Here is a 57,671-nt window from a genome sequence, read left to right as displayed (position 1 = left end):
AGTGTATTTTTTTTCTGAATTCAAGTTCGTACTTAGGGAGAAGGTTGAAAGGGGTCTACCCCTGCGATCAAAACTACGACTACCTATGCCAGACAGACGCTTTGGATCATACAAAGCTTCAAATCCGGAGAAAGAGAACGGGTGCTTCCTACACTCCATTTGAAAATCCGGAGATAAAAAACAGGGAAGTAGCAAACGTTGTAAGGCAGTAGGGCTCAGCAAGCAAATAGTATGTTTTGTTGGAGAGTAAAAAGGAATTTGAGAAGGTGTGAAGCTGTTAAACCAGAATGCTTCCGTTTGTAGATATTCCCGTGCAGCTTTGGGAGGAAGTCTGCGGAATTGGTAAGAAAATGGGCTGTTGAATGTAGGGTGTAAGTGTAGACGGGTTTCTTGCTCGAAAATTTGTATATGTCGTGAATCACCGTAGGTACGTTTAAGCAAGGAGGCAGTTGCCGTAAAACCCTCTGGCAGCTCAGGTAACGTGTGTGTTTTCACATGCTCTGCTAATAATGGATCATATATAGTTGGAGATTTATAAATCGTATCACGATCAACCAGATATCGATAATCAGACCGAAAAAAACGATAAGCAGCCCATTTAGCTAAGGGCAATTCAGATTGATCTAATAAGGCAGGAGTAATTACATGTAAGGAAATGCTACCATCTTGCCAAATCAATGTAAGCTCTCCACAATACTGTAGTTTCACTGAGGAGGAAAGTACGTTCTCCTCTTCTAAATAGAAGTGAAAAGCGGCCAAGTCTTTGGAATGAGAGGCCATAGTAGCTAGCAGTTTAGTTTGAAAATCCATAAATACATCCATGACAAGACCTCCTTAACTGAATCTTTCAACAAAAATTACAAAAAATCCACCTAATCATGTTCGAAAAAATGTCATCCTATATCTATCAACAGGTAAGAGGGTGCTGTTACACAAAAATCTAAGGAATGTGGCTCAATAACTGTACGATTCGTTCCCCAACCACAAATAATGGAAGAAAAAATCATGCTTAGTCGACCGCGTAACCAGTTAGGCTGTACTTGTTGAAGCGTGGTGAGATCAAAAGAATTACGTGCTAACAGAAAATAACTGTCCATTGATTTGCTTTGATATAGTTGGTGATAACCGCTCATTATATAGGAAGGGGCTTTATCGTGAATGTGAATGGACGAGGTAGGTAGTCCATCTTTACATATCAGTGTTGGCAAAGAAAAAAGGAGATGAGCTCCCCTTAAAGCTTCTTGTTTTTCCATATCTAGAACAGAATCTCCCCGTAGCGTGACAGAGGGGTATAAGGTACCGATGGAATGGAAGGGCTGATAACAAATGTGACCTTCCAAATGAGAGAGTCGCAATCGTGATGCAGAGGGCAACGATTGGCGTAGCTCGGGAGGTTGTTGCAAAAAAAGATGCAAAAGAACAGCAAAAATTTCTGTATCGATCCAGAGTGGTGTAGAGACTTCACAAGAGGATAAGGCTAATGTTGTATGAATACGATTAATGATATGGGACGGCTGAAATTGTACATGGCATATAGAGAGGCGATTTGCCATTTGCTCATAGAAATCAATTATTATTTCGTTCATACCTGGATGCCAAATTTCAAAGAAGGTAGCACCATCTTGATAATGAATAGGTCTGGTTTGGGAGTTTGATTGAAATGTAGCTTGTAGCGTCACTCTCCAAAATTGCGACTGATAAATGCTACCGTCACTACGGCAGAGCAACTGTTTTTCTTGTTGCATAATGATCTGGGATTGCAATTTGTACGGCATTTTCTCACGAAAAAACCGTTTATGTTCCAAGCCCATTTTACTAATAAATAAATGCCAATCACGATATTCACCCAATTGCTCCATTGAAGTTGGTGGAGGAAGCTGCTTTTCACATCGGCAAAACTGTTGAAAGGTTCGCCACCCATTCTCATTTAAAGCAAGACTGATACGAGCTTGATGAAAGGCCGCAACCGCAGCAGATTCGGTTAAGTGTAAGGTGGTAGCTTGTCCCATCTCTTTTCGCGTAGACCAAACTGTTATGTGTAAAGTTGCTTGTATCAAAGATTGTTGTCTGTCAGCTAATCCATTACTCCATGAGAAGGTTTGAGACTGATGTTCTGTGATGTGAATACTCAGCAATAGACCAAATTGATCAGCTAGCCGCAATAAACTTGAGCAAATAGATGATAAGGTAGGTGTTATGGCTAATAGATCGGTGGCATGGGTCATTTCAGTTGCCTCCTTTCGTGCTATGATGGCATTTATTCAAGTGTAGCATGGGAGTGCAGTCAAGATTTGCCAAAGTATGACGGATTAGACAAGGAAAGTTCTCGACAAGAATCGGGTATTCCTCCACATTTTATAGATTGTGAATGAACCTATTACCTGTTATTATGGAGTGTATGCAAAGACGAGGAGGAACTTATGAAACGCCCTGATATTCGTAATATCGCAATTATTGCCCACGTTGACCACGGTAAAACGACACTGGTTGACAAACTTCTTATTCAATCCGGTACATTCCGTAGCAACCAACATGTGGCTGAGCGCATGATGGATTCCAATGATCTGGAACGTGAACGTGGAATCACTATCTTAGCGAAAACCACATCTGTAAAATATATGGATTACACCATTAACATCTTGGATACTCCTGGTCACGCCGATTTCGGTGGAGAAGTAGAACGTATCATGAGCATGGTAGATGGTGTTTTGTTGATTGTTGATGCGTTTGAAGGCTGCATGCCACAAACTCGTTTCGTTTTACGTAAAGCATTAGAAGCAAACGTAACGCCGATCGTTGTTGTGAACAAGATCGACCGTGACAATGCTCGCCCACAAGAAGTAATCAATGAAGTGTATGACCTATTTATTGATCTAGATGCGACAGAAGAACAATTGGACTTCCCAATTGTATATGCTTCTGGGATTCAAGGAATTGCTGGTAAGGAGCCGGACAACTTATCAGAAGACTTGAAGCCACTATTCGAAACCATAATTGAAGGCATCCCAGCTCCAGAAGCAAATGAAGAAGAGCCGTTGCAATTCCAAGTAACGATGCTTGATTATAATGATTTCCTAGGTCGTATTGGTATTGGCCGCGTTTATCGTGGTGTTATTAATCTAAATGACCAGGTATCTGTTGTAAAACGTGATGGTAGCATCAAGAAAATGCGTGTACAAAAGCTATTTGGTTTCCAAGGGCTAAACCGCGTTGAACAAAAAACAGCTCGTGCAGGCGATATTATTGCTGTAGCTGGTTTGGAAGACATTAACGTAGGGGAGACCGTTTGCAACGCTGATAAACCAGATCCATTGCCACTTTTGAAAATTGATGAGCCTACATTGCAAATGACCTTCTTGGTTAACAACAGTCCATTTGCTGGTAAAGAAGGAAAGCATGTTACTTCTCGTAAACTACGGGATCGCTTGATGTCCGAGCTTGAAACAGACGTATCCTTACGTGTTGATGAATCTGATTCAGCAGACGCTTTCGTTGTTTCTGGACGTGGCGAATTGCACTTGTCTATCCTGGTTGAAAACATGCGTCGTGAAGGCTACGAGTTGGGTGTATCTAAACCAGAAGTAATCATCCGTGAAATCGATGGTGTAAAAATGGAACCAGCTGAGCGTCTTATCATTGACGTTCCTGAAGAGCACACGGGTCCTGTTATGGAAACATTGGGAGCGCGTAAAGCTGAAATGGTGAATATGATTAACAATGGTTTCGGACAAGTTCGTTTGGAATTCCTTATTCCTTCCCGTGGCTTGATTGGATATCGTACAGAATTCATGACAATTACACGTGGTTATGGTATCTTGAACCACTCCTTTGACTGCTATCGCCCAGTTGTACCTGGTATCGTAGGCGGGCGCCGTGCTGGTGTATTGATTTCTAATGATACAGGTACTTCTAGCACATACGGTTTGATGTCAGTAGAAGATCGTGGAACTATGTTTATCCAACCTGGTACTGATGTATACGAGGGTATGATCGTTGGTGAACATAGCCGTGATAACGACTTGACCGTTAACGTAATCAAAGAAAAGCATGCTACCAACGTTCGTTCTGCTAACAAGGATGAAACAGTTAAAATGAAAACACCACGTATGCTTTCGTTGGAAGAAGCTCTTGAGTATCTGAACGATGATGAATTGTGCGAAGTAACACCTCATTCCGTTCGACTACGTAAGAAATACTTGAACAAGTCAGATCGTGAGCGTTATAACAAGACAAGACGTTTTGACTAAGAGAGTATATTTTTTAATCGTTATCTAACAAATGAATGAGTAAAGAACAGCCGTTTTGGAAGTACTCCAAGGCGGCTTTTCTTTTGACTAGGCACGCAAAGATTGCTACAGTAGACATGATACAAAATAAAACAGATAACCAGAAAACCACGAGGTGAAATAGATTGAAAATTGGATGTCATATTAGTGTCGCAAAAGGGCTAGAAAAAGCTGCTATGCAAGCGGTTCATTTGGGGGCGCAATCCTTTCAAGTGTTTACTAAGAACCCACGCGGACTTAAACCTAAAAAGATTGACCATAAAGATGCAGATAAAGGTGTAGAAATTATGACCAAGCATGACATTACGCTGGTTTGTCATACTCCTTATATTACGAATCTCTCCACACCTAAAGAGGATTTACAGGAAGTAACCATTCGTTCCATCGTTGAGGATTTGCACATCGCTGAAGCGTATGGTGCGATTGGAGCCGTAGTGCACTGTGGTAAGCATGTGGGCGAAGGAGAAGAATATGGTACCAAGCGTATGGTAGAGACGCTTGATTTGATTCTTGAGCAATACAATGGTCCAGTGAAGCTGTTGCTTGAAAATACGGCTGGACAAGGCACCGAGCTTGGACTAACCGTTCATGCGTTAGAAGAGATTCGCAAAGCAAGTAAATATCCTGAGAAAATTGGGTATTGCTTTGATACATGCCATGCATTTGCTGCTGGACAATGGGATGAAGAATCCTTTGATAAATTAGTAGAGGATATGGAGCAAACTGGGTACCTCAATAGTCTAGTTTGCATCCACTTTAATGACAGCAAAGTTCCCTTTGGAAGTCGAAAAGACCGACACGAAAAGATTGGCAAGGGTGAAATTGGTAGCGATGCATTAGCTAAATTCCTGCGTTCTGAGAAATTGCAGCATTTACCTGTCGTTCTTGAAACACCTGTTGATGATGAACAGGAATACGCAGATGAATTGGTTTACGTACGCGACCTACAAAGATAAGAACAAAGGAGAGGTAGAAAATGGAGTGGATAGAGCTAGCATCGATTTATGACCCTGCAAACCCACAGTCATTAACTTGGTACGATCATTTTTTTATGTGGGCTGATTTACAACGTTATTGGATCATTTTTGTGTATCTATTACTTGTTTATTATCTGGGGTTTGCGGAAAGAATGCGCATGCCTATACTAAAAACCGCTTTATTGATTATCTTGCTCTTGCTCGGTTCTGTTATCTTTGCTATCTTAGACACACAACTACCGGTGCGTGGCGGATTATTTGTAGCTATTACCATTCTGACTATTGTTAAATTGCGTATGAGACCTAATCGTACTCGAGACACGGGAGCAACTTCATGAGGATAGCAGATGCCTTGTTTAACTGGCTACAAATTCGTGTTGTCATGGAGTACCGAACAGACGATCGCTCTGCAAGCGATACGGAGATTTTTTTTCAGCAGATTTTACGTGAGGATCATAAGGTTGATCAACTCCATGTTCAAGTGGATGAAGATAGATATGTTGTTACGTATACAATAGATGATGAGCCACATGAAATGAACTTTGATCGTGAAGCCGTAGACATTTTATTGACTGCAATTCAGAATGAACCTAAATATGCAGAATAAGATAAGGCACTTCCTACTTCCTATCGTACACTTCAAAAGCTCTGCCAGTTAAATCGTGGCAGAGCTTTTTTGTTTTGTAGTTGGATCATTTTCGCAACCTTTTCTACCCAAACACCGTCTAGGGAACAGATGATTAGAAAAGGGGCAAGTTCTCATGAACAAAAAAGTAACGATTTTATCTGTAAGTGTGGCATCTGCCGGCATACTTTTTGCTGTCGTACCATTGATGGCAAATGCTGACCATGAAAAAAATTCTTCCAATGCTATACATGATACAGCAACTGCTTCTGCGGATAAACAGCCTACAATGTCTAGCTATGCAAAAAATATGTTGCCAGCAGGCCAAGTCCGTGAAAATTATTTATATAACATAGAGAATTTAGAAAAGGAAAATAAGCTGTTTTTACAGTTACTTTTAGAAGATTATAAAGATCGAGTATATGTGGTGGTAAAGGACCCAAACATGACGTTTGAAAAAAAGCTACAGGATGTTATTGAAGAATATGGAGATGAGTGGCAGAGTATTTTCAAAGAGGATTTTGATCATATTTACCTATCTGTACGAGCTTTAGCGAAGGGATTTGACTCCTACTCGGAAGAAACAACAGAAGGCGTGACAACGGTTTCTGGTAAAGTTCAACCGGGTGTCACGCGGGTGGTTATTTCTACCGAAAAGGGAAATAAAGTAGAAGTGCTACAATTCACTTCAAAGCATACATTCCGTGTCAGCATGCCGCAAGCATCCGCAGGGGAAATGCTAACGATACAGGCTTACCAGCAAAATAAATTAGTTGAAAGTGTCAAATTACGAGTTAAAGAAGCTCCTGTACTTACGGAAAATGCGCTTGTTTATTCCTTAGCAAAATATAATTCCCATAATAAAGAGGTTTCATTTCAGGGGAAGGTAAAAAGCTCTGCTGACCAAGTAAAAATTACGTATAACGGAACAACCAAAGAGATTCCAATCGAACGATTCTGGAGTTATGTAGGTTCCTTCTCATGGCAAATGCCTGTTTTAGGCGATAATATCCCTTCTACTGCAAGCGTAGAAGTCTTTGCTAAGGGTAAGCTGATAGATCGTCAAACCATTCAGGTAGTAAATATCTGGAAGGATGTCGATGGGGTATGGGATATGTTTAAGCAATGGCAGGGTGATGCCTATTTTGACAAAAAAGATAATATGCTTCGATTAAAAGGTAAATGGGATAACCTAAGAAAACAACTAGAAAAATTACCAAAACAGGCATTAGAGCCATTGAAGGTGGTTGTGACATCACCAGATGGCAAGAAGCATGAACAAAAGATAGAAGTAATCATTGAGCAAGGAGATCGGGATGAGTATGTTTTAAAATTCCCGTTTAAGGGTCCAAATCATAATGTTACAAGTGTACATGTTGCTTTTTATAATGGGAAAACCTTACTGTATGAGCAAGACTTAGAAGTTAAAAATTATGCCAAATTAAAGTCAACTGATAAGCCTCAACATGATAAGGAAAAGCAAAAAGAACAAAAAAATCAAGAGAAAGAGCAAAAGAAAGAGCAAAAGAAGAAAGATAAAGAACAAAAACACAAAGAGTAAGGGCAAGAAAGACGAAAAAAAGTGGGCCGACTGAAAAGATAATTGGGAGAAGCGGTGTCGAGACTAATAATAGTATAAACAAAGCCAGGACACAGTAGGTCCTGGCCTTTGTTCGTAGCTGTCACCTTACTGACGATAGGATTGTACATACTCAATTATTTCCTTAATGTAATCTCCAATAATAGGAATGGATAAGAACTTAGACAATAGGGTGCCCAGTAACGCTAGAACAATGGCAGTACCAATCGTTAAACCTAATCCTCTGGCTAAACCTGCAACGAAATTGGTCCAGATTAATCGGCGAGGGGCGGTGTAATTAAGAACGATATCAGCCAATCGAATATCTTCTAGATACAAGCCGATTTTGTGCAAAGTGGCATTTAATTGACGGACCTGTTGCAATTCTTCAATTGCCTTTTCTAGCTCTTGCACGAGACGATCAGGGGAAGCTGGTGGAGTGCCCAAAGATGTCTCCTCCTTATATATGATGTAAGAATTGGCATCTTTTTCGGATGGCATCATTGCGAGAGTGACTAAGCCCATGTACAATAAACAGTATGTAATGAAAAGAGGAGGATGATGATATGGCAGAAACAGTAGCACAATCATTATCTGAAGAGTTGTTTGAATTTCTGCAACATGAACGATATATGACGTTAGGTAGTATTGACCACGAGACAAAGGCTCCGGTTTTAAGTGCGATCTCCTGGGTACTGGCAATGGATAATCATACGATTCGAATTGCTTTGGATAGTCGTTCACGTATCCTTACTAATGTAAGTCAGGAACCAAAAGTAGTGCTGAACTTAATTGGTTGTGGCTCCACTTATGCGATTAACGGAATAGCTAAGGTTATCGTAGAAAAATTGGAAGGTGTACCGCTTAAATTAAGCATGCTGGAAGTAAAAATTGAAAGTGTACGAGATATTATGTTTTATGGTTCCCGTATTAGTGTAGAGCCGCAATACGAGAAAACATATGATCAAAAAGCAGCAGCTAAATTAGATCTACAAGTGATGACAGCACTTCGAGCGTAAGCTCATTACTTAGCTTAAGCGAAAAGAATCGGGCTCATGCAAGCATTTGAAAAAAAGAGGCAAAATTGTTTAGGAAAAAGAAAGGTGGTCTATTCCATCTTTCTTTTCTTTTTGGATAAAGAAAGTGAGTACAAAAGAAAAAAAGGAAAGGAGAGGGGGGTGAGGTTAAAAGGCTTAACAGGAGGAAATAAAAAGGCTAACTAATGAAATCGTCTGGATTGGATAGTTAGCCCTGTTAAAATTATATAGTAGTCTGGAAATGCAATTTCACATCAGAAAGGAATTTTTTAAGCTTCTGCTGTAAAAGTGATAGATCGTTCATACATTTTAGCTGCTTGCTCAAAGCGTTGATTTTTTAAATGGATATGGCCCAACAATTGGTAGGTCTTAATTAAAAATGCTTGCATATTTTTAATCGTAAAATAACCCCTAGCATTTTCTAGATGGACGAGAGCCTCATCATCTTCTCCTTGCATTAACATCACTTCAGCTAAGATAAATTGAGCTTCAGCCAACATTTTTTCACTATCTGATGAAATAACGGATTGGCAAAGGTTTTTCGCTTCTTCTAAACGTTTTTGCAACCGATATACATCAGCTAGAGCTATACGTGTAAAATTGAGAAGTTCATCTGCTATTTGATTAGATAAGAATTGTTGAGCCTGTTTTAGACAGTTTTCTGCTTTGTCGTAAACCAGCGTCTCTTTGTACATGAGCCCTAGATTCAACTGCACTTCTGCCAATCTCACCGGATTGCTGGCAATTTCAAAAATAGATAGGGCTTGTCTGTAGAAGGATTCAGCTTCTTGATATTGTTGAATTTGATGATAACAATGTCCTAGCGACAAATAAAGGTCGCCGCTCTTATATAAAATACCGTAATTTTTGTTTAATTCTTTTGCTTGCTGTAAATGTTCGATGGCTGAATAAAATTCACCCAATTTTCCATGCATACTGCCTACATGCAACAGAACAGAAATACGTAATAATCCACTAATTTCATAGCGATTTAATAATTGAAGAGCTTCATTCAAAAGATGAACGGCTTTTTCTGGCTGATCATGCTCACAGTAGAAGTGACCGAGGGAATCTAGAGCGCGAATCAAGACAGTTGGATTATCTGAATCTTGGGTGAGAACAATACTATTGCTATAGTGATCTTCTGCTTGTTCCAAGCGACCATCCACTTCAGCGATTTTTCCTTTTGCCCAGAGATAAACACCTTCTTCAGACTGAGGAATAATAGCACCTTGTAGCTTGAGTAGCCACTTGCGAGCGATTTCCCATTCTTGTTCGTCAATACGATTAATAATGTGGCGTAAGGAATTTTGAATTTCCACAAGCGTGAAAGAAGGGTTTTCGGTTTCAGTCCATAGTTCTTTAATTTCGGTTTGTAGTCGTTTTGCCAATTGTTCCAAAATTTCAGGCGACGGGATAACCTGACCTTTTTCAATTTGGCTGACATAGCTACGGTTACAAATGCCTTCTGCCAAATCTCCTTGAGTCATCTTTAGCCTTTTGCGGAATTCGCGCAGTCTTTTTCCTACTTGCGTCATATAGCAAACACCCTTGTTATTAATTTTGATTGTTTCGTGAATATTATCATTATACAACTTATTATACAAAATGTAACAATTAAATTTGAGTTGTGAAAGAAGAATATAGTATCAAAATTAAAATTTTGATCGAATTTATATGTCTTTATTCATTATCAAATGTAAACAAACACGAAAAAGAGGCGATATAAAGCCTCTTTTTCGTGTTTGTTAAAAGTATATTGATATAATAAATTGTTTATAGTACTCTATAGTTTATTTGTGTAGTAAAGATAAACGAGCAATTTTTTCGGGTTGCTGAGAGTTTGTACTGATTTTAAGAAGCACTTCATAGGAACGTACGACATATTGAGTGGATCGTTCAGCCGTAAAATATTGCATAGCTTGTTCTAAATGATAGAGTGCTTGTTCATAATGCTCACAATCGGTCAAAATATTAGCATAATTCAGGTTGATCTCAGCTAGTAGATGTGGGTTGTTGGAATTGTGAATGACGCTTTCGCAAAGCTTCTTGGCTCGCTGGTAGTAACCCATATCTCGATAAAGGTGAGCTAACTCATTGGTGGCGTTGTTAAACCAATGCTTCTGCTCTAATTTCTGCAAGATATCAATTGCCTTTAACAAGTATTCTTCAGATTTATCGTAGCGTTTCGTTACCCGATACAAGATGCCTAGGTTATTATACGTATTCGCTATTAGCTTTTCATCTGGTACGAGCTGGAGCACATCAAGGGCGAGAAGATTGTATTTTTCAGCCTGCTCATGTTGATGCAGGTGCAGATGACAAATGGCTAGTCCCATGTAGATAGATGTACTTTTGTACATGGTTCCATACGCATCGTTCAATTGAACCGCTTGGTTTAGTAATTCCACGGCTGAATAATACTCTTCTAGACTTCCATGCATTTTTGCAGACGTATAGAGAAGGGAGATTCGTAATAGACCACCGATTTCAAAGCGATTCACCAACTGCAGAGCTTCGCTTAAGAAAGGTATTGCCTTTTTTGCTTGTCGAGTCATTCCATAGTAATCTCCTAGTGATTGGAGGCTACGTACTAAGGAAACAGGATCATCCACATCACGGGCAAGAGAGATGCTCTCTAGTAATAGTTCTTCCACTTCCTCAAAACGTTGGTCATGCAAAGCTAGTTCAGCTTTTGCCCACAAATAGATACATTGATCCTCTGTGCGTAACTGCTGACCTTTTAACTTAAATAACCATTTACGCGAAATTTCAATATCATTTGCTTCTAAACGATTAACAATGTGTCGCAATGCATTTTGAATTTCTACTTCAGAAAATCCAATAGGAGATTCTGATTCAGTCCAAAGTTCTTTTAAATCGGTTTGTAACCGCTTGGCCAATTGATCAAGAATTTCGGGTGATGGTATGACATTGCCCTTTTCAATTTGACTAACATAGCTACGGTTACAAATGCCAACAGACAATTCTTCTTGAGTCATACGTAGGTTTTTACGGAAGTAACGTAAACGCTTACCAACATGTGTCACAAATATATCCACCTTTTCCCGTTTTTATTTTTTATTATACATAGAAATTACTAAATTGACATATTTTTCTTACTATTATAAGATATATTTGTAAGCAAAATTGCAAAAGGTCAATGGGGGTGCGTTTTTGTGAAGAAGTTCGGATCCGACGCTTGGGGCTAATTGCTTATATAATGTATAATGTTACCTGCCATTTTATGATCCTCTCGACCTACTAAAAAGTTCCTCACAATTAGTGAGGAACTTTTTTCAGTCTGTATGATAGCATACTGTTTTCTAATCCATTACTCAATAAACCATTATGCTTCATGCAAGATTGGTGTTGGTTTCGTTTGAGAATTAGACATATGCTGTTTCAGACGTTCGTTGTACCCATTAACCCAGAGTGCATCAATCATCTCAAATTGTTCTTTTGTAAGCGGGGCTACTTCAGACGCTAGTGAGAACTCTTTTAGCGTTGCATCGTTAGTAATGTTAGGTAAAACACTTACAACACTTGATCGGAATAAGGAGAACTGGATTGCTAATTGCCCAATCGTTCTATCTTTGCCATCAAATAAACCTTGTTGCTTCATTTCTTGTACAACGTCAACACCTGCTTGCATCCACGCTGTAGGGCGATGACTGCGGTGATCGCTCTTATCAAAATGTTTCTCAGGATCATAGCTACCATCCAATAGACCAGAAGCATGTGGTACACGAACGATTAAAGCACGGTTTTCTTGTTCAGCAATTGGGAATAGATTACGTGCAGGATCTTGCTCTACAATGTTGTTGATAATTTGAATAGCTGAATAGCCTGGGCGTTTCAAGGCTGCAATTGATTCTTCTTCCCAACCGATGTCAGGACCCATTGCTGCTCCGTAATGGCGAATTTTTCCTTCTTCTTTCAAACGCTCCAATGTTTCATGAACCTCGTCATTTAGTACTGATTCCATACGCGGATTGTGCAATTGATATAAGTCAATATAATCAGTACCTAATCGTTTTAAACTTTGCTCACAAGCATGGCGGATATTTTCTTTGGACCAGTTTTGCGGCAATTCAGAATGCCCTTTACGTTCGCCGGGAAGATTATAAATGTCGTAGCCAAATTTCGTAGCAATGACAACCTTTTCGCGAATATCGCCAAGAGCATCTTTTAAGATCGTTTCTCCTAATCCATTTCCATAAACATCGCCTGTATCAAAAAAAGTAACTCCATAATCATCATAAGAAGAGCGAAGCAAGCGTTTTCCTATTTCTACATCAGAAACTCCCCACCATTTGGTTGCTACAGACCATACGCCGAACCCCACTTCAGAGACAGAAAGATCTGTGCCGGGAAAAGTTCTATATTTCATAGATAATCTCTCCTTTTTAATAATAATAATAATGATCAACTATGCCTTATCTTACCATGTTTATTTTCTGCTAGGAAAGTTCATATATGGTTACATGTGACTGAATGGTGTCAGGTACTGTCAATCTGACAAAAAGAAGGAAGCAACAAAACAACCCATCCAAAGCCATCTGATGCGTGAGGCAGGGGATAGGTTGTAGACAGGTAAATTTTATTTGTTCATGTAGGGTTGAGCGGGTTTTTTCTGTGGTTCTTTTTCAGGACGCTTCATTCCCTTAGCACCTGGCTTATGCGAACGGGTGCCTGACTGCTGAGTATTTTGAGGAGGTTGTTTCTTCGTGCGCACATCACTTGGGAACTGAGGAATAATACGACCTGTGATATCCGCCAATTCATGCATAATACCAGCTATCGGTCTGCCAATCTTCATATCAGCTTGTACTTCTACCAAACGCTGGCGCAAATCTGCATCAGCAGTCACTAAGGCAGTAGCACCTTGTGGGTCTTCCTTAAGTGCTTCAGCCACGGAATATTTAATAACACCGACTTCGGGACGATCTAATTTTTCGCCTACGTCAATGGCTACAATCGCATATTTTCCCATAACAACTGCTGTAGCTTTTTTTACATTTTTCACCCGATTCGCCAGCTTAACCAAACGGTCGGCTGTCGCTTGCGGAGATTGATCATACTTGGGGGAAGGCTGTGTTTGTTCAACCCGCTGTGTTTTTGGTGCAGATGGATGATTACCTTGTTGGGAACCTGCTACATTCTGTACCCCTTTGGGAGTTCCAGCCCCCTTTGTCTGGGGTTTTTGGGTATGACTTTGACAAGCTGTGAGTAATAAGAAACAAGCTAGAGTAGAGATAAGTCTTCTCATGATGATCAATCCTTTCCACGGAACTCACTCCGATATTATGCCCCTAGTGTTTGCTCTCCCTTGCTTTTTATACGAACGGAGAAGGAGTTCGTCTATCTTTTATGCTTGCCACATACATATTGACTATCAGCAAATCTTTATACACTTCCCTTTAGGTCGGGTGTCATGAAAAAAGGGAAGAAAATAGAAGAAATCCAACAAACAAGAATAAAAAAAATGCATAAAATATCGAAGATGGGTAAGGGGAGGCGAATCATGATTTGAAAAAAATCTATGTAATTGATACAAACGTGCTCCTGCAAGATCCAATGGCGATCTATTCCTTTCACAACAACGATATCGTTATTCCAGCAGTCGTATTAGAAGAAGTGGATTCAAAAAAGCGGTACATGGATGAAATTGGGCGTAATTCTAGGCATGTAGCGAGGCTATTGGACCGTTTACGGCTCAATGGTCATTTGCATCAGGGCATACAGTTGGAGACTGGAGCTACCTTACGGGTGGAATTAAATCATTCTGCGATGGGGAATATGCAGAAGCAATTCCATGAGATGACCAATGATAATCGAATTCTAGCAGTAGCTCTCAACCTACAAGAGGAAGAAAATTCCACTGGACAAGGACGTCCTGTGATTCTGGTTAGCAAGGATGCATTGATGAGAGTAAAAGCGGATGCGCTAGGGTTAACTGCTGAAGATTTTTTATCAGATCGAGTGGTTCGGGAGTATTCAAGCATTTATCTCGGCTATGAAAAACGAACGGTTCCCTCAGACGTGATTAAATTGTATTACAGCATCCGCCGTCTTTCTCTAGCGACAGCCTTTCCTCATGAGGAATTTTACCCACATCAATTCCTGATCTTAAAGGATGAGTGTAATCCATCCATCTCTGCAATTGGCAAGATTGATGGAGAGGCAAAATATTTTGAACCTCTCGTCGGCGATGATGACCCCATTTGGGGTGTTAAAGCACGCAATGCTCAACAAAAAATGGCCATCGAATTATTATTGCGAGATGATGTTCCCCTTGTCACCATGACAGGAAAAGCGGGGACGGGCAAAACTTTGATTGCGCTTGCCGCAGGTCTGCTACAAATCGAGGATTTACAGAAGTATAAAAAATTGTTGGTTGCAAGACCGATTGTACCGATGGGAAAAGATATAGGTTACCTCCCTGGTGAAAAAGAAGAGAAGCTACGCCCCTGGATGCAACCAATCTATGATAATTTGGAGTATTTGTTTAACACAAAGCAATCTGGTGACTTAGACAAAATTCTAGATGGAATGGGTAGTATTCAGGTAGAAGCTTTGACTTACATTAGGGGAAGATCTATTCCAGGGCAGTATATTATCATTGATGAAGCGCAGAATTTAACCAAACATGAGGTAAAAACGATTCTAACCAGAGTAGGTGAGGGTTCCAAAATTGTTTTGATGGGCGATCCAGAACAAATAGATCACCCATATTTAGACGAAAGTAATAACGGACTTACCTACGTGGTCGAAATGTTTAAAGAGCAAAAGCTAGCAGGCCATATAAAGCTTGAAAAAGGGGAAAGAAGTGTGTTAGCTCAATTGGCTGCTGATATTCTGTAAGGTTTTTTTGTTAGCGAAAAAAATGTATAAGAGTATATCCCCCTGTGAAAGATAGAGGTGTCGAGGTTGTTGGTAACGAACGTTTGGGATCGCTTCAGGAGAATCAGGCGTCATTTCATTAGCCAATGCTAGTGGAGTGCCTATTCCAATCAGGAGGCGAAAGATCGCAAGCATGAATCGTTACTACCCCAAATGAAATGGCTAACCGATTTTTCTTTATAAATCGCTTTTTCGGAGGTAGATGAGCTAAAGAAGAGTTACGGATTGCCCAAACCATTTGAAATAACCCGACCAAAAAGCCGTCTCTTTAAAGAGGCGGCTTTTGCATTTTGCTTTCTGATGCTTATGAGAAATATGGGCAAGAAGCTTTCATTATCTCGAAAAAATTTTACTAGAAAAATTTTAAACATGCTTGTCTTTCTCTGGACATACACATGTACCAAGGAGGGAGAGTATCATGGTGACATTGGATTCAACCATTTCCTTTTTAATTTATATTACAGCTGTTTCCAGCGCGGCTGCTGGGGTAACCGAGATCGCTAAAAGCGTTATTCCCTTTTTAACGTATGATTATGTCCCAGATAATGATAGTTGCGAAGCACATTATGAAGCTGGTAAGAGACAACAGCTTAAAAAATTATTTAATCTCGTCTTCTCTGTATTAGCAGCTGGCTGTATTTTTGCGGAATTAGGATTAGATCCCGCACAAATCCTAATGGGAACAAAGACAGCTTATGTAGCGGATGCCTGGGGGGCCCGTATTTGGACGTGGGGAATTGTGGCTGTGTTTGGATCCCCTTTATTTCATTCCATCTTAAAAATCTTACAAGGCTACCAACAGACTGTCAGCAACAATCTGCCTCCTAAACCAACACAAAAAATCGGTGGAAAGTAAGCAGGAAGGAACAATTGTGTAAAAACTTGCGAACTTTATTATCCCTAGGGTAAGATATCGATATTGCTGTAGATGAACTCAAACATACGAATGAATGGCAAGATAGGGGAACATAGAGATGAATAATTGGAAAGTGATTGTAGGAAGTGCTGTACTTGCATCTGTTGTAGCGTTAACAGGTTGTCAGCCGCCGGGGACAACAGCTCCAACTCCTACAGAGAACACAACTTTGGCTCCAGCATTTGATCCTGAAAATGCCAAGGAGTATGGTATTCGTGGAGCCTATGTCGGAGAAGGAATTAAAGAAGCTATGGATGCTTTGAAACCAGAAAAGTATGAATTTATGGATATGGTTAGTCGAGAATCGCTAACGGTTGAACAGTTGGCAAAAGGCGAAGGGAATATTACTACAGGCATATTATTTGCTGATCAGGCGCAGGTGTTACTAACAGTCCAAAAAGGAGTAGTAACCAGTATCATGGTGGGTGGTATTCCGCAGGATAAAGGTGACAAATTTAAAACCAACAGAGGACTGTCTATGTATGAAAGTATAGACAAAGTGAAGCAACTCTATGGAGACGCAACTGGGGATAAAGAGCTTACGTATAAGGGAAGCAACTACCAAGTAGTATTTAGCTTAAATAACGGCAAGGTTTTTGGTTATCGCTTTGATGTTCTGGATAAGTAATGCTACTCAAGAGGAAAAAGAGCATCTCTTACTGGATTGGATGGTTGTAGCCCCGTCAAGTAGACAATGAAAAAAGAGTAAGTTTGTTATGCGGCGATCGCTTCACGGTACTCTACCGGGGAGAGATCGCCAAGTTTTTTCTGGAAACGTTCTTGGTTATAAAAATTGATATATTCCGTGATCAGTTTTCGAGCCTCCATTTGACTTGCTGGTTTTTCAAGGTAAAGTTTCTCTGTTTTCAAATGTGAGAAGAACGACTCCACACAGGCGTTATCAAAACAATTTCCCCTTCTTGAATGGCTTCCAATGAGCTGTTTCTCTTCAAGCATTCTCTTGTAAGACTTTGTTGTGTATTGGAATCCTTGATCAGAATGCAAAATGGCCCCTTGTGCATTCAAATACTTTACCGTGCCCAAAACGAGTTGTAGATCGTTACGAGATGACATGTCCCATGCGACAACTTCGTTGTTGTAAAGGTCTAAAACGACCGATAAATAGACAAAATCATGACCAACTCGGATATAGGTAATATCCGTTACAAATTTCTTCAAAATCGTTTCTGCTGTAAATTCTCGGTTGAGAACATTCGGAAAGACAACGGATGGTTTTCGCCCCGCAAAGGGGCGTTTCTTACGGATGACAGAGCGAATCCCCAGCTCTCGCATGAGCCTACGCACCTTTTTGTGGTTAACCAGGAACCCTTCTTTGAGAAGGGCTGTTCGCATGCGTTTATAACCGAAAATAGGACGAAGTCGATGAATAGCAAGAATATGTTCTTTTAGATTGGTTTCCAGCTCAAATTGGATCTGACGAGATCCTAAGGCCGATTTCCACTTGTAGAAACCAGCACGTGATACTTCCGCAATTTTACATAGTGTCGTGATGGAGTAGGTCTGACTCATTTTTTCGATGGTCCTAAATCGGGCTGGCTTATCCAACTTCCCTCCCCATGAAGATTCGGATTGAGCTTTTTTAGATATTCTACCTGCGCTTTCAGGTAGGCATTTTCCTCTTCTACGCTGCTGAAGTGCTTCTTATTCCAGTGCCCTCGATAGTCCACAAACGATTCTCCGTTTTTATGTTTCTGAACCCACGCGATGATTTGGGCATCACTTTTAATTCCCAGTTTTTTTCTGATCATGGCATAGCTCCACTGGTCTTCGACCCGTAGGCGCACAGCTTCCTTTTTAATTTCTTCACTATAGCGAGTAAAGATTTGTCCCTTTTTTGGTGGCATGAAAAAACCCCTCCGGTCAACAGTAATGAATCCATGATATCATGAACTCTTTTTTTACTGTCTACTGTAAGGGGATAATACCAGAAGGGGATAATACCAGGATAGTAGAGAGATGCTCCTTTTTTTATTGTAAGTGTGATATACCAATACATGAATATCTTTATGTAGTAGGAATACCTGGATGCCAGTCCAGCACGACCTTGTAGCGACTAGCTAATTGATCTAGTAACTCCTTATGGTTGGTGTCCGTAATATAAATGGTTTGGTCCTTTGCAGTAAAAGAAACCAGGATATGCTGCTTCATTTGTTCGTATGCTTCCTGATGATCATGAGTGAGAGGATTGTCAGGAAAGCGAAAGAAGCTCACGAGATTAGCGTATACATATTGACGGTCATTTAGACTAATAAATCCGTAATCACTAAGTTTTGGGCTTGTCACGCCTTCTGGAAGCAACCACAAGGAGAAGCATTCTGTTTTCGCCTGATACTTAGCTGCGATTTGTAACAATTGTTGTTGGTCATCCGTTGTGGAAACGATCATTAATTTTTTATCACGATCGATTACCTTTACTTGTTCACCAATCTTATGTACGATCTGCGCATAGAAACCAGGTAGCTTTCCTTTGGGCATTTCTAATTCGACACCATATAAAAGGGGTACCATTGTTTTGCCTCCTATCTCTCTGATACTATATTACTGTAGCAATTATTGCCATTGTATGTAAAGACAACCGTTGAGGCAAGGGAAGGAGTTTTTTATGGACATTGAAGTACGTTCTGTTGAATTAGGGCCGTTTGAGACGAACGCCTATATGATCAAAAATCAGGAGACAGGAGAAACAATCGTGGTTGACCCTGGTATTAATCCTGGTCCTCTTTTACAAGCAATGAAGTCAGAGAAGGTAGTAGGTATTTTACTAACTCACGCTCACTTAGATCATATTGGTGGTCTGACAGAGCTTCGTGAACAGACCCAAGCGCCAGTATACATCCATCCTATCGAGCAAAGCTGGTTGACTGATCCTGAGTTAAATGGCTCACAACGCTTTGGGTTCACACCGATTATCTGTGAGCCTGCTGAATACACGGTAGAAGATGGACAAGAGCTTCAGATAGCAGGATTGACTATCCAGGTTTTACACACACCAGGCCATTCTCCAGGAAGTGCGACTTTCGTAATTGGTCAGCATTGCTTTAGCGGAGATGTCTTGTTTGCCAATTCAATCGGACGCTCTGATTTGAGAGGTGGAGATTACAACACATTGATTCAGAGTATTCATGAGAAGTTATTTGAACTACCTGACGAGACGATTGTCTATCCTGGGCACGGACCATTGACTACGATTGATCGCGAAAAAACGTTTAATCCATACGTTTCTGGTTCACTGGGATAATTCCTGTTCAGGTATCCTCTTAAAAATGAACGTTTAAAGTAGACGCAACCAAATAGAAGTATAAGTAAAAAGCTAGCTCCAGGTATAATTCCTGTGCTAGCTTTTTGCTGGTTGTTGTATAGGACTATCTTACAAAATATTGAATTTCACCTTAATTTGTAGCTTGTGCCCATCCAAAGTGGCTTCTTGTACTTGAATGTTTGGATTGATTAAAGCAGGATAAAAGCCGAGGTCATACTCTTTTGTCATTTCCTCTGCTGTACTTTCCGGCAGTTCGTATCCATCAAACATTAGTTTAGTAATATGAAACCGTAACTCGGTGGGGGAGACCACTTCGTAAGAACCTATAATTTTCAAATTCACCTGATTGTAGTTACCTACTACTTCCAGTTCATTATGGTCAAATGCAAAGTATGCGTGTTGGAAGATCGGATCTTTTGAAAGCAAGAACTTATTAAATTCCTCTTCTGTAATCGTTAGCTTGTGAGTGAATAAGCCTTCGGACTGAATGTGATCCGGAGTGATTAGTTGAGGAAGATCTTGCATCACTCTGGCAAGCACGCCAAAAAAGTCTCGAAATACAGGTAAGCCACGCGAACGCCAATCATTGATTAGATTTTCCATTAATGCTTCAACGGAAGAGGAATCAGATAATTTAAGCAGATTTTCTTCCTTTAACATCTTGATGGCAATCATGTCGGCAAGACGTTTTTCATACATCTGCCTTAGTTCTCTAATCTTTTTTAGTTGACCTTGTTTTTGAATAGACAAGTTGTTGGCACGAGCTAACTCTATTTGAAAACTCTCCAGCTTTTTCATGTCACTAGTAAAAATTGTTTCCAATAGACGTGCACTTGCCAGCACTTGGTTAAAATCGTCCGCACTAAACAGCAGGGTTACCAAATCATTTCGTTTCCCCATGTAATAGGCTCTAGCTACTTTTCCAGCATGTTTGCGTTTGGATGAGATCGTTAGTTCTTGCTTCTTTGCCTCTAGTTCAAGCTCTGCCAAATCCCTATTGAGTTTACTCTCATCATGTTTTAATAGTTGTAAGTTACGCTCTAATTCCAACTGTGTTAGATGTTGTTGTAAAATCGTTTTTTCCAAAGGGAGAGCTCCCTCCGCTGTAGCTAGAGACGGAGGAAGAGCTAACAGGAAGCAAAGGAAAAATAGGATTCTTTTACGCATAGGCTTCCATCAATAATTACAAATTGCCTTGCATCAGCTGAGAAAGCGGAATAATTTCATCAGCTTTAGGAAGCGCCAGTTCCCATTTAGGAGCTACATTGAAATTGGAATATTTTAGTTCCAAGATAAACGAGATACCGATTGAGCCCATGTCAGGGTCTTCTTTGTCAGATACTTTTACATCCCAATCTACCAATTGGTATGGAATATAGTTGTCTTTATCCACTACTACAAAAGAATTTCCTTTTTGAATGTTAAAGTTTGATTTGATCAAATCTTTGTTTTTATCGATGTCAGCAGATAGATCTTTCAATCCTTTTTTCATATCCTCAAGTTGAGTGGAATCTTGTGCTAAGATATCTTTATAAGCAGGTGTTTCAGACATAGCTTTAACTACTTCTGGAATTACATTATCTACCGTTGTTTTCAAGAATGGAACCAGATTTTCATTAGTCAGTTTCATGTTGATTACACGATCAGCTTTTATCTCAGCTGGTAGATTAGGAATGTCTTCTTTCTTTGCTTCTACAAAATATTCAGGACCATAATGCTTAAAGAGTGTATCAGCTAGTTTTACTGTTGCTTCTTTTTGTTTTTTCATGGCTTCTGGTGAGAAATCTGGTACTGCTGCTGGTTGGCCTTGAGCATCAGCCATTTTTTTCATTTCTTTATAATCAAGTTCAATGTATTTACCTTCTAACTGTTCCATACCAGGAAGGAAACCAAGAGCAGGAACTTTAATCCACATTTTATCTTGATTCATAATCATTGGTACGGAGAAAGTAGTATTAACACCTTGCATATTTACTTTTGCATCAAGAATAAGTTCTGTTTGAAAAGGTTCTAAAGATTGGTTCCCACGATATGTAAGCTCGGAATTTTTTAACACATCTAGAACCATTTTTGCTTGTGGATCATTTTCTAATTGCTCGTTTGTTGCATCTACTTTGAATTTCAAGGAACCACTAAAGCTGTAAGCATTCATAGAAATTTGTTTCTTGAAAGCTTCTTGTGCTACATCTTTTCCTGACTGTTTTGCCCCACAGCCCGCAAGAATAAGGGCAAACATAGCGAAGATAGCAAGAAAGATTGGTAGCTTGGTCTTAAACGTTTTCATTATAAACCTCCTAAATTTTTGCATAATACCTATACCATTATAGACGTTCTTTACCAATTTGTGTGTAAAAAAAAAAGCTGTTTCATTTTTAACGAACATATTTGCAGATTGGGGAGTGTATATACATGACATTCGAACTAAGAAGATATCTATGCCAAGAAATGAAAAATCAGAAGAAAAAAATGATTCGATTTGTTGAATTTATGGCAATTTGTTTATATCATCAAGAATTAGGTTACTACATGAAGCAGAAAAACAAAGTAGGTAAAAACGGGGACTTTTATACTAGTTCCCAAGTTGGTAACATCTTTGGAGAGACGTTATCTGATTCTATTCTCCTATTTTTTAGACAGAATGAAATGATAGACCCGGTGTTAATGGAAGTAGGAGGAGGAACAGGGCGTTTAATGCAACAGGTTTTGACTCGAATTAGAGAGGTAGATGCTGAATTATATGCGAGACTTAGAGTGATTATGGTAGAAATTAGTCCGTACCATGTCTGCTTGCAACAAGAGAGTCTACATTCCTTTTTACTTCCAAAAGTTTGGTACGATTCTGTAGAGGAAGCGGCGCGAAATGAACGTTTTGAGGGTGTTATTTTCTCAAATGAATATTTTGACGCATTCCCTGTTCACTTATTGGAAAAAAGACAAGGGGAGTGGCATGAGATAGGAATTGGTTTTGACCCGAAAGTGATACCAGATACAGAAGAAAGATTTACAGCAACAGCAATATTGTCAACTTCTACAACAGAAGCATCAAAAACTTTGCAACTAGCACATGTAGATGAATCACAAGATATTGTTTTTCAAGAATGGAATATGCCTGAAATATCGCCAGAAGTCGTTGCTATCATTCCAGGACTTCCCATAGAATTACCAGATGGAATGCGGATAGAAGTGCAGTCGGGGATAGCAGAGGTGATGAACGCCTTTAGTAGCATGCTAGAACGAGGACGTGTAATTAGTATTGACTACGGGGATATAGCAGAAGACCTTTATCATCCTAGTCGAAGAAAAGGAACACTTTCTTGTTATTATCAGCACCAGATGAATGAAAATTATTTAGAACGGGTAGGAGAGCAGGATATAACCGCCCATGTTAATTTCAGCAGATTGATGGAGTGTGGAGATGCGGTCGGACTTGTTACGAAGTCGTTTACACGTCAGGATCAATTTTTGCTGGCTAACGGTATTTTAGAGAAGGCTCAGGCACATCAAGACACCGATCCCTTTACAAGTGTGGCAATGAAGCGCAATAGAGCCATTCAACAGTTGCTTTTACCAAGCGGATTGGGCGGATTATTTCGAGTGCTGATTCAGGAGAAAACGCAGAGAAAAAAGAGAAAATGATATATGAGTGGTAGCAAAGGCAAACAAAAGAGCGAATCCGTTTAGGTTCGCTCTTTGTTGCTTCTTAAGAAATGATTTTTACATTAATAAGTGCAGGAAAGAATGTTCTCCTCCTGCTGATGCTGGTGGCATTCCATAGAACGTGTAATACGTAAATCCCACGAATGAAACAAACATAAAACAGAAGAAAAGATTCAGATAGGTTCTTTCCGTAAGACGCATATAACCAAGGGCCAGGAAAATAGCCGTCAATCCAAAGAACAACAATGACATCGGGAATAATTTACCCCAGAAGGCCATAATAGCGATCATTAGTGTCCAGAAGCTAAGCACGCGAAACATGCGATCCATATGTATCCCCCCTTTTGGCAGAACTTTTTGAAAAGATTGTCGTTTTCATTATATAGGACATGTCAAGCAGTGTAAACGATTGAGGTTTGACAGAATTATGTCAGGTGCTCTTGTAAATCAGCGATCACATAATTGCATGACTCGCATCCACCAATCATGGACGTTTCAGGTACCAGCTCAATATCGCCAAAGTAGGCCTGAAAAATACCTTCTAGCATGGCGTGATGCATTTTGCAAATGTTGGCCGGATGTTTTTTAGCGATTTCTGAGAATGTACAGTTAAATACGCGGAAACGAACGTGACGATCGTCCATTACTTCGAACTGGGGACGTAATCCCTGTGCTAAAGCAAGTCGATAGATACAATCCAATTTGTCTTCAAGCGTGCGTGAAGGAGCCAGTCTGTTTGTGTCTTTTGCACGTTTAGCTGCTTCTAGACCCAAGCGTTTTCCCATCGTAATTAAAGCTTCCTGTCCTGCTACTCCCAAGGAAAGGAGTGATTCAATAGCAATGTCTGCCAAAAGCTGATAGTCTCTTGGAGGAAACTGCAGACTGACAACTTCTTCTGAAATAGAGTAAAGTCGACTTGGTCTCCCGCCCTTTCCGCTTTTGTCCAGTTGAGATTGGAGTAATTGAACGTCTTCCAATTTAGTTAAATGCAGACGGGCTACGTTAGGGTGAATGGAAAACTGTTCCGCCACTTCATGAACTGTTGTGGGTTTGCTTGAATCGGTTACATATTGATAGATAGAAAAACGTGTGGGGTCTGCGAGCGCACTGGTTAATTTTAGCGCCTTTTCCATAAGAATCCCCCCTTTCAAAAACATTCGTCTTATAGTGTAGCCCATTTCTAGTGAATTGTTAAGCTTCTGTTATATATCCTTGATTTGTAAATAATTTTTATTAAGATTTTATATTAAATACTATTGACATAGTGTTAAATAAAGGACTAGAATCTACTATATAAAGTAAAGTGACTTCATCATTAATATTACACCTTTATTACATGGAGGAATGCAATATGGCAACAGCTATGAAAGATGCAAATCTCGGTACCCTAACGTTTTTTACATATCCGAGTTGCACGTCCTGTCGTAAGGCAAAAGCGTGGTTGGCTGAAAACGGAGTAAATTACGAAGAACGTCACCTGTTCAAAAACCCACCAAGCGTGCGCGAACTTTTGGAAATTGCTAAGATGACGTCAAGCGGTTTGGATGAATTGTTATCGACTCGCAGTCAGAAGTTCAAAGATTTGGACATGGATATTAATGACATGACTGTATCTGAACTTTTGGAAATGTTGAGCGAAGATCCTGCATTGCTGAAGCGTCCCATCTTGACTGACGGTGAGCACCTAATTGTTGGCTACAACCAATCAGCGATGAAAGAATTTTTTCTATAAAAGGAATTGAGTAACTAATTGGATTTACTCGTTATTTTATCATTTATCCAAAGAATGTCCACATGATAACAGGGCTTGAACTGCTTTCCAGCACATTTGCGACAAGCCTGCATGCGTGGACATTTTTTTTGTTGTATAAAAAAATATAAAATTATATGAATAGTAATGTGCTGATTGCTACTATTTGATATGCGTGTAAAACGTTGAAAAATCCCTTTTCTACTGAATATAGTGAGGAAACGGGTTTTCGCGACGACCTTGTCCATACTACAATGGAGGAAGTTGCGAAGGGAGTGTTTGTCATGTACCAAAACATCTTAGTACATAAACAGAATGGTATCGCCGAGATTATCTGTAATCGTCCCCATGTACGTAATGCATTAAGCCTAGAGATGATTGAGGAATTGCAAGATGCTCTTACCACGTGCGAAAAGGATGCTTCTATAAAGGTGATTTTATTTACCGGAAAAGGTAGCGCATTTGTATCAGGAGGGGACTTGCATCAATTTGGAGCAGTTAAGGGAGCCGATTCCCTGCCTTTATTACAGAAGGCAGAGCAATTGTTAACAAGAATTGATTCCTTTCGTAAACCAACCATTGCGATGGTAAATGGCCCTGCTATCGGTGGTGGAGCCGAATTTGCCTGTGCTTGTCATTTTCGCTTTATGAGCGAACTAGCTGTCTTTGCTTTTGTGCAAATTAATATGCATATTACTACGGGATTTGGTGGGGGTAGTCGCCTTTTTGTGAAATTGCCAGAATCTAGAGCGTTACGTTTGTTGTTGACCGGGGAGAAGGTGGGACCTCAAGCAGCTTTACAGATAGGGTTAGTGGAAGGTGTGTACCAGGAGGACAAACTGAGAGAGAAGACGTTTGAATTTGCCGAAGCCATTGCTAGGCAACCATTGGAGAGTATTTCAGCTTATATGAACATGCTAGCTTGGAAGAAAAACGGTATATCGCTACCAGAATCCATTCAGTTGGAGCTAGAGCAATGTGCGACGTTATGGGGGAACAACGAACACCTTCACTATATATCCACATTTTTTCGTAAAAACGAATAGCTAGTTAAATAGATTCACTCCCGTTTAAAGAACAGTCAGCTTGGAGATACTTTTTTCTAGTAATTGCGATTCTAGAAGAGTAGGGAAAAGCATAGAATGAACTACATCGTTCTTATCAGTTAACGGGAGGGACTTTATATATGGTAGCTTCAAGACAAGATGCTTGGACGGAAGATGATGATCTGGTACTCGCAGAAGTAACACTTCGCCATATTCGCGAGGGTGGTACGCAGTTGGCAGCTTTTGAAGAAGTAGGGCAGCGGTTGGGACGTACCTCCGCCGCATGCGGTTTTCGTTGGAATAGCACTGTACGTAAACAATATGATGCCGCGATTTCCATAGCTAAGGCGCAGCGTCAACAAATGAAAAAGTTGGGACGAATTCAGCCAGATATCCGTGTAGATAATACAAAGCTTTCAAGTGAACCAATAGAAGCTAGTGCACCAGAGCCACGCGAAAAGCCGAAGAATGACCCAGTTTTGGATTCAATTATCTCCCAACAGTTTCATCTACACGAAAGCACTTCGCAGGCTCAGGAAATAAAGCCAGCGGTAGCTATGCCCATACCGACGTTTACACAGGCTATAGAAACCTCTAGAGCAGTGGGTGAGGAACAGCAGGTGGAGTCGGCTATAAGATTGTTACAAGGCTATAAAGATATTGTGCGTAGATCTAAGCAGTTAGAGCGAGAATTGGAACAACGAGAACGAGAAATAAAAGATTTAAAAGAACACAATTTACAGCTAAGAAAAAATTTAGAGGATCATATCGGGGTAAACAACGATTATAAAGCCCTGTTGCAGATCATGGATCGCGCAAGACGATTGGCATTTTTGAAAGAAGAGGAATCAACAAAGCCGGTCTTTAAAATGGATTCAAATGGCAACCTAGAACGGATTGAATAAACGATTAAAAGTTATGTGGATGAGCGGTCCTAGATGGGACCGCTTTTCGTTGAATGAAAAAGCAAGCTGACATAATGATGGGTCAGCTTACTCATAGGTAGGTAATAACTAGAAAAAAAGCTATTCTTGTAAACCTACCGTGGTAGGTAACCAGGCGTAGGGATTTTCTCCTCTATCGCGAACTGGGTTATATTTTACAGGGAAGAACCCCATTTTGGTCCAGAATTGATCTGCTCTACAACGAGAACTGGTTTTGATTGGTAAACCAAAGCTCTTGGCATGGTTGACTAGTGCAGTTCCATAATCATTGTCTCGATATTCTGGTAATACTTCTAGTTTCCATAATTCAAAATAATCTTGTTGTGGTTCAAAATAACGATCATATTTCGCGTCAATTTTGTATAGACTCATGCGGGCAACTAAACGATCCTCATGATAAATCCCATAGAAGGGAGATTCAGAGTCGTTTTCGATGATATTAGCTTGCAAATCTTCTTTCATAGACAGCTCCTCAAGACCGAACTCACGGAATTTTTGGAACTCTTCCAACGTTTTATAATTAATATGCAAGCGTACTACTTCATACATTTATATGGCCCCCTTTCAAAAATAACGTCTGCCTTTTTATTATACACGTGATTACCCGGAAATGCTCAAAATGAATACTGATAAGTGTGCTTAGAGGGAAAATTTCGTGTTATGAAAAAATTTCTACCTGATATCTAGAAGAATTGACGAATTAGTGGCAAAATAAAGAAGAGACTAATTTTTTGTGTGAAAAGGAGGGTGAGGTCGTGAAAAAGGTTTGTATCGCCAATCGGGGGGAAATTGCAAGACGAGTCATACGTACCTGCAAACAGATGGGCATAGCAACCGTAGCTGTATATTCCGATGCGGACAAAGACGCTTTATTTGTTAAAGAAGCAGATGAAGCAATTCGGATTGGACCGCCACCAGTACCACAAAGCTATTTAAATAAGGAGGCCATTATTTCCGCCGCCAAAGAAGCGGGTGCGGATGCTATCCATCCAGGCTATGGACTACTCTCTGAAAATAGTGAGTTTGCTGAGCGCTGTGAACAAGTGGGCTTACTCTTTATTGGGCCTTCTCCATCTGTCATCGAGCAAATGGGAGATAAGGTAAAAGCAAGACAACTCATGCGCAGAGCAGGTGTACCTGTTGTACCGGGTATTGAAGATCATCTAGAGACAGCGGAGGACGCAGTCCGATTAGCAGCTTCAATTGGATATCCGCTCATGCTTAAAGCGAGTGCAGGGGGCGGAGGCATCGGCATGCAGGTGTGTCATAGTGACGATGAGATGCGCCACGCATTCCTTTCAGCTAAAGGAAGAGCAAAAGCTTATTTTGGCAATGACACCATGTTTTTGGAGCGTTATATTGAGCAACCGCATCACATTGAAGTGCAAATTTTAGCAGACCAAAAGGGAAGCATCTTACACTTATTGGAACGTGAATGCTCCATCCAACGTCGACATCAAAAGGTTGTTGAAGAAAGTCCATCACCGTTTTTGGATGAAAAGACGCGGGCTAGTATTTGTGCAATGGCCGTAACAGCTGCCAAGGCGGTCGGATATACGGGGGCAGGAACTGTCGAATTTATTATGGATGGGGATCGCACCTTTTACTTTCTAGAAATGAACACTCGTCTGCAAGTGGAGCATCCCGTTACAGAAGAAATGATTGGACTTGATTTAGTCGAATGGCAACTTCGTATAGCTCGTGGCGAGGCATTATCTTTTACCCAAGAAGAGGTCAAAGCGAAGCAACATGCGATAGAACTAAGGATTTATGCGGAAGATCCCGTTACCTTTTTTCCATCACCTGGTACGATTACTGCCTATCACGTACCCCAGATGGAAAATGTTCGTATTGACGATGCAGTGGAAACTGGCACGATAGTGACCCCGTTTTATGATCCGATGATTGCTAAGCTGATCGTATCAGGCGAGACACGTGAACAGGCCGTTTTACTTGCACAGCAAGCGGTTCAGAGCTATAAAATTGAAGGGTTAAAAACTAACCTTTCGTTTTTGCAGGATGTTTTAGAGCACCCAGCCTTTCAAAAGGGATGCTACGACACCCAATTTATCCAACAAATGAGAGAACCTAAAGGAGTGTAAATGAGATGAAACAAGTAACAGCAAGTATGGCAGGAACGGTTATTCAATTATTGGCGCAAGCAGGGGCGGAAGTAAGTGCGGGAGCAGATGTTGTTATGTTAGAATCCATGAAAATGGAAGTGCCGATTCAAGCAGAGATTACTGGAAAAGTGGCGACGGTTAAAGTGAATGTGGGGGATTTTGTCAATGAGGGAGATGTTCTTCTAGAGTTAGAATAATTTTTTTGCAAACAAACTGAGCGATCGTTCGGTTGAGGAGCTGAATTCCTATGCAGATTACCGTGTATGAAGTAGGACCGCGAGATGGTTTACAAAATGAAGGGGCGGTCATCAGTACAGAACATAAAATCGAGCTGATCGAGAAGCTGGCACAATCGGGAGTCCGCCATATTGAAGCGACCTCGCTCGTGCATCCTAAATGGATTCCGCAATTGTCCGATGCCACGCAGGTTCTTGCTGGTATATCTCGATTAGATGGCGTTCACTATAGTGTGCTGACGCCTAACCTGACAGGTCTGCAACGAATAACTGCGAATCAGGTGGATGAGATAGCGATTTTCATGTCGGCCAGTGAAGCCCATAATTTCAAGAACATTAATAAAACACGGGAAGATACCTATGGTGTATTGGCAGAAGTGGCTGAAGAAGCACAAAAGATGGGGCTGCGGGTCCGCGGCTATATCTCTACTGTTTTTGGTTGTCCTTATGAGGGTGAGGTGTCTTTGACGGAAAGTATGCGAGTCGTGGAGAAGCTACTCGCTATGGGTGTGTATCAGCTATCCATCGGTGACACCATTGGAGTTGCAACTCCGCGGCAGGTACATGAGGTATTTGCTACTTTTGACAAAGAGTGGGGGGCTACCTGGTTTGCTGGTCACTTTCATGATACACGAGGAACAGGTTTAGCTAATGTGGTAGCGGCTTTGCAACATGGAATTAGCACATTTGACAGCTCGATTGGTGGCCTGGGGGGATGTCCTTATGCTCCCGGAGCTGCAGGCAACATTTCTACGGAAGATGTTGTGTACTTATTGCATGGAATGGGCTATGACACTGGAATTGATCTAGATAAGTTGGTTGAAGCAGGTCAATTCATTCAGAAAATCTTGGGACGAGAATTACCATCCAAAGTATTAAAGACGGCGACAGGGTGATAAGGAGGGGCGTATGAGCATTCAACTTGAAAGACAAGGTCAGGTGGGCATCCTTACCATTCAGCGTCCAGAGGTATACAATTGCTTAAATCTAGTGACGCTAGAGCGATTTCAGCGCCTACTGACGGAGGTAGCTACTGATGCAGAGATCCGTGTTGTAGTCATTACGGGAGCTGGTGACAAAGCCTTTTGTTCTGGAGCCGATTTAAAAGAGAGAAAAACGATGCAACAGTCACAGGTGCAGCAGTATATTCGCACGATCCGCGATGTATTTACCCAAGTGGAACGTTTGTCTGTACCGGTAATTGCTGCAATGAACGGGGTTGCTTTTGGCGGTGGTTTGGAACTTGCTCTTGCTTGCGATCTGCGTGTTATGAGTGAGACAGCACAAACGGGTTTAACCGAAACATCGCTTGGAATTATCCCAGGTGCTGGGGGGACACAGAGACTACCTAGATTGATTGGAAAAGGAAAGGCGAAGGAATTAATTCTGACAGCACGTCGCATTGGAGCCCAAGAAGCACTGGAAATTGGTCTGGTTAATCAAATAGCTCCAGTAGAACAGGTGCTAGATACTTCTCTTTCTCTTGCTCAACAGATAGCTTTGAACGCACCGATTGCCCTTGCTCAAGCTAAATGGGCGATTGATTTTGGCATGGAGGTGGACATGGCAACAGGATTAGCGATAGAGAGTAATGCATACCAAATCCTAGTTCCAACGAAAGACCGCCTAGAGGGACTTGTAGCTTTTGCAGAAAAACGGAAGCCCGTATATCGAGGGGAATAAGCTAGGGGGATAAAAGATGAGCCAATCAATGGAAGAGATATTGCGGCAGCGGATGGAACAAGTAAAACAAGGTGGAGATCCGAAATACCATGAAAAGCAAAAGGAACAAGGTAAGCTGTTTGTGCGTGATCGACTGACTCTATTGTTTGACCAGGGTGAGTATACGCTAGAGGATGGTTTGTTTGCGAACTATAAGGCGGGCGATCTACCGGCAGATGGAGTAGTCACCGCGATTGGTAAAGTAAATGGACAAACGGTATGCGTCATGGCCAACGATTCTACAGTGAAGGCGGGATCATGGGGCTCCAGAACGGTAGAAAAAATTATTCGTATTCAAGAGACAGCGGAAAAACTATGCGTTCCCCTGCTATATCTTGTTGATTCAGCGGGAGCACGTATCACAGATCAGTTGGAAATGTTCCCAGGTCGTCGTGGAGCAGGACGCATTTTTTATAATCAGGTGAAATTATCAGGTAAAATCCCGCAAATTTGCATCCTCTTTGGCCCTTCTGCTGCAGGAGGGGCATATATACCAGCTTTTTGCGATATCGTGATCATGGTAGAAAATAATGCAAGTATGTACTTAGGTTCTCCACGGATGGCTGAGATGGTTATTGGTCAAAAAGTATCGCTAGAAGAACTGGGCGGGGCTCGTATGCATTGTAGCGTGAGCGGTTGTGGGGATGTCCTAGCTGCAAGCGAACAAGAAGCTATTACATCAGCACGTCGTTATCTTGGCTTTTTCCCATCGCATTATCAACAACAACCGCCAGTGGTAGAAGCCAAATCTCCAGTAGAGACAGCAAAAGATATCAATGCACTCATCCCAGAAAATCAGAATGCGCCATTTAACATGTATGATTTGATTGATACGCTGGTAGACGATGGATCATTCTTTGAAATCAAAAAATTATTTGCTCAAGAGTTGATTACCGGTTTAGCTCGTTTAGACGGAAAACCAGTAGGAATTATAGCGAACCAACCACGTGTCAAAGGTGGCGTGTTGTTCGTTGATTCAGCGGATAAAGCAGCGCGCTTCGTGACCTTATGTGATGCCTTCCATATTCCTCTCTTGTTCCTTGCCGATGTGCCAGGATTTATGATCGGGACAGCGGTAGAGCGTGCTGGCATTATTCGCCACGGAGCTAAAATGATCTCAGCAATGGCTGAAGCGACTGTACCAAAAATTTCTGTTATTGTGAGAAAAGCCTACGGTGCCGGTCTGTATGCGATGGCTAGCTCTGCATTTGAACCAGATGCTACTCTTGCTTTGCCTCATGCACAAATTGCTGTGATGGGACCAGAGGCGGCCGTAAATGCTGTCTATAGTAACAAAATTCAAGCGATTGAGGACCCGCAGGAGCGTCAGGCATTTATTATGGAAAAACGTCAGGAGTATCAAGAGGATATCGACATTTATCTACTTGCTTCTGAATTGATTGTGGATGCTATTATTGAACCGTCTAACCTGCGAACTGAGTTAATCTGGCGCTTTGATGCTTACCAATGTAAACAGCAAACGTTTACCAATCGCAAACATCCGGTTTATCCAGTATAAAAAAGAAGGGACTCCGCAGTAGGGGTCCCTTTCTAGCCTTACTATAGAACGACGGGAATTCAATCCTTAAATAAATCTCCAACTCCGTTAATCATCCGCCGTTACCGGACTTTCCCATGCTAGACGCAATTTTACCTGCCAATCCGGCGATAGTCATGGTTTGTAGCCAGATTTTACCTGGACCACGTAAGGTTGTTAAAAATAGACCTTCTCCGCCAAAAATAACATTTTTAATGCCTTTAATACGCTCAATGCTCATATCAACAGAGGATTCATAGGCTGCAACATGGGCTGTGTCCACCTTAATGACCTCCCCGTGCTGTAATTCCATCTCAGCTACTTCGCCGTCGATTTCTAAAAAGACCATTCCGCGACCACTTAAACGCTGCATGATGAAGCCTTCTCCGCCAAAAAAGCCCGTACCTAGTTTTTTTTGGAAATGGATGGAGACATCAATGTTTTCTGTTCCCACCAAAAAGGCGTGTTTTTGAGCAATAATTTCGTATCCCGGTTGGATGGTTAACGGAATTATTTTACCTGGCGCTGCTGGCGCAAAAGCAATCATACCAGGTGTACGTTGCGCTTCAAAAATGGTGAAGGTCAAAGATTCTCCAGCAAACGCTCGGCCAAGAGATTTGAGCATGCCTCCCCTAAAGCTGGTGTCCATTTTGATATTTTCACTCATCCAAGTCATTGATCCCGATTCGGTAAACAGTCGCTCACCGGGTTGTAAGTTAAATTGGAGAGCTTGCATGGTAGAGCCCATAATATGATATTCCATACGTAACCCACCTTCTAGTTGTTTTCAAGGGGATTATAAGTTAGTTTTCAGAAACATTCCACAAAAAATTTTATGTAAGGCATTTTCCGCCTCGTGATTATTTGTTATGCTGATTGTATCTAACTTATGTGATAAAGGTTGGGAGTTTTTATGAAAATCGCAATCATTGGTGGCGGATCTGTTGGATTGTTGTTGGCTGCCAGATTGTGTCTAGCAGGTTCACAGGTGCAGGTGATTACACGTACGCGACAGCAGGCGGATGAACTAACTCAGTACGGTCTACTGTTGCGCTCCTTACAAGGCGAACAGAAACGAATTCACATACAAGCCGTCTCTATGGAGGGTGCCCTTCCAGAAGCTGATCTCTATGTGTTAGCGGTCAAACAGACAAGTCTCACTGAGGTATTGCCTGTCTTACGTAAACTTGCTCCGAGTGCACGCATTCTTGCTGTACAAAATGGCATGGGTCACGACGATCAACTGAAGGAGGTGCTGGCTCTTAACCAGATTTATCTTGGCGTTCATACCGAAGGGGCGCGACGCCACTCTTTTACGGAAGTGGAACATACGGGTAAGGGGATTTGGCAATTAGGTTCGATTGTCGGACAAGATCAGGAGTCACTCATCTTAGACCCAATAATCGAAGCATTCCTTTCTATGGGGGAGGTGGCTGGGCTTGACATCATGTATGTTTTAGACATTCATATGGTGATGTGGCGAAAGTTGATGGCGAATGCTGTCATTAATCCGCTGACTACTCTATTTGAAATTCCGAATGGTGCATTGCTTGATTCTCCAGATACAGTGAGCCTTATGAAAAGGCTATTTGTAGAGGCAAAAGAAGTCGCATCCTTACACGGGCAAAAAATTGACGAATCAACTTGGCAGGAAATTGTACAAATTTGCCGAAATACATCCAGAAATTATTCTTCAATGCTACAGGACCTGCTGAATTATCGTCCATTGGAGATTGAAGCAATCAATGGCTATATTGTAAAGCGAGGAAGAGAGCTTAATATAGCAACGCCACAGCAGGAGGCAGTATACAAAGCAACTCTTCTCAAAGCAGGCTTGATGGCCCAAAGGGGATAAGTCCATTGCTCTCTCTCTTTAAAAATTTTTGGGGTGTATTAACCATTTTTCCTTTCGTAGCTTTCATAATCACGTTCTTTACAGTATTTTTTTGGAAAAAACAGCAAAAAAAAGCTGTTGTGTGGTCTGTGAATATTACGAATATTTTTTTTGTTATTTCGGTTGCTCAGATCTACAAAGGAATATGGCCTGAAGCAGTTTCTGCTTGGATACTAATTCTATTGCTTCTCCTTGGCTTGGCAGGAATGCTGTTCTTTCTACAAATGAAGGTGCGCGGAAGGGTTTCCTGGAAGAAAATAGGTTTTTCTACTTGGCGAATTTCCTTTATCATGTTCGTGTTTACCTACTTCTATCTATTTACAACCGGCATCTATAAAACGATGCAGGCCGCGCATGTTGGTTTGTCTATCATGTAACGAAGGTTGGTGCATAGGATGACGTTACCCATAGAGCTAATAGGAAACAAAATTAGGGCCGTTCGTAAGGAAAAAGGATACACCTTGGAAGTTATGGCCTCAAAAACGGGTTTAAGCAAAGGCTTATTAAGTCAAGTAGAAAGAGGAATTTCACAGCCATCTTTGGAATCTTTGTGGCGCATCACGAAAGCCCTGGAGGCTCCGCTGATTCACTTTTTTGAAGATGTAGAGCAAAGTCATATCCATGTCGTTCGTAAAGATAAGCGTCGACAAATGGTGTTCCCTGACTCTACAGGCACATATTCGTTATTATCTGGCGGTGGTGCCTCTAAACTGGCAGTTATGGAGGTACGTCTACAGCCTGGAGAACAGGCGAAGGATGTCTTTGTCTCTCATGAGGGGGAAGAGTGTCTAGTCGTAGTAGAAGGTCAGTTGCAGGTTAAATTGACAGAGGATGAGTATCAACTGGAAGCCGGAGACAGTATTTATTTTGACAAGGCACAGTTACATACGGTTGCCAATGTGAGCGATGCGCAAACCATTGCTATTTGGTCCGTTTCTTCACCTAGATTTTAAAGATTGGTGATAAAAAATAAACTTTGCAGGACACTTCCAGGGAGGGGTCCTGTTTTTCGTGCTTGCTCGCCGTGCTATAATTTAAAATAACAATTTGAAAGGGCGAAAGTAGGGGACGAATGAATACTACAAAATGGCACGTACCAGCAGTAAATCCGTTTCAAAGCGATTTTCAGAAGGAAAGCTCTAGAGCTCTCTCTTTTTTTACATATGCTCCCTATGACTCTCAATCGTATGTCACGCGCATGCGTCATGTGTCTAAGCAAAGCTATCCGCATCGTAATTTGTTAGCGGATGCTCTGCATACCTATAATCAGGATATCGAAAATCATGAAGCGGCTTTAGACATGATAGAGAAGCTACGTGAATCTGATTCCTTGGTTGTGGTATCGGGTCAACAGGCAGGGCTACTTACGGGACCTCTTTATACCATATACAAAGCGATTGATGTCATTCAATTGGCTAGGCAGACCTCTGCACAGTTGGGTGTATCGGTCATTCCGATGTTCTGGATTGCTGGCGAAGATCACGATTGGGAAGAAATTAATCATTTTTATCAACAAACGCAAACGAAAGAGATTCGAAAAGTAAAAATAAAAGCAAAACATATTGGGAAACACTCTGCTACAGACATAGCTGTGGAACAAGCTGATATGTTGCGGGTCATCGAAGACTTCTTTGCTGAAGAAACCGAGACGGACTATAGCGAGACAATCCGATGTTGTCTAGAGGAGACGGCCCGATGCTCGCATACATTAGTGGATTGGTTCGCGTTACTGATGGCGCGCCTGTTTGGTTCGCACGGACTGGTGTTCATTGAATCCTCTCTACCTATTGTACGTCAGCTTGAGCAGCCTGTATTTGAACAAATCATACGGGAAAATGAGAAGATGAATGAGGCGTTATTACAGACACAGGCTGACCTGCGAGAAAAGGGTTATCCTGAGCAGCTCGACATTCAACCTCAACAAGCGAATTTCTTTTTCTATGAACAAAGAGAGCGTGTATTAATGGAACGGGTCGAAGGTGGGTTTCAAAGTAAAGATGGAGGCAATGTTTATACACAAACAGAATTGCTCGACATTCTTGAAGAAGCACCAGAGCGTTTTAGTGCCAATGTAGTAACGCGTCCCTTGATGCAGGAGCATTTATTACCAACCTTGGCTTTTGTTGGTGGTCCAGGGGAAGTCGCTTATTGGGCCTACTTTAAAAAGTATTTTGCCGCATTTGGCTATGAGATGCCTATCGTCTTGAAACGAACCTCTGTCACGTTGATGGAGGGTGCTCTAGAGAAAATTAGAGAACAAAAGCAAGTAAGTTATGAGACGCTATTTACCCGATTTACTGATTGGAAAAATGAGTGGCTACAATCGCTGGATGATCAGGGATTTGCTCAGCGTTTTGAACAGAAGAAACGTGAATTAAAGATGCAGTATCAGGATCTATTACAAGATATAGTAGCGTATGATCAGGGCTTGGCTCAATTGGCCCAAAAAAATGTAGAGCGTGTTGTACAGGATGTTGATTTTATGCAAAAGCGCACTAAAGAAGCTATTCTTTACAAACATCAAGTAGAGGTGGATCGAGTTCTGCGTTTAGAACAAGCCATCGTTCCTCAGGAAAACTGGCAAGAGCGCGTATATCCGATTTTTACGTATCTGAACCGCTTTGGACCTGATTTGGTGGATCGATTGGTGACTACAGCTTTCGAGCGCGATGGATCTCACCACGTTGTCTATCTATAATTTTTACCTATGTAACAGCGCTCGCATGAATGGAGCGCTGTTTTTGTCTATCCTATGCTTGCAAATAAGGTAGTCTCTGTTGTAGAATCACCCCAAATCAATTGCTTGCCCGGGAGGTACCCTATGAAAATAACATTACATCAAATTTCAAACAAAATAGGATTTCGCGAAAAGGAATTAGCAACTGCCATTCTAAATGGAGATGTGACAGGAGAAGTCCCTGACCAAAACCCACAATCAAAACTAGCCTGGGTTGATCTTTTATCATTACAAAATTATATGGAGTGGTTATACGAACAGGGGAATATAACGGAACAGAAGTTTTTGAAAGGGATTCGCCATATTGAACTGATCAAGCAAAAAATGCTGAAATGACGCAAAAATGATCAGATAGGCAATAGGCGAACATATCGGGTCTTAGATCATACACTGCCAATATAACCTGCAAAAGAGGTGTATCGGACAGTGCAGAAAAGACGAATCGGTATTTTAACTTATCGAAACGGCAAACGCTTTAATGAACCGTTATTCTTTCGGCATTTACTTGCAGAGGGAGAAAAGCTAGGGGCGACGCTGTTCTTATTTTCACCAAAAGATGTTTTTGAATCAAAACGTCAGATCAGAGGATTCATTCCTGGGCCGGATAAGACATGGAAAAGTAAGATGTTCGATTGGCCTGATATCGTGATAGATCGTTATCGTTATTACCCGAAACCACAGCATCAGGGGTATCTTTCTTTTCGCAAACGTCCGTTGTTTACCTATGCTAACAGTCGATTTAGTTCTAAATGGAATGTACATCAGGTGTTAAGTCAAGAGCCATCCATGCAACCGTGGTTACCGGAGACGTTTGCCTATGAAAGGGATGTATTGACCAGCATGTTACAAAAATATCCACTGGTTTATGTAAAACCGGCGCAAGGAACAGCTGGTCGGAGTATCTTGCGCATTAAACAGATTTCTTCTGGTTATGAGCTACTAGGGAGAGGCTTGCATTTAAATAAGGTTAGTCACAAGGTAAATAATCGCTCAGAACTTCATCGCTATGTACAAGACTGGGTAAAAACAGAGAGATTAGGTGAAGAGATTTTTCTTCTTCAACAAGGTTTGCAGCTTGAACTGATACCGGGACGAACTGTTGATACTCGCATTCTTATTCAAAAGACGGAGTGGGGCGAGTGGGAAGTGACTGGGCTTGGGATGCGCATAGGAGGAGAAAAAAGCTCTACCTCTAATTTACATGGGGGTGGGCTGGCTAAAGACGCGGAGCAATTACTTACAAAACGTTTTGGTAAGTCTCAAGCAACCAAGATCATTCATAATTGTTATGAGCTCGCTCATCAGACAGCTGAAGCAGTGGAAACTTCTTACGGACGTATGATCGAGTTGGGGCTTGATGTAGGGATTGACATATCAGGTTGTCCCTATTTAATTGAAATTAATCCGAAGCCTGGTCGTGATATTTTTCGTAAATTAAAACGTGGCAAGGTTTACAAAGAAGCGGTAGTCCGACCCATTCAATATGCGCTTTATTTATTGAAAGAACAATAGGCTATCCAACATAACTGATAGAGTATGGCGAACTGCACAAAAATTCAGCATAAAAGGTGATGTAATTCCTACCTATGTGGTAAGATATAGAAGAAGACGGGTTCACATTTATAGAAGGAGGGTTTTTAGCAAATGACTATAGTTCAAGAGAGCATCGTAAAAGACATGGCCCTAGCGCCTAACGGCCATTTAAAGATTGATTGGGTAAAAGAACACATGCCGGTATTAAACCGTATTCGGGAACGCTTTGAACAAGAGAAACCATTCGCGGGTAAAAAGGTAGCAATCTCACTCCATTTAGAAGCAAAAACAGCTTATCTGGCAAAAGTGGTTCAAGCAGGTGGTGCTGAAGTTACTATTACCGGTTCTAATCCTTTGTCAACACAAGATGATGTATGCGCTGCTTTGGTGGAAGACGGTATTCGCGTATTTGCTAAATACAATCCATCCGAAGAAGAGTATAAAGAACTCCTCATTAAAACGCTGGAAACTCGTCCTGATTTTCTAATTGACGACGGTGGGGATCTCGTTACATTATTGCATGGAGAACGCCGTGATCTATTAGAAAATGTAAAAGGTGGAGCGGAAGAAACCACGACAGGAATTCTACGCTTACGTGCACTTGAAAAAGAAGGCAAGCTTGAATTCCCGATGGTAGCTGTAAACGATGCTTATTGTAAGTATCTGTTTGACAATCGCTATGGTACGGGCCAATCCGTATTTGATGGCATCAATCGTACAACAAACCTAGTTGTTGCAGGTAAAACTGTAGTTGTAGCTGGCTATGGCTGGTGCGGTAAAGGTGTGGCGATGCGTGCAAAAGGCTTGGGTGCTAAAGTAATCGTAACTGAAATTGACGCAATTAAAGCTGTAGAAGCATATATGGATGGATTCGAAGTCATGTCTATGGATGAGGCAGCTAAACTAGGTGACTACTTCGTTACGGTGACCGGTAACCGCGATATTATCCGCAAAGCTCACTTCGAAAGCATGAAAGATGGGGCTCTTTTGTCTAATGCTGGGCACTTCGATGTCGAAGTAAACAAAGTGGAACTAAATGAATTGTCGACGAGCAAACGTGTTGTTCGTAAAGATATTGAAGAATTTGTCATGCAAGATGGCCGTAAAATTTACCTGTTAGCAGAAGGACGTCTCGTAAACCTAGCTGCAGGTGATGGACACCCTGCGGAGATTATGGATATGACTTTTGCTCTACAAGCAGTAGGTCTTGAATATGTTAGTAAAAACTACGAAGCAATTGGTAAAACTGTATTAAACGTACCGTATGAGTTAGATGAAACCGTTGCTCGTTATAAATTGGAAGCGCTTGGAAAAAGTATCGACAAATTGACTCCAGAGCAAAAAGATTACCTAGAAAGCTGGGTCGAATAGGTAAGAATTTCGCTGGGAAATGGCATCAAAAATTGAAGAAAAAAACCTGCTGACAAATAGCAGGTTTTTTTTCTATAATAAGGAGAGGCAAGAAGTGGGGAAAAGTGGGGGATAGTGGTGGCCCTCGGAAGGAAAGTGGGGAAGATGGAATGTTCATGGGTGAGTATCAACATAACATCGATGATAAGAACCGCCTGACAATCCCAGTTAAATTCCGTGACATGCTCGGTACGTCCTTCGTTGTAACCCATGGCCTTGATCGTTGTTTATTCGTCTACCCGATGGAAGAATGGAAGGCGTTAACAGAGAAACTAAAATCTTTGCCATTTACCAAAGCAGACGCTCGGGCATTTACCCGCTTTTTCTTTTCTGGTGCTACTGAATGCGAGTGGGACAAGCAGGGAAGGGTAAACATACCCCCTCATTTGCGAGAACACAGCCATCTTATAAAAGAATGTGTTATTATTGGCGTGCAGAATCGCATGGAAATTTGGGGTAGGGCAGAATGGGATGCGTATTCTTTGGAACAAGAACATTCTTTTGGCGAGATTGCTGAAAAGCTCGTTGATTTTAATTTATAGACTCGGGAGTGACGTCATTTTGTTTCACCATGTTACCGTTTTATTACAGGAAGCCGTAGAAGGATTACATATTCGTCCTGATGGAATTTATGTGGATTGCACCTTGGGTGGGGCAGGCCACAGTGCTTTGATTGCTTCAAAGTTAGGCGATCAGGGTAAATTAATTGCTATTGATCAAGATGATGTAGCACTTGCAAATGCCAAGGAAAAACTACAGTCATATGGAGATAAAGTGATTTTGGTAAAAAGTAACTTTAGCTATCTAAAGGATGTCGTGCAAGATTTAGGTCTTGATGGCGTAGATGGCGTCTTGTTTGATCTAGGTGTATCTTCTCCTCAGTTGGATGTGGAAGAGCGTGGATTTAGCTATAATGGCGATGCGCCTCTTGATATGCGTATGGATCAGCAAGCTGACCTGTCTGCTTATGACATCGTGAATGAATGGGAGGAAGCTGAGATATCCAAAATCATCTTTGCGTATGGCGAAGAGAAGTTTGCCCGTAAAATTGCCCGGCAAATCGTGCTTCATCGTGAGAAGGCGCCGATTGAAACAACTAGTCAGCTTGTAGAGATTATTAAGGAAGCAATTCCAGCTCCCGCTCGTCGTACAGGACCTCATCCGGCGAAGAGAACGTTTCAAGCAATTCGTATTGCCGTGAACGATGAATTAAATGTGTTCAAGACTGCGGTTTCAGACGCTATTGATATTTTGCGTCCGGGTGGTAGAGTGAGTGTCATTACTTTCCATTCTTTAGAAGACCGTATTTGCAAGCATGCTTATTTGGAAAAAGCACAAGGTTGCACGTGCCCACCGGGGTTCCCGCAATGTGTGTGCGGCAATGAACCGATTGTTAAGATTATCACAAGAAAGCCATTGTTACCGTCTGAAGAAGAACTTACGGATAATCCACGTGCCAGATCGGCCAAGTTGCGTATTGCAGAGAAAAAATAGCACTAGTACAAAACATATGAACGAGGAAGCCAGTTATACATAAGCAGGGGGGGAACTAGGTTGAGTTATTATTCCCGTGGGAATTTGGCATATGAAGTAAACAGACGATCGCCATCTCCAAAAAAGATGAAGCGCACTGTTAAAATCAGACCCGGGGTACCCACAAGTGAAAAATTGATGTACTTGCTGCTCATCTTTGCTTTGGTCATTGCTACAAGCATTATCGGCTTCCGTTATAATCAGATTTCACAAAATAACTACCAAGTTCAGCTGTTGAAAAAAGAGATTGAAGTTACCAAGGGCGAGATTGAGTCCATGCAATTAAAAGTGGATGAAATGAGCAATCCCAAGCGTATTGGAACCGAAGCGGAAAAAATGGGAATGGTTCTTGATATGAAATCGGTTCGCAATATGGGTGGTATTTCATTGGAAGAGAATAAAAAAGCCGATAAAACAAAACAAGCTGAAAAAGTTCAATAATGTTACTCACGCAAGAGGGAGTAACATTTTCTTTTTTGCCAGAAAGGAAGAGGGAAAGGTCCGTGACAACAAAAAAGCGAATGAACATGCGTATTTTACTTGTGGGAATGGGGATTTTGCTCGGATTTTTACTTTTGGTATCGCGTTTGTGGTGGGTACAGGTGGTAGAGGCTGGATGGATTATGGAAAAGGGAGAGGGCCAATGGAATCGCAATACGACCTTAATTCCTAAACGTGGGAGTATTCTAGATCGAAATGGTAGACTACTTGCTTTCGAGGGGCGGGCTTATAAAGTGGAAGCACAGGTGCGCCCAAAGGTCTTGGCAAATGGTCAAAATGACACGAAGGATTATGTGAAAGATCCAGTTATGACAGCACAGAAACTATCTACGGTCATAAATGAGCCACAGGCCAAAATATTAGAGCGTCTGACCAAAAATCCAAATGCAATATGGGTTGAACTAGGTCCTGAAGCTGCAAAATTAACCTTGGAGCAAAAGGAAAAAATTATAGCCATGCAGTACCCGCTAGATGAAAAAGGGGTAAAATCCCCGCAAAATCTATTGCCTGGAATTAAAATTTCGGAAACAACCAATCGCTTTTATCCTAAAGGGAAATTTGCCTCTCATGTATTGGGTTTTTTGGATAATGAGGGAAAACCTGTGATGGGGATTGAACGACAATTTAAGAACGAATTAAAAGGGGAAGAGGGCGTCCTGAAGACCGTGAAGGATGCTCTGGGTTATCAGTTGCCAGATGGGGAGACTGAGTTTAAAGCAGCTAAGGATGGCCAAAATGTAAAGCTAACCCTTGACGATCAGGTACAAGATTACGTAGAAGAGGCGTTAGACAAAACAGATGCGGCGTTCCATCCAAAAGGTATGACAGTTATCGTAGCTGATCCTAATACAGGTGAAATCCTCGCGATGGCCAATCGTCCGCAGCATGATCCAAACAATTACCGTAATATCGTTAATTATATGAATTTTGGTGTGAGTTATACGTTTGAACCCGGTTCAACGTTTAAGATCATTACGCTCGCAGCTTCTATTCAAGAAGGGGTATTTCATTCGAATTGGACATTTAAATCAGGAAATTACAAGGCTTGGAAGTCAGGACCAGCTATTTACGATCATAATCGTAGTGGATGGGGATCTATTACATATTTAAATGGTGTACAGCGTTCAAGTAACGTTCTGTTTGCTATGTTAGGTAATGAGAAGCTAGGACAAGCTAAGCTAGAGCATTATTTCAAAGCGTTCGGATTTGGAAAAGAGACGAAAATACAACTACCCGGTGAAGAAGTAGGAAACTTAACAAACGTTGAAAAACCAAATAAATTTTCTCCGCGTGACTTGGCTGTCACACCAATTGGACAAGGGGTAACCGTAACGCCAATTCAGCAGGTCATGGCTGTAGCTGCTATTGCAAATGGTGGTAAGTTGATGCAACCGCTCATTGTAAAGGAGCGTACAGACCCACGTACAGGTCAGGTGCTAGAACGCTATCAGCCTAAAGAAGTTTCGCGTCCCATCTCAGAAGAAACGGCACGTGAAACTCGCAAAATTTTGCAAACGGTCATTGATGGCGATATAAAATCAGGAGCGACAGGACGAGCTTTTAAATTGGAGAATTTTAGTGTAGCTGGTAAAACAGGTACGGCACAGAAGTATAATGAGCGAGGGAAAATTATTGATAATAAATATATTTACTCCTTTATTGGATTTGCTCCCGTAGAAAATCCGAGGTTGGTTGTCTATATTGTAGTTGATGATCCAGGCGGTGGAGTAGAATATTCACAAGTTAGCCGAATAGTTATCGCACCAATGTTTCAAGCGATTATGGAAAAAAGCTTGCAATATTTGCAAGAGAAGCCTGACCGAAGTACCTTGGCTGCACAAGCCGCTGTGGTGGAAGAGAAGCAGTTACCAGAGTCAACTGTACCACAACTAACAGGCATCCCTTTAACGGAAGCGAAGGAACGGGCAAAGCAGGCAGGTTTTAAGGTAGAAGTGGTTGGTGAGGGGACCAATGTCATTAATCAAATCCCGGCTCCCTATGAAAAAGTAGGGAGCACCACGACCTTACTTCTTGCCTCAGATGGTAAAGCCTCAATGAAAATGCCTAATTTTAAAGGGAAATCATTGCGAGAAGTGCTGGAGTATGGTAATTTGCTGAGCATTGCAGTAAATGCAACAGGTAGCGGATATGTAGTTGAACAAAATGTAGAAGCAGGTGCCATACTGACGGGTAAAGAGACCATTCAAGTAAAGCTTTCCCCTGCGTATGTATCTGTAGACAAGTAGTTCTAACACTCCTCTTTGCTGAATAGGGTAGGAAAAGACAAACCTTATTGGCAAGGAGGAGTGTTTGCTGTATGCGGGTTTCAAATGTTACCGTGCGTCGGCGAATATTCATCGCACTCGTGGTGGGAATATTCTTGTTTATGGCATTGATTTCGCGGCTTGGCTACATTCAGTTAGTTCAGGGACAATGGTTGCAGGATGAAGCCAATGACTTATGGAGCCGCAACGTAAAATTTGAAGCAAAGCGTGGTAACATCAAAGATCGACATGGTGAGGATCTGGTGAAAAATACAACGGTTCCTTCTGTGATGGCCATACCGGCACAAATAAAAAATCCTGAAGAGACAGCCAAGAAACTGGGGATCATTTTGGGTCAGTCGGATCAAAAGGTACTCACTGAAATCAGCAAACGCTCTCAAATGATCGTACGAGTTCCTGGGGGACGGAAAATTTCACAAGAGAAGGCTAAGGAAATACAAGCTCTTGCGTTACCAGGAGTTAAAGTAGCAGATGACTCTAAACGATTTTATCCAAATGGTTCGTTCTTAGCGCAAGTGCTTGGTTTTACAGGAATTGACAATCAAGGTCTAACTGGGTTAGAAAAGATGTATGATAAGATATTGACGGGTACACCAGGTCATGTATCTTTTCCTGCTGATGCTGGTGGGCGGGCTATGCCAGGGCACGCGGAGAAGTATGTGTCACCAGTCGATGGCATGGATATGTACCTAACGATTGACAAACAAATTCAAACCTTTCTGGAGCGTGAACTAGATCAGGCGATGGTTGCTTATCAACCAGACGATATTTTAGCGGTAGCGATGAATCCGAAAACGGGAGAGATTCTGGCTATGGCCAGTAGACCAACCTATAATCCAGACCGCTATCTAGAGTATGCACCAGATATTTATAACCGCAATTTACCTATTTGGAAAACATACGAACCAGGTTCTACGTTTAAAATTGTTACGTTAGCGGCTTCTTTAAATGAAAAGGTCATTGATTTAAAAGAGAACTTTTTTGATCCAGGTCATATAAATGTAGCAGGTACCCCCTTGCGTTGCTGGAAAAGGCAGGGGCACGGTTCAGAGACGATGCTAGAAGTAGTGGAGAACTCTTGCAACCCAGGATTTGTGACAATGGGACAACGCCTAGGAAAAGAAAGGCTGTTTGAATACATCAAAAATTTTGGGTTCGGGAAAAAAACCGAAGTGGATTTAATCGGGGAATCGAATGGAATCTTGTTTAAATTACAGCGTGTTGGACCCGTCGAATTAGGAACGACTTCATTTGGTCAAGGGGTATCCGTAACACCTATTCAACAGATGGCAGCCGTCTCAGCGGCAATTAATGGTGGCAAATTGATGAAACCGTACATTGCAAAGGAGTGGAGGGATAGTGTAACGCACGATATTATCGGTCGTACCATACCCACTCAAGTGCGCCAAGTTATTTCCGAGGAAACATCAAAACAGGTGCGTAGTGCATTGGAAAGTGTTGTATCTCGTGGAACAGGGCACAATGCCTATATTGAAGGCTATCGAGTTGGAGGAAAGACGGGTACTGCTCAAAAATCAGCTAATGGACATTATGTATCTAATGAATACATTGTTTCTTTTATTGGATTTGCACCGGCAGATGATCCACAGATTCTAGTATACGTAGCTGTTGATAATCCGAAAGCTCAAGCATTCGGGGGCACGATCGCAGCTCCTGTTGTTAAAAATGTGCTAGAATCCAGCCTGCCTTATCTAAATGTAGAGAAACGCACCAGTGATATCGAACGTGAGATTGCCTACGGAGATAAAAAGTATGTGGAGGTTCCTAACCTAGTAGGAATGGCCATAAAAGAAATTACCAATTCGTACTATACCATGCCTTTAGAAGTTTCCGGTAAAGGAACTCATGTGATTAAACAGTCTCCCAAACCGGGCATAAAGGTGGAAGAAGGCTCAAAAATTCGCGTATACCTTGGTGACAAAACGACTAATTAGCTATACAATAGATGTTCGTAGAGGGAGATAGCTTTTTATCTCCCCTTCTTATCGCTTTTCTACTTTTGAAACGAAACATCTTTTGTCTATACTAGTTGGAGATTGGGGTGCCATTGTATGTTGTTAAGGGAGTTACTTGCCCCCTTGCTAGTCAGTCACACAACAGGGGATGACCAAGTAGTCATCACTGGAATTACGGCTGATTCGCGTAATGTTAAGCCCGGGGACTTATTCATTTGCCTGTCTGGCTTTACGGTAGACGGTCATGAATTTGCTGCTCAAGCGGTGGAAAAGGGAGCAATCGCCATTATAGCTGAGCGTGAAATCGAGGTGGACAAAACAGTTGTCATCGTACCAGATTCAAGGCGGGCAATGGCATTCTTAGCGGATCGGTTCTACGGTTCTCCTTCACAGAAGCTAAAACTGATCGGTGTTACTGGAACCAATGGAAAGACGACGACCACACATCTGATTGATAAAATACTAACAGACCAACAGAAAAAGACGGGTTTGATTGGGACGATCCATATGCGCATTGGGGATCAAATTGAGAAGGTGAAAAATACGACACCTGATATTATTGATCTACAATCTAGTTTTCGTCGGATGTTGGAGATTCATACGGATTATGCCATTATGGAGGTTTCCTCACACGCTCTGGATATGGGACGTGTACATGGCTGCGACTATCTAACAGCGATTTTTACGAATATGACACAAGATCATTTGGATTATCATAAGACATTTGAAAACTACCGTCAGGCAAAATCACTATTGTTTGCCCAGTTAGGGAACAGCTACGATCAACAGTCCATGAAAACAGCGATCTTAAATGCGGACGATGAGGTGTCGAAGTATTTTGCTCATGTGACCCCAGCTCGCGTGCTTACATATGGGATAGATCAGCAAGCGGATGTGCGAGCTGTTTCTATTCGTATTACTTCTGCTGGAACTAGCTTTACCGTGCAAAGCTTTGCCGGAGAAGCAACAGTTAATATGAAATTAATGGGAAAGTTTAATGTTTATAATGCATTAGCAGCTATTACAGCTACCCTAGTGGAAGGAGTTCCACTGGCAGCTATTATTCAAAGCTTAGAGGATATTCCAGGGGTAGACGGCCGTTTTGAGCCTGTGTCACTTGGACAGGATTATGCTGTAATCGTAGACTATTCCCACACGCCTGACAGCCTAGAAAATGCACTGATTACAGCAAAGGAATTTGTAACAGGCCGACTGATCTGTGTGGCAGGTTGTGGTGGAAATCGTGATCGTACAAAGCGCCCAATTATGGCACAGATTGCAACGAAATATGCTGACTACAGCGTCTTAACTTCAGATAATCCTCGTTTTGAGGAGCCAGAAGCCATCTTGGCTGATATGGTAGGTGGGCTACAGGATGTCGATCAGGAACGCTTCATTACGATTGTGAATCGACGCGAAGCCATTTTGCATGCGATTTCGCAGGCAAAACCGGGCGACTGTGTTCTGATCGCAGGTAAAGGACACGAAACCTATCAAGAAAGTAAAGGTGAGATCTTTCCGTTTGATGATCGGGAAATAGCAAAGGAAGCTATCCATGAACAGAAAAGAAACGAACAACTATGACTACTCATTAGCTACTATGCAAGAAAGGAGGTAGGGGCATGCCATTTGATAATGTCTTATTTATAACAATCATCGCAGCCTTTCTCATTGCTGTTTTAATTGGTCCGCTGTTTATTCCCATGCTTCGCCGATTAAAGTTTGGTCAAAGCATTCGTGAAGAAGGCCCCAAATCTCACCAGAAAAAAGCGGGAACACCTACTATGGGGGGAACCATCATTGCTATGGCTCTCCTATTAACCGTGTTAAAATTTGCGAAGTGGGACACGGAGTTGTTGTTTCTGATTGTTGTTACGTTTGGCTATGGACTTATCGGTTTTCTTGATGACTTTATTAAAATTAAAAGAAAACATAATCTGGGATTAACTGCGAAACAAAAGTTTTTTGGTCAAATCCTATTAGCGATCGGTGCTTATTATTTACTCTTGCAGATGAATCATCCCACAACGTTGACGATTCCAGGAACGTCACTAGGTATTGATCTGGGGCTCTTCTACTTCCCGTTCTTAGTCTTTTTACTTGTGGGGAGTACAAATGCTGTTAACCTTACAGACGGCTTAGATGGCTTGTTGGCAGGTTCAAGTGCAATTGCCTTTGGAGCATATGCGATCATAGCTTGGAATGCATCTAATATGGATACGGCCATCTTCAGTGCAGCAGTGGTTGGTTCTGTCCTAGGTTTCCTAGTCTTCAATGCACATCCAGCACGTGTATTTATGGGTGATACAGGTTCGCTTGCTTTAGGGGGAGCGTTGGCCGGGATTGCTATCATGACCAAAACAGAATTGCTACTGGCGATTATCGGAATTGTTTTTGTCATTGAAACGCTATCGGTCATTATTCAAGTTGTATCTTTCAAAACTCGCGGAAAACGAGTTTTCCGTATGAGCCCCTTGCATCATCATTTTGAGCTTACTGGTTGGTCTGAGTGGCGTGTGGTGGTCACATTTTGGCTTGTTGGCATTCTATTTGCCGGATTAGGTGTTTATTTAGAGGTGATACGTTAACATGGATATGTATAAAGGGAAGCGCGTTGTTGTTTTAGGTTTAGCGAAAAGCGGTGTGGCGGTTGCAAAACTGTTACACCGTTTTGGTGCTATTGTCATCGTAAATGATCAAAAGTCTCGTGAGGAAGCTACCGGATATGAAGAGTTAGAAGAGCTCGGGGTACAAGTTATTACAGGTGGACACCCTGATGATCTTATCTCCGAGGGTGTTTCATTAGTGGTTAAAAATCCAGGTATTCCATATGAATCAAAACCAGTTCAGCAAGCTTTAGCTATGTCCATTCCAGTTATTACGGAGGTGGAGCTAGCCTATCGATTGTCCAAAGCACCATTGATCGGCATCACGGGCTCTAATGGAAAAACGACGACTACGACCTTAGTGGGACTTATTTTGCATGCGGCAACTGTGGATGCTATCGTTGGTGGAAATATTGGCACGGTGTTATGTAGTTTGGCGGAAGAGATGAAGCAGGATCAGTATTTAGTGGCTGAATTAAGCAGTTTCCAATTAATAGGAACCGATACGTTCCGTCCGCATATTGCTACGATCTTAAATCTTTATCCAGCACATTTGGATTATCATCATTCGTTTGAAGAGTATACCAAGGCGAAATGTAAAATTTTTGCCAATCAGACGGAAGAAGATTATGCAGTTCTGCCGTATGATCATGAACCCGTGATGCAGGTTTGCCAAAACATTCGAGCAAAAACTTTCTATGTAAGTAGTAAGCAAGAGGTTCCGTGTGGCTCATTTATCAAGGATGGTATTGTCTACTTTAAAAACGTGGATGGCAAGGTAGATGAGATTATGAAAGCCAACGAGATTTCATTGCCAGGGGAATTTAATCAGGAAAATGCGCTTGCAGCGATCGTAATGAGTAGATTAGCTGGTGCTGACTACGATGCGATGAAGCATGTATTACGTAGTTTTAGTGGTGTTGAACATCGTTTAGAATACGTTGATACAATCGACGATGTAAAATATTATAACAATTCCAAAGCTACTAACTCCGAAGCTGCTATCCGAGGTATTGAAGCTTTTAAGGAGCCTGTTGTGCTTATCGCAGGTGGATTAGATCGGGGAGTGAATTTTGCCGAATTGGTTGAACCATTGAAAAACAAAGTAAAAGCAATAGTGACATATGGGCAAACATCTCCCATTTTACAGAAAAGAGCTGAAGAAGCAGGGATTGAACTTCGTTTTGCGGTCGATACTGTGGATAGTGCTGTCCAACAAGCAGCGGCTGTCGCAGAAGCGAATGACGTGGTCTTGTTAAGCCCGGCTTGTGCTAGCTGGGATATGTTCCCTTCCTATGAGGTAAGAGGGAGCATGTTTAAGGATAGCGTGCATAAACTTAGAAACAAGCCTATATAAACATGTCCCTTTGTGAGTTCAGACAAATATGAAAGCAAGGGGACGGCGTACGAAAGGATGGCTTGCGATGAGTAAAGTACGTTCTGCCCCTGATTTTGTTATCGTTTTTGTCACCCTGCTCTTATTAGGAATAGGGATTGTGATGGTCTACAGCGCCAGTGCTGTGTTTGCCCAGCACAAATTCCAAGACCCGTATTTTTTTACCAAACGGCAGATCATCTTCGCGATTTTGGGTATTGTCTCCATGTATGTGATGATGAATATTGACTATTGGGTATGGAAGAAATGGGCCAAAGTTGGATTTATTATAAGCCTGGCGTTGCTTGTGGTAGTTCTGGTTATCGGTCGTGAAGTTAATGGTTCAAAAAGTTGGCTTGGATTCGGCTCATTCGGTATTCAACCTGGAGAATTTGCCAAATTTGGTGTTGCGGCTTTTTTAGCCAGATGGTTGTCAGATAATCAAAAGAACATCTCTTATTTTAAAAAGGGATTGTTTCCTGCTTTGTTAATCCCAGTTGCATGTTTCGGGTTGATTATGTTACAACCTGATTTAGGGACTGGAAGCGTTTTGATGGGCATGGCGGTTCTAATGATTTTTGCCTCTGGAGCGAGAGTAAGCCATTTTGTTGGGCTTGGGATGATTGGCGCCGTGGGCTTTGTTGGTCTGATTCTGTCAGCACCATATCGAATGGCTCGGATTACTTCGTTTCTTGATCCATGGTCAGATCCATTAGGTTCCGGCTATCAAATCATTCAGTCACTATATGCGATTGGGCCAGGAGGTCTGTTAGGATTAGGATTGGGAGAGAGCAGGCAAAAGTTTTCCTACTTACCTGAGCCTTATAATGACTTTATTTTCTCCATTATTTCCGAGGAATTGGGCTTTGTTGGTGGGACCCTGGTGTTGCTCTTATTCTTGTTGCTATTATGGCGAGGTATGCGAGTAGCAATTACAGCGCCTGATCTGTTTGGAAATTTGTTGTCTCTTGCTATTATCGGCATGATCGGCATCCAAGTAACGATTAATGTAGGCGTTGTAACGGGCATGTTTCCTGTAACGGGCATCACCTTGCCGTTTCTAAGTTACGGTGGCTCCTCGCTAACGCTTATGCTTACGCAGGTAGGCATCTTGTTAAACATCTCCCGCTTTTCCAGATAACAGATAACATAAAAGAGATGGGTGATACTATGAGAGTCGTGTTAACAGGGGGAGGAACTGGAGGACACATCTATCCGGCGCTTGCGGTTGCAAAAGAAATTTTGCGTCATGAACCGCAAGCTGCCTTTTTGTATATCGGTACCCATAAAGGGTTGGAATCTACTATTGTCCCCAAATTTAATATACCCTTTCAAGCAGTAGAGATAGCAGGTTTTAAGCGCAAACTCTCTTTTGATAATGTGCGTACAATCATGAAGTTTATACGTGCGGTATCTGATTCGAAACGAATGCTGAAGGAATTTAAGCCAGACATCGTTATTGGTACAGGCGGTTACGTCTGCGGGCCGGTCGTGTATGCTGCTGCTAAGCTAGGCATTCCTACAATTATTCATGAACAAAATATTGTCCCCGGCATAACCAATAAATTTTTATCTCGCTATGTGAATCAAATTGCTGTCTCCTTTGAGGAGTCCTTGCCATTTTTTCCACAAGCCAAAACAAGCTTTATAGGTAATCCGAGGGCTACGGAAGTCATACATAGTGATTCTAGTAAAGGACGAAATATGCTAGGACTGCCAAGCGACAAAAAGATTGTGCTAGTGGTAGGAGGTAGTCGTGGGGCACGAGCGATCAATGAAGTGACGCTCTCATCTCTAACGCAGTTTAGCACGTATCCAGACTGTCACTTTGTCTATGTAACGGGAGCGGTTCATTATGAATCGATTAAAGAACGTGTAGAGCAAATGACAGATCGACCAAGCAACTTTACGCTCGTTCCATACGTCGATCATATGCCAGATTTACTAGCAGCAACACATGTGATTGTCAATCGAGCAGGAGCGTCTTTTTTGGCAGAAATCACGGCACTGGGGATTCCGTCGATTCTCATTCCATCTCCGTATGTAACCAATAACCATCAGGAGAAAAATGCACGAGGATTGGAAAGAACGGGAGCAGCAGCGGTCTTAGTTGAAAAAGAGTTAACATCTACGAAACTGATGTCCACGCTTCATACCGTGCTGACAGATGAACAAAAGTGGAGCAATATGCAAAAGGCATCCCTCTCATTAGGAATGCCAGAAGCTGCGAGTAATCTATATCAACAGATAGTAAAAGAGGTAAAACGCTAATAATAGGCGTTTGTCACGCTAGATCGGAAATGCGCATAGTATGGGAGCAAACGCGTGATTGAAAAAAGTTCCGACCTAGCATTTGTGTCAGGAGGTTCTTATGAAGCATGTAGCAGAAGCATTAGAACAAGCAAATGTTGGAAAAGTATGGGTTGAAGAGCCTCTCGCCAAGCATACAACATGGCGAATAGGGGGACCAGCAGACCTGATGATCCAGCCTACAGATAAAGAAGCGCTCATTCGGGCGGTTCAAATTATCCATCAACATGAGATTCCCTGGACTGTTATTGGGCGCGGTTCCAACCTTCTAGTGAGGGATGGAGGGATACGTGGGGCCGTGTTTAAGATAGCTCAGGGCCTAAGTCACTGCGAATTTCAGGGAGAAACGGTGTGTGTTGGTGCAGGGTACTCGATGGTACGCTTAGCGGTAGAGGCAGGAAAACAGGGCTTGACTGGATTAGAATTTGCAGGCGGGATTCCTGGATCTGTTGGAGGAGCTGTCTACATGAATGCCGGGGCGCATGGATCTGATCTTTCACGTATTCTAACAAGTGCCGAAATCCTTTTCAACGATGGAAAGACAAAGGTAGTAACCAAGGAAGAGATGCAGTTTAGTTACCGCACATCCCTATTGCAGCAACGCAAAGGTATTGTCATTGAAGCCACTCTTCAGTTACAGACCGGAGATCGCAAAGAGATTGCTACATCACTGGCTCAGTTCAAAGACCGTCGGCTTAGTACGCAACCTTTTAACTCGCCTTGCGCAGGTAGCGTTTTCCGTAATCCACCTGGAGATCATGCAGGACGTTTGATTGAAGCATCAGGGCTAAAAGGCTTTATCATTGGGGGAGCTCAAATATCTGAGATGCATGCTAATTTCATCGTAAATCGAGGAGGAGCCACGGCGACCGACGTCCTCACCTTAATTGAGCATGCTCGTGCTACGGTACTGAAAAACTTTAACGTAGATTTGCATACGGAGGTTTTGGTGATCGGCGAGGGGTAACACGGAGGTGAAAGTTTGGAAGCTTTTGCTATCGAAGGTGGAAAACCTCTGTCCGGAACGCTACGGATTCATGGAGCCAAAAATGCCGCTCTGCCAATTCTAGCTGCGACTGTACTCGCTGAAGGGCAGTTTCATATCTACGATGTACCACATTTGAAGGACATAGAAGTAATGCTCAAAATTTTGAGCGAAATTGGAGCGAAAGTAAGTCACAAAGAGCATACTGTCACGATTGATACGACAGGTATTAATCGGACTCAGGTACCTGAAGATTTAATGGGACAAATGCGTTCTTCCATTTTCCTCATGGGCCCATTATTAGCACGATTGGGGGAAGTAACCATTTCACGTCCTGGAGGCTGTGCCATCGGGGAGAGACGAATTGATCTCCATCTTTCCGGTTTGGCTGCTTTAGGTGCGCAATACATTGATGCTGAGGGCTACATTACTTTCCGTTCACCAGCGCTCGAAGGTACAAAAATATTCTTAACGTTTCCAAGTGTAGGTGCAACGGAGAATATTATGATGGCTGCTGTTCTGGCAAAAGGTACGACCCGGATATACAATGCCGCACGCGAGCCCGAAATCATTGATCTGCAAAATTTCCTAAATTCAATGGGAGCAAAAGTCCGCGGAGCAGGAACGGATACCATAGAGATTGACGGTGTTCCAAGGCTGAGAGCCATCAGTTATCGTGTTATCCCGGACCGGATCGTGACGGGCACGCATCTGTTAGCTGTAGGATTGTCAAAAGGACATATTGAACTTAGTAATACGATTCCTGAACATTTAACTGCTTTGGTTGAACTAGTACGTGGTAGCGGTGTTGAAATCAAAACATACCATGATATAATGGAAATAAAAAACACTTCTCGTCCACGGGCGATTAATCGCATTATGACGTCTCCCTATCCTGGTTTTCCAACCGATTTGCAAGCGCAGATGATGGTGTTTCTGTCGCTAGCAAACGGAACAAGTTTGATGAAGGAGACGGTGTTTGAAGGAAGGTTCAAGCATGTGACTGAACTGGAGCGCATGGGTGCTTCCATCTTTGTAGACCTAGGAACAGCTTTTATCCGTGGTGTTGATAAGTTTTATGGGGCTACAGTAGAGGCTACAGATTTGCGCGCAGGTGCTGCACTCGTATTGGCTGGTTTAGCTGCTCAAGGAACTACTCATGTTGAACAAACGCAACATATAGATCGAGGGTACGAACGTATCGAGAGACAACTGCAACAGTTGGGTGCTTCTATCTCTCGTATAACCATATAGCATACAAAAGTGGGGGAGCGGCATGGATGTTATGCCGCTTTTCACGCTTTATAAGGATAGTGAATAACCGTTGGGAGGGGAGAATAGTTGAATAGGTATAAGAACGACAGAATACCGCTCGTAAAAAATGCAACGCCACGTAAGAAAAAAGGAAACCGCCGTTTAATTATTGTGTTGGCTATTTTCTTCTTAATAGTATTAGGCGTTGTATTTTTCCGCTCTCCTTACAGTAAGGTAACTGATATTCAAGTCTATGGGAATATTTTATATACCAAGGAGCAGATTATTCAGGCATCTACCCTTACAAAAGGCATGCAGTTTTTTAATGTGTGGAATAGCGATGTTGAAGCAGGTATTTCCACATTAAAGGGCATCAAGGATATCTCTATCTCCCGTGATTTCCCTGGTGTTATTCGCTTAAATATTCAAGAATATCGCCGGACAGCCCTGTATGTAAATGGACAAAAACAGCCTAGTTATTTATTGGAAGAGGGTACGTTATTAGCTCCTCCAACACAACTTCTCATGATGGACAGACCTGTTATCCAATCTTGGGCGAGTAAGGATCCGAAAATGTTAAAACAGTTAGCTGAAGCCCTTATTTCGCTACAAGGTGGAGTTTTGCACCAAATCTCTGATCTATCGCTAGTACCTAGCAAATATGACGATCAGCAAGTGGTGCTAAATATGCGGGATGGGAATGAAGTTCGTAGTACACTCTCCCAATTAAAGAAAAAAATGCCTTGGTATCCGTCCATTGTACAGGAGATTCCTAAAGACCAAAAAGGAATTGTTAACCTTTTGGATGTGACGTGGTTTGAAGAATACAGTCATCATGTGACTAATCAACAACAATTACAACAAGTAACAAATCCTGATGGTAGCTCATCTAATCAATCTGGTACTGGTACGGATGCTTCCTCTAGTGAAAGTACAGAAAATCGTACGCAGGATCAAACTTCACAAACTCAGGACAACAACGGTCAAAACAATAGTCAAAACAATAGTCAAAACAATAGTGACCAAAAGAATGGACAAAATACGAACAATCAACAAAGTGACAATCAGAATAATGGGATTATTAACCAGAATAACGGTAGTTCGAATACCTCTAACCAAAATAACGACCAGAGCCAAAACAATGATCTGAGCCAAACCAATAGTCAGGCTGGTACTAATCAAGATACCCATTCAACGGAAGAAACAACTTCTTTTGAGTAAAAAATTCGAGGAGTCCAAGCAACTAGTAGAGCCAGCTAACCGTCTAGAAGGAAAATGAAAGGTGACAAAAGGCATGCGAGTTCGGAAATTTCATGTATATCTTACGCTGGTCATGTTTAGTACCGGATTTCTGATGGCTAACTCCATCGAGTTGACCCAGCTACATAAAAAAGTGGTGCAAACAGAAAAGGAATTTCAGCAAGAAACCAAGCTAAATGAACGTATTATTGCGGAACGAGAAAAGAATCGGGCACTTGAACAGCAATATACGGAAACTCAGCGTAAAGTATCCCAGGTAGAGACAGCGATGGCTAATCACCAATCAGAAGCGGCAGCGCTCTTAACGGCCTTGGACCGTTCGCGTATGCTGGCAGGGACGGTACCGGCGACAGGAACTGGTTTGATGGTTACCCTTCGAGATAATCCCAGTCCAATTAGCACCAATATTGTACAAAACATTGTCCACGAACAAGACATTTGGCGAGTAGTAAATGAGTTATTTGCCGCTGGAGCGGAGGGAATTAGCGTGAATGACCAACGCTTGGTTACCAGTTCCTCGATCCGTTGCGTGGGGCCTACCGTTATTGTAAACGGCGTAAAGTCGGCAGCGCCTTTTGTTATTAAGGCAGTGGGCGACCCTGTGACTTTAGAGGGAGCGCTTCAATTACCGGGTGGGGTTATTGATTCATTTGACGGGTTTATAAAAATTGAAACGGCGAAGAAAGATTCCCTTGAGCTACCTGCTTTTGTAGGTGAAGTGAAAATGGGAACAAGCTCTTCCTCCTAACAGGTGATACCATGCTGGAAAACCGTAAAATTACGTTTATATTAACCATTATTAGTGCTATCATAGGAATTATGTTAGCGACACAAATTCAGAGCACAAAGCATCCTAAACAAGCGGATGCGAGAAGTGTGATTGAACTTCGGAAAGCCCTACTAAAAGAACAGGAAAAAAGTAAGGACCTTTTAGCCGATATATCTAAACAGGGAGAACTTTTAGCCCAATATGAAGCATCTCTAAGTTCTGTAGAGACAATCGGTGTTATGAAAGAAGAATTAAACCGAACCAAAAAGCTAGCAGGTCTTGATGTTGTAGAAGGAAAAGGCATTATCATCCGTATTGAAAATATGGAAGTGCCAGTTGGCGATCATTGGGAAGGAGACGCTCCTCATATAGAGGAATCAGCATCTAGCTTGATGTTGGACGTTGACTTGCGTTGGTTGACCAATGAACTTTTAGCGAATGGTGCTACTGTGATTGCCATTAATAATAATCGGCTAATTTCTAATAGTTCGATCCGAAATGTAGGCGAGGAAATCCAAGTGGATACGAAAACCATTCGCTTGCCATATGAAATCAAGGCGCTAGGTGATCCTGAAACCTTACTAAGCAGTATGAAGCTAGAAGGTGTTGAAAGCACGTTTCA

56 protein-coding genes (2 of these 56 only partly in view) are annotated in these 57,671 nt (G+C 41.8%); 41 read left to right on the top strand and 15 right to left on the bottom strand.

The annotated features are described in order from the left end of the window. Together EEL30_24745 and EEL30_24740 are read right to left on the bottom strand one after the other, a co-directional pair. Positions 1 to 822 carry the 5' portion of a hypothetical protein gene (locus tag EEL30_24745; GenBank protein QDX95222.1) on the bottom strand. The gene continues 348 nt to the left of window position 1, outside the view, so only the first 822 of its 1,170 coding nucleotides appear in the window; the start codon lies at positions 820 to 822; the stop codon falls past the left edge of the window. A gap of 71 nt (positions 823 to 893) precedes the next feature. Continuing rightward, positions 894 to 2,225, bottom strand: a complete 1,332-nt coding sequence (locus EEL30_24740) for a hypothetical protein (protein QDX95221.1) — start codon at positions 2,223 to 2,225, stop codon at positions 894 to 896. A gap of 195 nt (positions 2,226 to 2,420) precedes the next feature. Between EEL30_24740 and typA the strand changes: the two genes are divergently transcribed. The 5 genes from typA (at position 2,421) to EEL30_24715 (ending at position 7,449) form a co-directional block, all read left to right on the top strand. Continuing rightward, on the top strand, positions 2,421 to 4,247 hold the full coding sequence (gene typA, locus EEL30_24735; GenBank protein ID QDX95220.1) for a translational GTPase TypA: 1,827 nt from the start codon (positions 2,421 to 2,423) through the stop codon (positions 4,245 to 4,247). A gap of 164 nt (positions 4,248 to 4,411) precedes the next feature. Then, positions 4,412 to 5,242: a deoxyribonuclease IV gene (locus EEL30_24730; protein ID QDX95219.1), complete on the top strand. Its 831-nt coding sequence runs from the start codon at positions 4,412 to 4,414 to the stop codon at positions 5,240 to 5,242. A gap of 20 nt (positions 5,243 to 5,262) precedes the next feature. Then, on the top strand, positions 5,263 to 5,601 hold the full coding sequence (locus EEL30_24725) for a hypothetical protein (GenBank protein ID QDX95218.1): 339 nt from the start codon (positions 5,263 to 5,265) through the stop codon (positions 5,599 to 5,601). Continuing rightward, a complete protein-coding gene (locus EEL30_24720; GenBank protein ID QDX95217.1) occupies positions 5,598 to 5,870 on the top strand; it encodes a hypothetical protein in 273 nt (90 codons plus the stop codon). The genes EEL30_24725 and EEL30_24720 overlap by 4 nt, the downstream gene beginning before the upstream one ends. 154 nt (positions 5,871 to 6,024) lie before the next feature. Further along, entirely contained in the window at positions 6,025 to 7,449 is a 1,425-nt protein-coding gene (locus tag EEL30_24715; GenBank protein QDX95216.1) for a hypothetical protein, read from the top strand. A gap of 126 nt (positions 7,450 to 7,575) precedes the next feature. Here the strand turns inward: EEL30_24715 and EEL30_24710 are convergent, their stop codons facing one another. After that, entirely contained in the window at positions 7,576 to 7,914 is a 339-nt protein-coding gene (locus tag EEL30_24710) for a hypothetical protein (protein ID QDX95215.1), read from the bottom strand. A 119-nt stretch (positions 7,915 to 8,033) separates the two neighbouring features. On the opposite strand from EEL30_24710, the gene EEL30_24705 reads away from it, so the two are divergent. Continuing rightward, positions 8,034 to 8,486, top strand: a complete 453-nt coding sequence (locus EEL30_24705; protein QDX95214.1) for a hypothetical protein — start codon at positions 8,034 to 8,036, stop codon at positions 8,484 to 8,486. A 287-nt stretch (positions 8,487 to 8,773) separates the two neighbouring features. Here the strand turns inward: EEL30_24705 and EEL30_24700 are convergent, their stop codons facing one another. The 4 genes from EEL30_24700 to EEL30_24685 all read right to left on the bottom strand — a co-directional run bounded on the left by EEL30_24700 (position 8,774) and on the right by EEL30_24685 (position 13,776). Beyond that, entirely contained in the window at positions 8,774 to 10,042 is a 1,269-nt protein-coding gene (locus tag EEL30_24700; protein ID QDX95213.1) for a helix-turn-helix domain-containing protein, read from the bottom strand. 255 nt (positions 10,043 to 10,297) lie between these two features. Continuing rightward, positions 10,298 to 11,554: an XRE family transcriptional regulator gene (locus EEL30_24695; protein QDX95212.1), complete on the bottom strand. Its 1,257-nt coding sequence runs from the start codon at positions 11,552 to 11,554 to the stop codon at positions 10,298 to 10,300. 299 nt (positions 11,555 to 11,853) lie between these two features. Further along, positions 11,854 to 12,897 (bottom strand): aldo/keto reductase, encoded by a 1,044-nt coding sequence (locus tag EEL30_24690; protein QDX95211.1) that lies wholly within the window; start codon positions 12,895 to 12,897, stop codon positions 11,854 to 11,856. Between the two features lie 210 nt (positions 12,898 to 13,107). After that, positions 13,108 to 13,776 (bottom strand): YhcN/YlaJ family sporulation lipoprotein, encoded by a 669-nt coding sequence (locus EEL30_24685; protein ID QDX95210.1) that lies wholly within the window; start codon positions 13,774 to 13,776, stop codon positions 13,108 to 13,110. 260 nt (positions 13,777 to 14,036) lie between these two features. On the opposite strand from EEL30_24685, the gene EEL30_24680 reads away from it, so the two are divergent. The 3 genes from EEL30_24680 (at position 14,037) to EEL30_24670 (ending at position 16,954) form a co-directional block, all read left to right on the top strand. Beyond that, positions 14,037 to 15,371: a PhoH family protein gene (locus tag EEL30_24680; GenBank protein ID QDX95209.1), complete on the top strand. Its 1,335-nt coding sequence runs from the start codon at positions 14,037 to 14,039 to the stop codon at positions 15,369 to 15,371. 457 nt (positions 15,372 to 15,828) lie between these two features. After that, positions 15,829 to 16,266 carry a hypothetical protein gene (locus EEL30_24675; protein QDX95208.1) on the top strand — a complete coding sequence of 146 codons (438 nt, stop codon included), beginning with the start codon at positions 15,829 to 15,831 and terminating at the stop codon, positions 16,264 to 16,266. Positions 16,267 to 16,384: 118 nt separating this feature from the next. Continuing rightward, positions 16,385 to 16,954: a hypothetical protein gene (locus tag EEL30_24670; protein QDX95207.1), complete on the top strand. Its 570-nt coding sequence runs from the start codon at positions 16,385 to 16,387 to the stop codon at positions 16,952 to 16,954. Positions 16,955 to 17,040: 86 nt separating this feature from the next. Here EEL30_24670 and EEL30_24665 read toward each other — a convergent pair. After that, positions 17,041 to 18,191, bottom strand: a protein-coding gene (locus EEL30_24665; GenBank protein ID QDX95206.1) for an IS3 family transposase whose coding sequence is annotated in 2 segments (ribosomal slippage) — positions 17,041 to 17,930 and positions 17,930 to 18,191 — 1,152 coding nt in all. Because the reading frame shifts where the segments join, the coding sequence is not laid out codon by codon here. A 160-nt stretch (positions 18,192 to 18,351) separates the two neighbouring features. Then, on the bottom strand, positions 18,352 to 18,855 hold the full coding sequence (locus tag EEL30_24660; protein ID QDX95205.1) for a hypothetical protein: 504 nt from the start codon (positions 18,853 to 18,855) through the stop codon (positions 18,352 to 18,354). Between the two features lie 94 nt (positions 18,856 to 18,949). Here EEL30_24660 and EEL30_24655 point away from each other — a divergent pair, with 94 nt between their 5' ends. Then, positions 18,950 to 19,585, top strand: coding sequence for an MBL fold metallo-hydrolase (locus EEL30_24655; protein ID QDX95204.1), 636 nt, complete (start codon positions 18,950 to 18,952; stop codon positions 19,583 to 19,585). Between the two features lie 129 nt (positions 19,586 to 19,714). On the opposite strand, the gene EEL30_24650 is transcribed toward EEL30_24655, so the two are convergent. Together EEL30_24650 and EEL30_24645 are read right to left on the bottom strand one after the other, a co-directional pair. After that, entirely contained in the window at positions 19,715 to 20,773 is a 1,059-nt protein-coding gene (locus EEL30_24650) for a hypothetical protein (protein ID QDX95203.1), read from the bottom strand. A gap of 16 nt (positions 20,774 to 20,789) precedes the next feature. Then, on the bottom strand, positions 20,790 to 21,890 hold the full coding sequence (locus EEL30_24645; GenBank protein ID QDX95202.1) for a hypothetical protein: 1,101 nt from the start codon (positions 21,888 to 21,890) through the stop codon (positions 20,790 to 20,792). Between the two features lie 125 nt (positions 21,891 to 22,015). On the opposite strand from EEL30_24645, the gene EEL30_24640 reads away from it, so the two are divergent. Beyond that, positions 22,016 to 23,242, top strand: coding sequence for an SAM-dependent methyltransferase (locus EEL30_24640; protein ID QDX95201.1), 1,227 nt, complete (start codon positions 22,016 to 22,018; stop codon positions 23,240 to 23,242). Positions 23,243 to 23,320: 78 nt separating this feature from the next. On the opposite strand, the gene EEL30_24635 is transcribed toward EEL30_24640, so the two are convergent. After that, positions 23,321 to 23,593, bottom strand: coding sequence for a DUF2626 family protein (locus EEL30_24635; GenBank protein ID QDX95200.1), 273 nt, complete (start codon positions 23,591 to 23,593; stop codon positions 23,321 to 23,323). 95 nt (positions 23,594 to 23,688) lie between these two features. Beyond that, positions 23,689 to 24,396, bottom strand: a complete 708-nt coding sequence (locus EEL30_24630; GenBank protein ID QDX95199.1) for a transcriptional regulator — start codon at positions 24,394 to 24,396, stop codon at positions 23,689 to 23,691. A 230-nt stretch (positions 24,397 to 24,626) separates the two neighbouring features. On the opposite strand from EEL30_24630, the gene EEL30_24625 reads away from it, so the two are divergent. The 3 genes from EEL30_24625 to EEL30_24615 all read left to right on the top strand — a co-directional run bounded on the left by EEL30_24625 (position 24,627) and on the right by EEL30_24615 (position 26,964). Next, on the top strand, positions 24,627 to 24,995 hold the full coding sequence (locus tag EEL30_24625; GenBank protein QDX95879.1) for a Spx/MgsR family RNA polymerase-binding regulatory protein: 369 nt from the start codon (positions 24,627 to 24,629) through the stop codon (positions 24,993 to 24,995). Between the two features lie 272 nt (positions 24,996 to 25,267). Further along, a complete protein-coding gene (locus EEL30_24620; GenBank protein QDX95198.1) occupies positions 25,268 to 26,059 on the top strand; it encodes an enoyl-CoA hydratase/isomerase family protein in 792 nt (263 codons plus the stop codon). A 140-nt stretch (positions 26,060 to 26,199) separates the two neighbouring features. Beyond that, positions 26,200 to 26,964 (top strand): RsfA family transcriptional regulator, encoded by a 765-nt coding sequence (locus tag EEL30_24615; protein QDX95197.1) that lies wholly within the window; start codon positions 26,200 to 26,202, stop codon positions 26,962 to 26,964. Positions 26,965 to 27,084: 120 nt separating this feature from the next. On the opposite strand, the gene EEL30_24610 is transcribed toward EEL30_24615, so the two are convergent. Next, on the bottom strand, positions 27,085 to 27,552 hold the full coding sequence (locus EEL30_24610; protein QDX95196.1) for an N-acetyltransferase: 468 nt from the start codon (positions 27,550 to 27,552) through the stop codon (positions 27,085 to 27,087). A 206-nt stretch (positions 27,553 to 27,758) separates the two neighbouring features. Here EEL30_24610 and EEL30_24605 point away from each other — a divergent pair, with 206 nt between their 5' ends. The 5 genes from EEL30_24605 to EEL30_24585 are packed head-to-tail and all read left to right on the top strand — an operon-like array spanning position 27,759 to position 32,603. Then, on the top strand, positions 27,759 to 29,105 hold the full coding sequence (locus EEL30_24605) for an acetyl-CoA carboxylase biotin carboxylase subunit (protein QDX95195.1): 1,347 nt from the start codon (positions 27,759 to 27,761) through the stop codon (positions 29,103 to 29,105). Positions 29,106 to 29,110: 5 nt separating this feature from the next. Further along, positions 29,111 to 29,323, top strand: coding sequence for a biotin/lipoyl-binding protein (locus EEL30_24600; protein ID QDX95194.1), 213 nt, complete (start codon positions 29,111 to 29,113; stop codon positions 29,321 to 29,323). 50 nt (positions 29,324 to 29,373) lie between these two features. Next, positions 29,374 to 30,258 (top strand): hydroxymethylglutaryl-CoA lyase, encoded by an 885-nt coding sequence (locus tag EEL30_24595; GenBank protein QDX95193.1) that lies wholly within the window; start codon positions 29,374 to 29,376, stop codon positions 30,256 to 30,258. A gap of 13 nt (positions 30,259 to 30,271) precedes the next feature. Further along, positions 30,272 to 31,045, top strand: coding sequence for an enoyl-CoA hydratase (locus EEL30_24590; GenBank protein ID QDX95192.1), 774 nt, complete (start codon positions 30,272 to 30,274; stop codon positions 31,043 to 31,045). A 16-nt stretch (positions 31,046 to 31,061) separates the two neighbouring features. Next, positions 31,062 to 32,603: an acyl-CoA carboxylase subunit beta gene (locus EEL30_24585; protein ID QDX95191.1), complete on the top strand. Its 1,542-nt coding sequence runs from the start codon at positions 31,062 to 31,064 to the stop codon at positions 32,601 to 32,603. Between the two features lie 91 nt (positions 32,604 to 32,694). On the opposite strand, the gene EEL30_24580 is transcribed toward EEL30_24585, so the two are convergent. Beyond that, positions 32,695 to 33,384, bottom strand: a complete 690-nt coding sequence (locus EEL30_24580; protein QDX95190.1) for a TIGR00266 family protein — start codon at positions 33,382 to 33,384, stop codon at positions 32,695 to 32,697. Positions 33,385 to 33,534: 150 nt separating this feature from the next. On the opposite strand from EEL30_24580, the gene EEL30_24575 reads away from it, so the two are divergent. The 22 genes from EEL30_24575 to EEL30_24470 all read left to right on the top strand — a co-directional run. After that, positions 33,535 to 34,476, top strand: a complete 942-nt coding sequence (locus tag EEL30_24575) for a 2-dehydropantoate 2-reductase (protein QDX95189.1) — start codon at positions 33,535 to 33,537, stop codon at positions 34,474 to 34,476. 5 nt (positions 34,477 to 34,481) lie between these two features. After that, a complete protein-coding gene (locus EEL30_24570) occupies positions 34,482 to 34,892 on the top strand; it encodes a DUF3397 family protein (GenBank protein ID QDX95188.1) in 411 nt (136 codons plus the stop codon). 18 nt (positions 34,893 to 34,910) lie between these two features. Further along, entirely contained in the window at positions 34,911 to 35,468 is a 558-nt protein-coding gene (locus tag EEL30_24565) for an XRE family transcriptional regulator (GenBank protein ID QDX95187.1), read from the top strand. 119 nt (positions 35,469 to 35,587) lie between these two features. Next, positions 35,588 to 37,213 carry a bacillithiol biosynthesis cysteine-adding enzyme BshC gene (gene bshC, locus EEL30_24560; protein ID QDX95186.1) on the top strand — a complete coding sequence of 542 codons (1,626 nt, stop codon included), beginning with the start codon at positions 35,588 to 35,590 and terminating at the stop codon, positions 37,211 to 37,213. A gap of 123 nt (positions 37,214 to 37,336) precedes the next feature. Next, positions 37,337 to 37,588, top strand: a complete 252-nt coding sequence (locus EEL30_24555) for a hypothetical protein (protein QDX95185.1) — start codon at positions 37,337 to 37,339, stop codon at positions 37,586 to 37,588. Between the two features lie 90 nt (positions 37,589 to 37,678). After that, on the top strand, positions 37,679 to 38,764 hold the full coding sequence (locus EEL30_24550) for a YheC/YheD family protein (protein ID QDX95184.1): 1,086 nt from the start codon (positions 37,679 to 37,681) through the stop codon (positions 38,762 to 38,764). Positions 38,765 to 38,896: 132 nt separating this feature from the next. Further along, positions 38,897 to 40,156, top strand: coding sequence for an adenosylhomocysteinase (locus EEL30_24545; protein ID QDX95183.1), 1,260 nt, complete (start codon positions 38,897 to 38,899; stop codon positions 40,154 to 40,156). Between the two features lie 149 nt (positions 40,157 to 40,305). Then, entirely contained in the window at positions 40,306 to 40,737 is a 432-nt protein-coding gene (gene mraZ / locus EEL30_24540; protein ID QDX95878.1) for a transcriptional regulator MraZ, read from the top strand. Positions 40,738 to 40,756: 19 nt separating this feature from the next. After that, positions 40,757 to 41,689, top strand: coding sequence for a 16S rRNA (cytosine(1402)-N(4))-methyltransferase RsmH (gene rsmH, locus EEL30_24535; GenBank protein QDX95182.1), 933 nt, complete (start codon positions 40,757 to 40,759; stop codon positions 41,687 to 41,689). 60 nt (positions 41,690 to 41,749) lie between these two features. Continuing rightward, positions 41,750 to 42,169, top strand: coding sequence for a cell division protein FtsL (gene ftsL / locus EEL30_24530; protein ID QDX95181.1), 420 nt, complete (start codon positions 41,750 to 41,752; stop codon positions 42,167 to 42,169). Positions 42,170 to 42,231: 62 nt separating this feature from the next. Further along, positions 42,232 to 44,475 carry a PASTA domain-containing protein gene (locus EEL30_24525; GenBank protein QDX95180.1) on the top strand — a complete coding sequence of 748 codons (2,244 nt, stop codon included), beginning with the start codon at positions 42,232 to 42,234 and terminating at the stop codon, positions 44,473 to 44,475. A 71-nt stretch (positions 44,476 to 44,546) separates the two neighbouring features. Continuing rightward, complete coding sequence (locus tag EEL30_24520; GenBank protein QDX95179.1) at positions 44,547 to 46,469, top strand: stage V sporulation protein D; 1,923 nt, start codon at positions 44,547 to 44,549, stop codon at positions 46,467 to 46,469. Positions 46,470 to 46,586: 117 nt separating this feature from the next. Further along, entirely contained in the window at positions 46,587 to 48,074 is a 1,488-nt protein-coding gene (locus EEL30_24515; GenBank protein ID QDX95178.1) for a UDP-N-acetylmuramoyl-L-alanyl-D-glutamate--2,6-diaminopimelate ligase, read from the top strand. Between the two features lie 38 nt (positions 48,075 to 48,112). Beyond that, positions 48,113 to 49,078, top strand: coding sequence for a phospho-N-acetylmuramoyl-pentapeptide-transferase (locus EEL30_24510; protein ID QDX95177.1), 966 nt, complete (start codon positions 48,113 to 48,115; stop codon positions 49,076 to 49,078). A 1-nt stretch (position 49,079) separates the two neighbouring features. Next, positions 49,080 to 50,453: a UDP-N-acetylmuramoyl-L-alanine--D-glutamate ligase gene (locus EEL30_24505; protein ID QDX95176.1), complete on the top strand. Its 1,374-nt coding sequence runs from the start codon at positions 49,080 to 49,082 to the stop codon at positions 50,451 to 50,453. A 67-nt stretch (positions 50,454 to 50,520) separates the two neighbouring features. After that, positions 50,521 to 51,612, top strand: a complete 1,092-nt coding sequence (gene spoVE / locus EEL30_24500; GenBank protein QDX95175.1) for a stage V sporulation protein E — start codon at positions 50,521 to 50,523, stop codon at positions 51,610 to 51,612. 29 nt (positions 51,613 to 51,641) lie between these two features. Continuing rightward, the gene (murG, locus tag EEL30_24495; GenBank protein QDX95174.1) at positions 51,642 to 52,742 is read left to right on the top strand and encodes an undecaprenyldiphospho-muramoylpentapeptide beta-N-acetylglucosaminyltransferase; all 1,101 of its coding nucleotides are present in this window, start codon (positions 51,642 to 51,644) and stop codon (positions 52,740 to 52,742) included. Positions 52,743 to 52,842: 100 nt separating this feature from the next. After that, on the top strand, positions 52,843 to 53,748 hold the full coding sequence (murB, locus tag EEL30_24490; GenBank protein ID QDX95173.1) for a UDP-N-acetylmuramate dehydrogenase: 906 nt from the start codon (positions 52,843 to 52,845) through the stop codon (positions 53,746 to 53,748). Between the two features lie 15 nt (positions 53,749 to 53,763). Further along, complete coding sequence (gene murA / locus EEL30_24485; protein ID QDX95172.1) at positions 53,764 to 55,020, top strand: UDP-N-acetylglucosamine 1-carboxyvinyltransferase; 1,257 nt, start codon at positions 53,764 to 53,766, stop codon at positions 55,018 to 55,020. Between the two features lie 87 nt (positions 55,021 to 55,107). Then, complete coding sequence (locus EEL30_24480) at positions 55,108 to 56,241, top strand: FtsQ-type POTRA domain-containing protein (protein QDX95171.1); 1,134 nt, start codon at positions 55,108 to 55,110, stop codon at positions 56,239 to 56,241. 73 nt (positions 56,242 to 56,314) lie between these two features. Further along, the gene (locus EEL30_24475) at positions 56,315 to 57,028 is read left to right on the top strand and encodes a DUF881 domain-containing protein (protein ID QDX95170.1); all 714 of its coding nucleotides are present in this window, start codon (positions 56,315 to 56,317) and stop codon (positions 57,026 to 57,028) included. Positions 57,029 to 57,039: 11 nt separating this feature from the next. Next, positions 57,040 to 57,671, top strand: partial view of a DUF881 domain-containing protein gene (locus EEL30_24470; protein ID QDX95169.1) — the 5' portion only. Its footprint extends 115 nt past the window's final position; 632 of the gene's 747 nt are visible here — the first part of the coding sequence; it begins with the start codon at positions 57,040 to 57,042; the stop codon falls past the right edge of the window.

Source organism: Brevibacillus laterosporus (assembly GCA_007833815.1).
GTDB lineage: Bacteria > Bacillota > Bacilli > Brevibacillales > Brevibacillaceae > Brevibacillus_B > Brevibacillus_B laterosporus_D.
The sequence above is the reverse complement of the archived record's forward strand: the minus strand, read 5'-3'. Positions and strand labels throughout refer to the sequence as shown.

Bases quoted from the DNA above. Each gene is read 5' to 3' on its own strand.
- EEL30_24740 (QDX95221.1), bottom strand. From the start codon at position 2,225: ATGACCCATGCCACCGATCTATTAGCCATAACACCTACCTTATCATCT.
- typA (QDX95220.1), top strand. From the start codon at position 2,421: ATGAAACGCCCTGATATTCGTAATATCGCAATTATTGCCCACGTTGAC.
- EEL30_24725 (QDX95218.1), top strand. From the start codon at position 5,263: ATGGAGTGGATAGAGCTAGCATCGATTTATGACCCTGCAAACCCACAG.
- EEL30_24720 (QDX95217.1), top strand. From the start codon at position 5,598: ATGAGGATAGCAGATGCCTTGTTTAACTGGCTACAAATTCGTGTTGTC.
- EEL30_24715 (QDX95216.1), top strand. From the start codon at position 6,025: ATGAACAAAAAAGTAACGATTTTATCTGTAAGTGTGGCATCTGCCGGC.
- EEL30_24705 (QDX95214.1), top strand. From the start codon at position 8,034: ATGGCAGAAACAGTAGCACAATCATTATCTGAAGAGTTGTTTGAATTT.
- EEL30_24700 (QDX95213.1), bottom strand. From the start codon at position 10,042: ATGACGCAAGTAGGAAAAAGACTGCGCGAATTCCGCAAAAGGCTAAAG.
- EEL30_24690 (QDX95211.1), bottom strand. From the start codon at position 12,897: ATGAAATATAGAACTTTTCCCGGCACAGATCTTTCTGTCTCTGAAGTG.
- EEL30_24685 (QDX95210.1), bottom strand. From the start codon at position 13,776: ATGAGAAGACTTATCTCTACTCTAGCTTGTTTCTTATTACTCACAGCT.
- EEL30_24675 (QDX95208.1), top strand. From the start codon at position 15,829: ATGGTGACATTGGATTCAACCATTTCCTTTTTAATTTATATTACAGCT.
- EEL30_24670 (QDX95207.1), top strand. From the start codon at position 16,385: ATGAATAATTGGAAAGTGATTGTAGGAAGTGCTGTACTTGCATCTGTT.
- EEL30_24660 (QDX95205.1), bottom strand. From the start codon at position 18,855: ATGGTACCCCTTTTATATGGTGTCGAATTAGAAATGCCCAAAGGAAAG.
- EEL30_24655 (QDX95204.1), top strand. From the start codon at position 18,950: ATGGACATTGAAGTACGTTCTGTTGAATTAGGGCCGTTTGAGACGAAC.
- EEL30_24650 (QDX95203.1), bottom strand. From the start codon at position 20,773: ATGCGTAAAAGAATCCTATTTTTCCTTTGCTTCCTGTTAGCTCTTCCT.
- EEL30_24645 (QDX95202.1), bottom strand. From the start codon at position 21,890: ATGAAAACGTTTAAGACCAAGCTACCAATCTTTCTTGCTATCTTCGCT.
- EEL30_24640 (QDX95201.1), top strand. From the start codon at position 22,016: ATGACATTCGAACTAAGAAGATATCTATGCCAAGAAATGAAAAATCAG.
- EEL30_24635 (QDX95200.1), bottom strand. From the start codon at position 23,593: ATGGATCGCATGTTTCGCGTGCTTAGCTTCTGGACACTAATGATCGCT.
- EEL30_24630 (QDX95199.1), bottom strand. From the start codon at position 24,396: ATGGAAAAGGCGCTAAAATTAACCAGTGCGCTCGCAGACCCCACACGT.
- EEL30_24625 (QDX95879.1), top strand. From the start codon at position 24,627: ATGAAAGATGCAAATCTCGGTACCCTAACGTTTTTTACATATCCGAGT.
- EEL30_24620 (QDX95198.1), top strand. From the start codon at position 25,268: ATGGAGGAAGTTGCGAAGGGAGTGTTTGTCATGTACCAAAACATCTTA.
- EEL30_24615 (QDX95197.1), top strand. From the start codon at position 26,200: ATGGTAGCTTCAAGACAAGATGCTTGGACGGAAGATGATGATCTGGTA.
- EEL30_24610 (QDX95196.1), bottom strand. From the start codon at position 27,552: ATGTATGAAGTAGTACGCTTGCATATTAATTATAAAACGTTGGAAGAG.
- EEL30_24600 (QDX95194.1), top strand. From the start codon at position 29,111: ATGAAACAAGTAACAGCAAGTATGGCAGGAACGGTTATTCAATTATTG.
- EEL30_24595 (QDX95193.1), top strand. From the start codon at position 29,374: ATGCAGATTACCGTGTATGAAGTAGGACCGCGAGATGGTTTACAAAAT.
- EEL30_24590 (QDX95192.1), top strand. From the start codon at position 30,272: ATGAGCATTCAACTTGAAAGACAAGGTCAGGTGGGCATCCTTACCATT.
- EEL30_24585 (QDX95191.1), top strand. From the start codon at position 31,062: ATGAGCCAATCAATGGAAGAGATATTGCGGCAGCGGATGGAACAAGTA.
- EEL30_24580 (QDX95190.1), bottom strand. From the start codon at position 33,384: ATGGAATATCATATTATGGGCTCTACCATGCAAGCTCTCCAATTTAAC.
- EEL30_24575 (QDX95189.1), top strand. From the start codon at position 33,535: ATGAAAATCGCAATCATTGGTGGCGGATCTGTTGGATTGTTGTTGGCT.
- EEL30_24565 (QDX95187.1), top strand. From the start codon at position 34,911: ATGACGTTACCCATAGAGCTAATAGGAAACAAAATTAGGGCCGTTCGT.
- bshC (QDX95186.1), top strand. From the start codon at position 35,588: ATGAATACTACAAAATGGCACGTACCAGCAGTAAATCCGTTTCAAAGC.
- EEL30_24555 (QDX95185.1), top strand. From the start codon at position 37,337: ATGAAAATAACATTACATCAAATTTCAAACAAAATAGGATTTCGCGAA.
- EEL30_24545 (QDX95183.1), top strand. From the start codon at position 38,897: ATGACTATAGTTCAAGAGAGCATCGTAAAAGACATGGCCCTAGCGCCT.
- mraZ (QDX95878.1), top strand. From the start codon at position 40,306: ATGTTCATGGGTGAGTATCAACATAACATCGATGATAAGAACCGCCTG.
- EEL30_24520 (QDX95179.1), top strand. From the start codon at position 44,547: ATGCGGGTTTCAAATGTTACCGTGCGTCGGCGAATATTCATCGCACTC.
- EEL30_24515 (QDX95178.1), top strand. From the start codon at position 46,587: ATGTTGTTAAGGGAGTTACTTGCCCCCTTGCTAGTCAGTCACACAACA.
- EEL30_24510 (QDX95177.1), top strand. From the start codon at position 48,113: ATGCCATTTGATAATGTCTTATTTATAACAATCATCGCAGCCTTTCTC.
- EEL30_24505 (QDX95176.1), top strand. From the start codon at position 49,080: ATGGATATGTATAAAGGGAAGCGCGTTGTTGTTTTAGGTTTAGCGAAA.
- spoVE (QDX95175.1), top strand. From the start codon at position 50,521: ATGAGTAAAGTACGTTCTGCCCCTGATTTTGTTATCGTTTTTGTCACC.
- murG (QDX95174.1), top strand. From the start codon at position 51,642: ATGAGAGTCGTGTTAACAGGGGGAGGAACTGGAGGACACATCTATCCG.
- murB (QDX95173.1), top strand. From the start codon at position 52,843: ATGAAGCATGTAGCAGAAGCATTAGAACAAGCAAATGTTGGAAAAGTA.
- EEL30_24475 (QDX95170.1), top strand. From the start codon at position 56,315: ATGCGAGTTCGGAAATTTCATGTATATCTTACGCTGGTCATGTTTAGT.